A 56,532-nucleotide genomic window follows, 5' to 3' on the forward strand; every position below is an offset into this window, starting at 1 on the left:
TGCAACAGTGAAGCCAGCGCCACTCCGCTTTTGCATCGTCCTGTGGTGTGGCCGCAACAAAAGCTCGCAGTCGGCAGAGAACAGCCTCGGCAATGACCCTCTTGATTCCGCCGCGTTTTTCAAATGGTCCTAAGATGAAGGTCATAGCCGGCGGCGGAAGGACTGATCATACCGGGGGGCGCCTGTTTGGAACCGCCCGGCCGACATCGGGTTGTTCATGGCGATTCCTGATCAGGAAAGGTAAGTCATGACACGCCGACTCGACACCCCGCCCCCGCCGCGTCCCACCAAACGCCCGCCCGACGCCACCACGCCGCCCTACACGCCGGGCGGCGTGACGCCCCCGACGGGCGAGGGCGCGGAAAGCCCCGACGAGAAGACCGCTCCGCCCGACAGCTATCCGCCCAAGCGGAAACCCTGAGAAAGAGAAGCCTCGAAAAAGACGAGCGCCTGACAAGGATAGGCCGCAGGCACGGACAGCCCCGGCAGCGACCTGTTTCGGGATCGCAACCGCCGGAACTTGCGGCGTCATTGACGCATGGCTTCCCTTCGGACTCTTGGGCCTTCTTTTGTTGCTCGCATCATGACGGCTGCATCGCTGTGGCTCTATGACGCATCCGCGAAGGTTGCTCTGCGGTCATTGTCTTCCCTACGCTTTCCATGAGGAACGCATAATGGACGCACCGGATGGCGACAGGCGGCAAACGCCGCGCCATCCCTGCCCACGCAGCCGGGAGCGGCGGTCCGTGCCCGCCCCAGCCTTCGCCCCGGACCGAAGGCGGGCGCGAACCACGGGCCCGTTGCCATGGACGACTTCGGACGACTGCCTCCCGACGACTACCAGTTGGCCGGCCAGGTTCACCACCGCCTCCGGCGTGCGCACCAACGCGCCTCGGCCATCTTCATCGATCTGATCGGCGATTCGCTGCTGACGCCCACCCAATGGGCGGCGCTGGCCACCCTGTATGCCGAGGGTGCGCTGTCGCAGAACCAACTCGGTCGGCTGACCTATATGGACCCGGCGACCACCCAGGGCGTGATCCTGCGGCTGGTGGAGCGCAATCTGGTCGAACGCCACCCCGATACGCAGGACCGCCGCCGCACCAGCGTCAGCCTGACGCGGATCGGGCAGGCGCTGGTCATCGACCTGATGGCGAATGCCGCCGCCGCCCACGAACGCACGCTGGAACCTCTGTCCGAGGAGGAAAGGGTGCAGTTCATGGCGCTGCTGGCCCGGCTGATGTGACAAGGGGCGGCGGCCGCCGAACTGCGAATCGGGCATGGACGCGGGAAAACACCCGATCAGTCGGTGACTTTTGCGCGGGGTTTGCTATGAACGCGGTGTGTTGCGTCGCACCGCGACCCGGACACGCCGCTGGTCTCTCATGAACCGGGGTCCCCGCAGGATGAAGCACCGCCACCCGACCGCCTCGCCGCTGGCGAAGCCCCTTCTCCCGGCCGCCCTGCTCGCCGCCGTGTCCTTTACAACCATCGCCTCCACGCTGGCGGGCATCGGCCTGACGGCCGCTCCCGCGGCGGCGCAGTCGGCGAAAGAGCCGGTGTCGTTCTCCGGCGCGCCGGTGCGGGTGGGCGAGATCAACAGCTACACCGGCCTGCCCGCCTTCACCATCCCCTACCGCCAGGGCTGGCAGCTGGCGCTGGAGGAGATCAACGCCCAGGGCGGCGTGATCGGCTGCTGCGAATTGCAGGTCGTTTCCCGCGACGACGCCGGCAAACCCGACGACGCGGTGCGCGTCGCGCAGGAGTTGGTGACGAACGAGGCGGTGGACGTGCTGGCCGGCACCTATTTCTCCCACATCGGGCTGGCCGTCGCCGATTTCGCCGCGCGCAACAAGATGCCCTTCGTCGCGGCGGAACCGCTGACCGACGCCATCACCTGGTCGAAGGGCAACCGCTACACCTTCCGCCTGCGCCCCAGCACCTACATGCAGGCGGCGATGCTGGTGGAGGAGGCGGCGAAGCTGCCGGCCAAGCGCTGGGCCACCGTCGCCCCCAATTACGAATACGGCCAGTCGGCGGTGGCGTGGTTCAAGCAGCTGCTGAAGGAAAAGCGCCCGGACGTGGAATTCGTGGCGGAGCAGTGGCCGGCCCAGGGCAAGCTGGAGGCCGGCCCGACCGTGCAGGCGCTGGCCGCCGCCAATCCGGAGGCGATCTTCAACGTCACCTTCGGCGCCGACCTCGCCAAGCTGGTGCGCGAGGGCGAAGGCCGCGGCCTGTTCCGCAACCGCAAGGTCGTCAGCCTGCTGACCGGCGAGCCGGAATATCTGGAGCCGATGAAGGACGAGGCGCCGGAAGGCTGGATCGTCACCGGCTATCCCTGGGACCAGATCGACACTCCCGCCCACAAGGCCTTCGTCGCAGCCTATACCGCGCGGTTCAAGGAGTCGCCCAAGGCGGGCTCCATCGTCGGCTACATCACCATGAAGGCGGTCGCCGCCGCCATCACCAAGGCCAAGTCGGCCAATGCGGAGCCGATCGTCGATGCGCTGTCCGGCCTGACCATCGACAGCCCGGTCGGCCCGGTGACCTTCCGCGCGTCCGACCATCAGGCGACGATGGGGGCCTATGTCGGCACCACCACGGTGAAGGACGGCCGCGGCACCATGAAGGACTGGCGCTACGCCGACGGCGCCAACTACCTGCCGCCGGACGACGTCGTGCGCAAGATGCGGCCGGCGGAGTAAAGCTGCAGGCTTTGAGTGCCCCCCACCTTTGATTGCCCCCTCCCTAACCCTCCCCCACCTTCGGTGGGAGAGGGGACTGCCGCCGCCCGGCAACTGACTCCCTCTCCCTCGAAGAGGGGGAGGGTTGGGGAGGGGGCAAGAGTCCGCACCGAAACGACCCCTCCATGTCCTTCCTCCTCGTCCAGGCCCTCAGCGGGCTCGCGACCGCGGCGACGCTGTTCCTGGTGTCGTCGGGGCTGACCATCGTGTTCGGCGTGACGCGGATCGTGAATTTCGCGCACGGCTCCTTCTACATGGTCGGCGCCTATGCCGGCTGGTCGCTGATCGAGCGGTTCGGCGGTACGCCCGCCGGTTTCTGGGGCTCGGTCGCCGCCGCCGCGCTGATGATGGGCGTTCTCGGCGCCGCGATGGAAATCGGGCTGCTGCGTCGGCTCTACCGCTCGCCGGAGCTGTTCCAGCTGCTGGGCACCTTCGGCGTCGTGCTGGTGGTGCAGGATTTGACCGCCTGGGCCTGGGGACCGGAGGATCTGCTGGGCCGCCGCGCTCCCGGATTGAAGGGCTCGGTCGACATCCTGGACCAGCCCTTCCCGCTCTACGATCTCGTGCTGATCGGTCTCGGGCCTCTGGTGCTGGGGCTGCTGTGGCTGCTGTTCAACCGCACCCGCTGGGGCACGCTGGTGCGCGCGGCGACGCAGGATCGCGAGATGACAAGCGCGCTCGGCGTCGATCCGGCGCGGCTGTTCACCGGGGTGCTGTTCCTGGGCTGCGCCCTGGCCGGGCTGGGTGGCGCCCTGCAGGTCCCGCGCGAGGCGGTGACCCTGCATATGGACATGGCCATCGTGGTGGAGGCATTCGTCGTCGTCGTGGTCGGCGGCATGGGCAGCCTGACCGGCGCCTTCCTCGCCTCCCTGCTGATCGGGCAATTGCAGGCCTTCGGCATCCTGGTCTTCCCGCAGATCACGCTGGTGATCGTCTTCCTGTTCATGGCGGTGGTGCTGGTGCTGCGCCCGCATGGCCTGCTCGGCCGGGCGGATGAGGCGCCGCCGACCGCACCCGCCGCGGTGACCGTGCCGCTGTCGGCCGGTCCCCATGCCGGAGCTTGGGCACTGGCCCTGCTGGCGGTTCTGGCCGCCGCACCGCTGGTCGCCGGTGACTACGCGCTGATCCTGCTGACCGAAGTGGTGATCCTCGCCCTGTTCGCCGCCAGCCTGCATCTGCTGATCGGGCTGGGCGGGCTGGTGTCCTTCGGCCATGCGGCGTGGTTCGGGCTGGGCGCCTATGGATCGGCCCTGCTGGTCAAGCATTTGGGCGCGCCGATGCCGTTGGCGCTGGCCGGTGCGCCGCTGCTGGCCGGGCTGGGGGCTCTGGTGGCGGGCTGGTTCTGCGTGCGGCGGTCGGGGCTCTATTTCGCCATGCTGACGCTGGCCTTCGCCCAGATCGTCTGGTCGATCGCGTTCCAATGGTATGCGGTGACCGGCGGCGACAACGGCATCCTCGGCGTCTGGCCGTCGGCTTGGGCGGCGGGCAAGGCCGCCTATTACTGGCTGACGCTGGGCTTGAGCGGCGGGGCGCTGTGGCTACTGCGCCGGGCGGCCTTCGCCCCCTTCGGCTATGCGTTGCGGGCCGGCCGCGACTCGGGACTTCGCGCCGAGTCGGTGGGCATCGACGTGCGCCGCTTCCAATGGATGGCCTTCGTGCTGGCCGGCACCGCGGCGGGACTGGCCGGTGGGCTCTACGCCTTCGCCAAGGGCAGCGTCTTTCCCACCCTGCTGGCGGTGCCGCAGTCGGTCGATGCGCTGGTGATGGTGCTGATGGGCGGCATCCAGACCGTCGCCGGACCGCTGGCCGGTGCGGTGGCCTTCCACCTGCTTGAGGCCAAGGTGATGAGCATGACCGACTGGTGGCGGCTGGCGTTGGGCCTGATCATCGTCGCGCTGGTGCTTGTCTTCCCCAAGGGGATCGTCGGCTTCCTGTCCGGCTTCAGGAGGCGGAGATGAGCGAGCTGGTGGTGCGTGACCTGCAGCGCTCCTTCGGCGGGGTGCAGGCGGTGGGCGGCGTGTCCTTCACCCTGCGCTCCGGCAACCTGCTGGCACTGATCGGCCCCAACGGTGCCGGCAAGAGCACCTGCTTCAACCTGCTGAACGGCCAGCTGCGCCCCGACTCGGGCTCGGTCAAGCTGGACGGGATGGAACTGGTCGGGCTGCCGCCGCGGCGCATCTGGGCGCTGGGGGTCGGGCGGACCTTCCAGATCACCGCGACCTTCGCCTCGATGACGGTGGCGGAGAATGTGCAGATGGTGCTGCTGTCGCGCGCCCGCCGGCTGTTCGGCCTGTGGCGCCCGGCCGCCGCCCAGTTCCGCGAACCGGCGCTGGCCCTGCTGGAGCGGGTCGGCATGGGTTCCCAAGCCGACCGACCCTGCGGCGTGCTGGCCTATGGCGACGTGAAGCGGGTCGAACTGGCGATGGCGCTGGCCAGCGAGCCCACCGTCCTGCTGATGGACGAGCCGACCGCCGGCATGGCGCCTGCCGAACGGCTCGCCCTGATGGCGCTGACGGCGGAATTGGTGCGCGAGCGCGGCCTCGCCGTGCTGTTCACCGAACATGACATGGACGCCGTCTTCGGCCACGCCACCCGCGTTCTGGTGCTCGACCGTGGCCGGCTGATCGCCGAAGGCTCGCCGGATCAGGTGCGCGCGAACCCTCGCGTGCAATCCGTCTATCTGGGAGGCGAGGCATGAGCGAACCCCTGCTGACGGTGGACGGCCTGCAGGCCTGGTACGGCCGCGCCCATATCCTCGACGGCATCGCGCTGACGGTCGGCCGTGGCGAGGTGGTGGCGCTGATGGGCCGCAACGGCGCCGGCAAAACCACCACGCTGAAGGCGATCATGGGGCTGGTGGAGCGCCGCGCCGCAAGCCTGCGCTTCGACGGACGCGACCTGTCCGCCCTGCCCGCCCACCGCATCGCCCGGCTCGGCGTCGGCTATGTGCCGGAGGACCGCCGCATCTTTGCCGACCTGACGGTGGAGGAAAACCTGGAGGTCGGCCGCCAGCCGCCCCGCCCCGGCGCTCCCACCTGGACGCCGGAGAAGCTGTTCGCCCTGTTCCCCAACCTCGCGGAGATGCGCGGCCGCCGCGGCACCCGGATGAGTGGCGGCGAGCAGCAGATGCTGACGCTCGCCCGCACGCTGATGGGCAACCCGTCGCTGCTTCTGCTCGACGAACCGTCGGAAGGGCTGGCGCCGCTGATCGTGAAGCAGATGGCCGACGCGGTGCGGCGCCTGAAGGCGGAGGGGCTGTCGGTGTTGCTGTCCGAACAAAGCCTGTCCTTCGCCTCCGCCGTTGCCGACCGCGCCTGCGTCATAGAAACTGGCCGCCTGCGCTGGACCGGCACGATGGCGGAGTTGCTGAAGGACGACGGGGTGAGGGCGGCGTATCTGGCCGTGTGACCGCCCCCTCCCCCGCTCCTTACTGCCCGGCGACGCTGAGATCCATCACCGACTTCGGGTCCAGCGCCTTGTCGACCTGCCCTTCCGACTGCCAGAACTTCACCTGGTTGACGATGTCGTCCACCAGCAGGCGGGCCTGCGGGTCGACATAGGGCAGGCCGGCAGCGACGATTTCCGGCTTCTGCTTGGTGGCGTCGGCGATAATGGTCAGCAGCTCGTCATAGCCGGGACCCTTCACCAGATTGCCCGAGGCGTCCTTGCCGTTGAAGGCGGCGTGGTATTCGACCAGCGCCGTCTTGTAGGCGCGGACGAACTTCTCCACCAGCGGGCGGCGGTCCTTCATCGTCTTCGGCGCGGTGAAGAGGGCTCCCAGCTGCCAGGGCGTCTCGTCGCCGACCCAGCCCAGGATTTTGCCGGCACCGTCGGCCACCAGCTGCCGCGACACGGTGGACGGCGCGATGACGGCGTCGACCTGCCCACCCTTGAAGGCCGCGACCATCTTCGGCACGTCCTGCAGCGGCACCATGGTCACGTCCTTGACCGTGAAGCCGTGCTTCTGCGCCAGCAGCCCGATCATGTAGTGGAAAGTCGAGCCGACGGTGGTGATGGCGACCCGCTTGCCCTTCAGGTCGGCCGGCGCCTTCAGCCCGGCGTCATAGGCGGCGTTCGTCGCCACATAGGCGCTGAGCGGGAAGCCCGGCTCGTCGCGGCTCTGCGCGGCGATGATGGTGACCGCCCCCTTGGAGGCGAGGTTGTAGAAGCCGGCGGTCAGGCCGGTCACGCCGAAATCGGCATCGCCCGAGGTCACCGCGACCGGCACCTGCTGGGCCGAGGTGAACATCTTCAGCTCGACGTCCAACCCTTCCTTCTCGAAATAGCCCTTGGCCTTGGCGATGAAGATCGGCCCGGAGGAGGACAGCGCCAGCACGCCGACCGTCGCCTTCTCCAGCGGCTGCGCCAGCGCGGCGGACATCATGGTACCGGCGGCGAAAGCCGCGCCGGCAGTGGCGATCACGGCGCGCCGGGTGAGGCGGGCCACGGTCTTGGCGGCGGTCATGGACGCAAATCCTCCCGATGGATGGTTCAGGTTTCTTGGAATGAGACGGTCAGCGCCAGTTCAGCAGGCGCCGTTCGAGCTGCGACAGCACGGTGCCGATGGCGAGCCCCAGCAGCGACAGCACCAGCACGCCGGCCAGCAGCGTGTCGGTCTGCATCAGGTTGCCGGCCATCAGGACGAAGGCGCCGATGCCGTATTCCGCGCCGATCATCTCCGCCGCCACCACCAGGATCAACGCGATGGAGGCGGTGATGCGGAAGCCGGCCAGGATGCCAGGGAGGGCGCCCGGCAGGACGATGGAGCGCAGGATCGACCGCCAGGGTAGGCCGAAGCTCTGCGCCATGCGGATCAGGTTGCGCGGCACCTGGTCGATGGCGCTGTAGGTGGCGATGACGGTGGGGAAGAAGACGCCGAAGCCGATGGTGGCGAATTTCGACGGCTCGCCGATGCCGAACCACAGGATGAACAGCGGCAGAAGTGCAATTTTCGGGATCGGGAAGAAGGCCGACACCAGCGGCACGCCGACCGCGCGGGCAGTGGAGAAGATGCCCATGGCGAAGCCCACCAGCATGCCGCCTGCCGTGCCCAGCACCCAACCGACGGCGATGCGCGCCAGCGACGCCTTCAGGTTCAGCCACAACGATCCGTCCGAAACCATGCCGGCCAACGCCAGTCCGACCGCACTCGGCGGCGGCAGGAACAGCGGGCTGGCGAGGCCGAGACGGCTCGCCCCCTCCCAAACCGCGATCAGCACGGCGAAGGCCGCCAGCGCCGCCCAGGGATGGCGTTTCACAGTGAAGCCGCCGCCGCGGAAGCGGACGGGCTGGCCCAATGCAGGCGTGGTCGGAACGGCAGTCGGGTTCAGGCTGTCAGGCACGGGCGATCTCCCGGTCGGCCATCTGGGCTTCGGCCTTCATCAGGTGCCACAGGCGGTCGCGCACTTCGGCCAGATGGGCCTGGGCCGACGGCTCCTGCCGGCGCTCCCGCGGCTCGTCGATGGTGACCAGTTCGCGGATGCGGCCGGGGCGGCGGCTCAGCACGCAGACACGGTCGGCCAGCCGCAACGCCTCGTCCAGATTGTGGGTGACGTAGAGGGCGGTGGTCTTCTCCCGCCGCCACAGATCCAGGAAATCGTCCATCAGCAGCTCGCGCGTCTGGGCGTCCAGCGCCGACAGCGGCTCGTCCAGCAGAAGCATGGCCGGGCGCACAGCCAGCGCGCGGGCGATGCCGACCCGCTGACGCATGCCGCCGGACAGCTGCTTGGGCAAAGCCTTACGGAACTCCGACAGCCCCATGCGCCGCAGGCCGTCGTCGATGCGCTCGCGCCGCTCGGCGGTGGAGAGCGGGTGATGCTCCAGCACCAGGGCAATGTTGTCTTCCACATTGCGCCAGGGCAGCAGGGCGAAATCCTGGAAGATGAAGGTGATGGGGTTCAGGCAACCGTCCGGCACCTCCCCCTCCACCCGGATGCTGCCGGAGGTCGGGGCGACGATGCCGCCGGCAATGCCGAGCAGCGTCGACTTTCCGCAGCCGCTGGGGCCGATCACGGCCAGGATTTCACCTTCCGCCAGAGTCAGGTCGATGCCGTCCAGGACGGTCAGATCGTCATAGCGGTGGGTCAGATCGGAAACGAGAAGCCTCATCGCGCCCTTTTATGCCTGCACCATTGTCGGTGGGGTCCGACTGTTCGTTGGGCCTGCCACTATAGCGCGGCGTTCCGGCGGCGGAGAGGAGAAAGGCACCCCGCATCCCAGCCATACGGCAGTATGGCAGTGGCCGGAAGCCGTCAAGGCGCTGTCGGCTTCGCGACAGTGAGTCGTCAGGCGATGCCGCTGACCGGGCCGCTGCCGGCTGGCAGGTCGAGTACCCGCAACGCCGCGGCACAGCGGCCGACCGCGGCCTCCGCCAGCGCATGGCGCTCGCCGAGCCCCGCCTCGTCCACCTCGTCGGGTGTCATCGCCTGCAACAGGACGCGCAAGGTGCGGACATAGGTGCGCAGGAGAGTGGCCTCTTCCGCATGGTCACCCAGCAGGCCGGCTTGGCCCGCCTTGCGCAAAGCCGCCAGTTCGCCGTCCAGCGACACCGCGGCCATTTCGATGGCCAGAAGCGCCCGCGTCAGGCGGACATGCTTGAGAACGACGATGTCGGCCATGCCCACCTCCCCTGCCAGCCGGAATGGCGGAAAGAAAGCAATGGCCGTGCCAGCGGGGTTGCGCAGGGCCGGTCAGCGCCGCCGCATCGACGGATGCCAGGCCGTCGTCGCCCGTTCCAGCAACGCCAAGCCGCCATACAGGCCGGAACCGGTCAGCGCCGCCACGGCGATGGTGGCCCAGACGATGTCGAGGTTCATCCGTGCCACCTCGGTGGAGATGCGGAAACCCATGCCGACCACCGGCGTGCCGAAGAACTCCGCCACGATGGCGCCGATCAGGGCCAGGGTGGAGTTGATCTTCAAGCCGTTGAACAGGAAGGGAAGCGCGTTCGGCAGACGCAGCTTGACCAGCGTCCGGCCATAGCCGGCGCCGTAGGAGCGCATCAGGTCGAGCTGGATGCGTTCCGAGTTGCCAAGGCCCGCCAGCGTGTTGATCATCATCGGGAAGAAGGTCATGACGACGATCACCGCCGCCTTCGACTGCCAGTCGAACCCGAACCACATGACCATGATCGGCGCGATACCGACCACCGGAATGGCACTGGCGAGATTGCCGAGCGGCAGAAGCCCGCGGGCAAGAAAGGGCAGGCGGTCGGCAAGGATTGCCACCAGGAACCCCGCGCCGCAGCCCATGACATAGCCGCGCAAAACGGAAGTCAGCACGGTCTGACGGAAATCGTCCCACAGCACCGGCGCATGGGCGGCCAGCGCCGAGGCGATGCGGCTTGGCGGCGGCAACAGGATGGCCGGCACCTGGAAGCCGCGGACAAGAACCTCCCACCCCACCAGCAGGCCAAGCCCGAACAGGCCGGGGACGACGACCGAGCGGGTCCAGCCCGGCACCCCGGCCAGCACCCCCATCACCCGCCACAGCAGCAGTGTCGCCGCGACCAGGAACAGCCACAGCCCCCAGCCGGCCGACAAGTCCACCCCTTCGTTCAGCAGATGCAGCGGCAGCAACCAAGCCAACGCCACGCCACCCAATTCCACCCAGGCGCCCCAGACCCGTTTCGGCGCGGACCGGCCGGCGACGACCGCCAGCACCACCCCGATCAGGAACAGCGGCGCCAACGTCCCGCCCATCATCCCGCCGAACCAGCCGACAGGGGCACCGCCCAGCGCGCCCACCGGCAGGGCGAGTGCGGCCAGTGTCAATACGGCTATGGCGACCAGCCCCCAATCGGCAACCGTGCGCAGGCTGGTGCGGTAGGGATCCGCGGAGAGAGTGCTCATCGCACCCCCGCCCGGCCCAGCAGGACCAGCTCAAGCCCGCGCACCACGGCGATCAGCGCCACCGACAGCAGCGAGGCCATGATCAGCGCCGCCCAGATCTGCACGGTCTGGCCGTAGTAGGACCCCGACAGCAGCCGCGCTCCCAGCCCGGCCTGCCCGCCGGTCGGCAGCTCGCCCACTATGGCGCCGACCACGCTGATGGCGACCGACACCTTGAGGCTGGCGAACAGGAACGGCATGGAAGCCGGAAGCCGCAGCGACCAGAAGGCGCGCATTCCGCTGGCCGAATAGGTCCGCATGAGGTCGAGCCACAGCGGATCGGCCGACCGCAGCCCCTTCACCATGCCGACCGTGATCGGGAAGAAGCAGAGATACATGCAGATGACCGCCTTCGGCAGCAGCCCGGTCAGCCCGATGTTGCCGAGGATGACGACGATCATCGGCGCGATGGCCAGGATCGGGATGGTCTGCGATGCGATCACCCAGGGCAGCAGGCTGGCCTCCAGCGTCCGGGTATAGACGATGCCGGCGGCCAGCAGGATGCCCAGCGCCAACCCCATCGCCAGCCCGGTCAGCGCCGCTTCCGCCGTCACCCAGGTGTGGAACAGCAGATTGCGCGGGCTGGTCGGCGCGTAGCCGGTCAGGGAGTTCCACAGCTCCGCCACCACCTGATCGGGGGTGGGCAGGATCGGCCGCTTCATCGCATAGGCCTGGGCCAGCACGTCTGCGAATTCGGCAGGCTTGCCAGCGCGGGTCAGCGTCTCTGCCGCCTGCGGCCAGTTCAGCCACGCTGCCCCGACGTACCAAGCCGCCAGCAACAGCAGCGTCATCACCGTCACGGGAAGCGCACGCTTAATCATCGTAGCTGTGCCCTTCCTTCAGCCCCTCTCGCACACGGTGGGCGATGGCGGCGAACTCGGGCGATTCGCGGATATCCAGCGTGCGCTCACGCGGCAGGCTGTTGCAGTCGATTACGTCCAGGATGCGCCCCGGCCGCGGGCTCATCACCACGATGCGGGTGGACAGGAACACCGCCTCGGCGATCGAATGGGTGACGAAGACGCAGGTCTTCCCGGTCGCCCGCCACAGCTGGGTCAGGTGCAGGTTCAGATGGTCGCGGGTTATCTCGTCCAGCGCGCCGAACGGCTCGTCCATCAAAAGCAGGTCGGGCTGCAACGCCAGCGCGCGCGCGATGGAGACGCGCTGCTGCATCCCGCCGGACAGCTGCCAGGGGAACTTGCGCTCGAAGCCGACCAAGCCGACGCGTTCCAACTGCTCTCGGGCGCGCTGCTGCCGGTCGGCCTTGGGCAGCCCCATGATTTCCAGCGGCAGCATCACGTTGCGCTCCACCGTGCGCCACGGGTACAGCGCCGGGGCCTGGAAGACATAGCCGTAGAGCCGCTTCAGCCGCGCCTGCTCCGGCGTCATGCCTTCGATGGCGATATGGCCGGAGGTCGGCCGCTCCAGATCGGCGATCACGCGCAGCAACGTGGTCTTGCCGCAGCCGCTGGGACCGATCAGCGAGACGAAGTCACTTTTGGCGATGGTCAGGTCGACCTCGCTCAATGCCATGACCGGCTTGTCGGCGGTGGGATAGACCAGCGACAGCTTGCGCGCCTCCACCACCACAGGCGCGACGGACTTTTCCGAGCCTTGCCGGAAAGCGGCTTTCTCCTGGGCATCAAGCGGATTTGGGAAGGTCACGGACGACGATCCTTCGCGGCAGGTCAGGCTGAGCGGGTCGGTCTGGAAACGCCTACGTGCACGCTACCACCGCCCCGGTTGCAGCACCAGCAGCGCAGAACCGAGCGCGGCCAAGGCGGCAGAGCCGCACCGCAACCTGACGGCAAGTTCGCCAAGGATCCGCGATTGGCATGCGATTGCATGCTCTTTATTCTCGCGCCACCGGACGCGCGCCATGCGCAGCCGGCAACCGAGAGGAGGTGACGCGAGTGAGAAAATTCCTGAAGTGGCTCGGCCGCTTCTGGTTCAAGCTGAAGTTCGAGTTCGAAGCGGGCTTCAACAGGGACCAGGATCGGTAAAGCCAGAGGTGGCGGGATCGGGAAACCGGTCCCGCCATTCAGGAAAGCAGCTCGCGTCACCTCCTGCCCCTGAGAGTACCATGACCCCCGCCATTTTCAAGGCGGCGGCGAGCGGCAACCCCGCCCTCGGCACGCACCGCGGGTATACAGCCGATCCGGGCGACACGCGAAAGAACTGGACGGCCGACATGCCGCCGGAACAGGATCACGCCCCTTTCCTTGCTCCGATCCAGCAGATATGCCAGCCGCCAAGCCACCGCCCAGCCTGGAAATCACCCGCGAGGACGGCGCGGCCGGTGCCGTCTTCGTGGCGAGACCGGTGCTGACACCGGTGATCCGCACACGCTATCTGCTGATCGCCGGCCTGCTGGCGACGGGCTTCGTCGCAGGGGCCGGACTGGCGCCGGAGCAGTTGTCCGACATGCTGCAGTGGCTGGCCGTCTTCTGTGCGGCACCGGTTCTGCTGCTGTGGGTGGTGACGCTGACGGAGACGGTGCAGCGCCGGGCGGTGCGGCTGGGCGTGACGGCGCGCGGCCTGACGGTGGACGGCGCCCGCATCCACCCGCACGAGACGATCCGGGATCTGGCGCTCTACCCCATGGTCGGCGGCAAGCCGCTGTTCGTCGCCTGGATCGATCCGGCGCACGATTACGGGCACAAGGCGGAATTGAAGCTGGTCGGCGGCGACGTGGCGCCCAACGACGCCGTCAGGGCGGAACTGAAGGCCGCCGGCAGCCGCAACGTGCGGCTGGTCATGCACCGGCGCGGCGGACGCAAGGCCATCGTCCTGGTGCGCGGGCTGACCCTGTCGGGCGGGCAGACCCTGCTGGCCGCCCTGGCGGCGGAGCTTCGCGCTCACAGCCGCTAGGGCACCAGTGGGGAACGTCAGGAAAACGCCAGGGATCAGCGGCGCGGGATGGCCGGCGGCTCCGGCAGATCCTCTTCCAGGATGACGACGTTCAGGGCATAGGAGATCTCGCCCTCGTCCTCGTCACGGTTCAGCGTGCCGAAGAATTCGCCATCCACCGTCACCTCGGCCGACTGGCCGGCCTTCGCCGGCGGCTCGATCACGATCTTCTGATTGCCCAGCGTCTTGCGCAGGTACATCTGCACGCGGGCGATTTCGGTGTCGGACATCCGGACGGCGGACGGCTTTGCGGGCGGCATGGCGAACCTCGTTGTCTGCGAAGGAGCGTCATATAGGCGGCTTCGCGGCGAAGGGAAAGCGATACCTCGCGCCAGCGGCGAGCTTGTTCGGCGAGTTGTATCAGGACCCGCAACGCCGCCGAGGCACGGGGCAGTCCTCCGCGCGGGGTAATGCGGCCATCGCCCGACGCCCCGAAAGAGCGGGGTCCCGGAGCGGCGGAAAAGGCTATGCTCCCGGCGGCGGTACGCAGCCCGGCGGGCGGCGGCACGAATGGTCGCGCCCTGCGGGAGGCCGCCGCGAAGACGGAGGACGGAACGCCTTGACCATGATTGCCCGGCCGCGCAGCGCCGCATTCCCCACCACCCGGCCATGGAGACGGACCCTTGCGGGGACCGTCCTCACCGCGGCGCTGCTGGCTGCCCTGCCCTTCGGCGGCGCGGTGGCCGACACGGAAAAGCGGGTGGCGCTGGTCATCGACAACGGACGCTACAGCGGGCTCGACAGCCGGTCGGAACAGGCCGCCGCCAATGCGGGGACGATGGTGTCCGCGCTGCGCAAAGCCGGCTTTGCAGTAACGCGGGCCGACAATGTCGGGCGGGTGGCGATGGAATCGGCGCTGGAACGCTTCCGCGAGGCGCTGTCCGGCGCCGACCTGGGCTTCGTCTACTACACCGGCCTCGCCGTCGAGCTCGGGGAGCGGGAATATCTGCTGCCCGCGGACGCCGCGCCTGCGGGGGCGGAGGATTTGCCGCGCACTGCACTGGACCTCGACACGGTGCTGGGCGACCTGCGGGACAGCGGGCGCAAGGCGGTGGTGGTGATCGATCCGGGCACCGCCGACGCGCTGGCCCAGCGGGTCGGCGGCGGCGCGTTGGGAACGCCGATGGAAGCGGACGGCCTTTTCGTCGTCTATGCCCACCGCCCCGGAGTGCCGCCGGTGCCGGCTCAATCGGCCAGGGGGGCGGCCCCCTTCACCGCCGCGCTGGCCCGCGAGATGGTCAAGCCCGGCGTCACCTTCCGCGATTCGCTGGCCGAGGTGGCGCGCTCCGTCGCAGAACGCAGCGAAGGGCGCCAGCTGCCCTGGCTGCAGGACCGGCTGGGCGCCACGCTGGTCCTGGTGCCGGCCCTCGCCGCGGCACCGAAGCCGCCGGCCGCCCCCTCCCCCGACATGCAGCCGCAGGACCCGTCCACCCAGGCGAAAAGGGAACCGCCGCCAAAGGAGCCGCCACCGGTGGTGACCAGCCCCAGCCTGCCACCGGGTGAGTATGAGATGGCCAAGTCCGGCGTGCTGTTCGACCGTCCGGCGGTGGGTGCCCGCGGCGTTGCGCAGCTGCCGGCCGGCACCGTGGTGACGGTGCTGGAGGCGGTGCCGGAAGGCAGTTGGCTGCGCGTGCGGGATTCGGCCGGGCGAAACGGCTACGTCACCGCCGGGACCCTCGCCGCCCGCTGGGCCGACCCGTCGCCGCTGGCCGCCCGTTCCCGCGGGACCGTGGAGGCCGGCCCCTCCTTCGGCGATCCGGCCGCCGAGCCGCCGGCCACCGGCAGTTCCGACCCGATCCGGACGGAAGAGACGCGCAGCTTCCCCACTCCCCCGCCCGGTACCGCAGCCGCGGAACCCGATGGCCCGGCCGTGGCGGCGCAGCAGCAGGCGATGCGCGCGCTGGGCGATGCCCGCACGGCGGCGGAGCGGGCGCGCAGCCGGCCCGACAGCCGCTTTTGGAGCTATGGCTTCTCGGCCGGCGACCGCTATGAGGGGACATGGGCGCAGCCGTCATCGGGATCGGGTCTAGGGCGGCCAATCCGCCAAGGGGCGGGCGTCTATCACTTCGCCAACGGACAAACCTATGAGGGTGAATGGTCCGGCGACCTGATGTCCGGCTACGGCGTGATGACCTTCACCGACGGCAGCCGCTTCGCCGGGCGTTTCAGCAACGGCCAGCCGGACGGGCCGGGCGTGTTCCAGTACGCCAACGGCGGACAGAGCGCCGGGATGTGGCGCGGCTCCGTCCGCCTCGATCAGTGACCATCTTGAATGAACGCGGCTGATCAGCGCGGCTTGAGGGCCTCCACCACCTGGACGTGCCCCTGCAGCGCACCCAGCGTCAGGGCGGAGTTGCCGTTGGCATCCATGCGGTACGGGTTCGCGCCGTGGTCGAGCAGCAGCTTGGCAACCGCCTCGTGCCCGTTGTTGGCGGCATACATCAGCGCCGACCAGCCATAGGCGGTGGTGCGGTCCACCATCACCCCGCGCTGGATCAGCGTGCGCGCCACCTCCTGGTGGCCGCGGGCGGCGGCGGCCATCAGCGCCGTCTTGCCGTCGCTGTTGGTGGTATCGAGATCCGCCCCGCCGTCAGCCAGCGCCCGGACGACCGCGTCATGGCCGCCCCAGGCTGCATACATCACGGCGGTGGCCCCATCGGAGGTGCGCAGATCGCTGCGGGCGCGCCGGTCCAGCAGAACGCGCACCGCGTCGGTCAGTCCCTGTTCAGCCGCGACCATCAGCAGGGTCTTGCCGCTGTCGAGCCGGCTGTCGGGGCTGGCGCCGCCCTGCAGCGTGCGCGACAGCTCAGCCGGATTGCGCAGCAGGGCCAGCACCGATTCGCGATCCTGCAGGCCCGGTGTGGCCTTCACCGGCACAGCCGTGCTTCCGCCCGCCGTTCCGGAACCGCCCATCGCCGGACCGGTATAGGCGCGCTGCTCGCTCGCCGCGCGGATGCGCTCCGCGAGGTCCGGGCTGTTGGGCGAGAGCATCTGCGCCCGTTCGTAGAAGCGCTTGGTTTCCGACCAGTCGCCGTCGCGCTCGGCCAGCATCGCCCAGCGGCGATAGGTGTCCTCCATGGTGGCCAGCAGTTCGGTCGCTTCGGGCGATGCCGGCGCGATCTGGCGGATGCGCTGAACCGTCTCATAGGCGTTGTCGCCGGGCGGGGTGGTCAGGCGCTTGCCGGCGATCTGGCGGCGGGCCTGATCGACCATCATGCGCACGCGCTGCGTGATCTCCGCATCGGGGACGGCCAACTGCGGCACCTGTGGAATCGGCGTGGCGGAAGGCTCCTCCAGCGGCGGCAGCGAGGCGGCCCCCGGCGCCGCTTCCGCATTGCCCGCGGTGGGCACCGCCGGGGCGGCAGCAACGGGTGCGGCAGCCGGCGCCTGGGATTGGGCCGGCGGCAAGGCTGCCGTCTGCACCGGAGCGGTTTGAGCCGGAGCGGACGGCGAAGGCTGGACTGCGCCCTGCTTCGTCACCGTCAGGGTGCCGGCCGGCGGCGGCGCGGCCGGGAGCGCGGCATTGCTTTGCCCGGCCTGGACACCAGGCGCCACGGACGGCTGGGCGGCGGGCGGCGGTGCGGCGGGCGGCGGCGCGGATGGTGCAACCGGCGGCAGGTCGGCGGCGGCATGCTGACCGCCGGCGGGCGGAACATCGTTGCCGACCAGCCCCTGCACCGTACGCTCCACCGCATCGCGCGCCCGGCTCCAGCCCTCCTCGATCATCGCCAGAGCGCGGTCGGGGGAAGCGCCGGGCACGGCGGTGGCGATGGCCGCACCGGCGGCACCCAGCAGCACCAGCGTGGTCAGTGCCGCACCGGCATAAAGCCCGGTCCGGCGCGGCGCCCGCATGGCCCCGACGGGCATGGCGTCCGCCGGTATGGCTCCGGCCTGCATTCCCCTTGCGGCCATCGCGTCGGGACCGCGGTCGCTCCAGTCATACTCTCCCGATTTTCCGTCTCCCGCCCAACCATCCCTCGGCCAATCGTTGGCCGGGGTGGCGGCGGGCTGGGCCGGGGCCTGATGCGGAGCCTGCTGCGGGGCCTGATTCGGACTGCGGCGATCCACCCAGGCCGGATCGGCCTCCTGCACCTGGGGCGGAACCGCCAGCATCGGCGCCGGACGCGGCACGGTCTGCACGGCCGACATCGACGGCAACTCGTCGGGCAGACTGCCGCCCGGCGCCATCCGGTAGATCACGCCCATGTCGCGCAGCTCATCGGCCAGCCCGGCGCGCGCCAGCGTCCCTTCCAACTCCGGCGTGCCGCAGAGAAGAACCTGGAGGAAGCGGCCGGCCGGCGTCTCGGCCCGCGTCAGGTCGACCAGATCGGCCAGCACCGGCGGGGCGAGCACGGTGGCGTTGTCGACCGCCAGCAAGCCGGACCCGGCCAGTTCCAGCCGCTCTTCCAACGCGGCGATCAGCGCGTCGAAATCGCCCTCGCCTTCCTCGCCCGGCGCCAGATCGGGCAGCGCCCCGGCGCCGGCGGCGGCGACCAGATCCTCCACCTCGGCACCGACCGAAGCCGTGACCGGCAGCGCCATCGCGCCATCGGCCTCCACATGCTCCACCAGCTGCCGGAACAGGGCGGGACGGCCCGACCCGGCATCGCCGACCAGCACCAGAAGCCTCTTGCGGGCCAGGAAGGCCAATACCAGTCCATCACGGATTTCGGCGGCCGATGCCGCGGCACCGGCGGAATCGTGAACGGGATCGTGGTGGCCCGGAGCGGCGCGCCGGGCGCGCGAAGTGTGTTTCGGGGCAGAACGGTCCATGGACATCTCAAGACGCCGATCAGTGAAGGAAGCGCTGATGAGACTCTAGTGATGCGTCCCCCAAGCCCCGACAGAGCAAAGGGCGGTAGCCCCCTCTCTTCCGGGGTGGGTGGACTGACCCTTCCGGCACGAACGCGCCGCTGGTCCGCCGGACGGGGGAGGGGTATAGGGTTGCCCCCGAAATCCTCGGCTGAACCCCCATCTGGACGGCGACAGGCATGCGAGTCGGAATCGATTTGGGCGGCACCAAGATCGCCGCAGTGGCGCTCGGCGCGGACGGGGCCGAACTGGCCCGCCACCGCCGCCCCACCCCGCGCGATTACGACGCCACGCTGGACGCCCTGGCGGAGACTGTGGCGGCGCTCGACCCGTTCGGCACCGGCGGCGTCGGCATCAGCCTGCCCGGCATCGTCGATCCCTCCGCCGGGATGGTGCGCGCGGTGAACCTGCCCTGGCTCGCCGGCCGTCCCTTCGCCGAAGACGCGGCGCGGCGGATCGGCCGCCCGGTGCGGATCGCCAACGATGCCAACTGCTTCACCCTGTCGGAGGCGACGGACGGCGCCGCGGTCGGGTCGGCGGTGGTGTTCGGCATCATCCTGGGCACCGGCGTCGGCGGCGGCATCGTGGTGGACGGGCGCATCCTGCCCGGCGCCAACGGGCTGGCCGGCGAATGGGGCCATGCCCCCCTGCCCTGGCGCGAGGAGGCCGACGGCCTGCCGGTGCCCTGCGGCTGCGGCAAGACCGGATGCCTGGAGACCGTGCTGTGCGGCGCCGGGCTGTCGCGCCTGCACCGGCATCTGACCGGGGACGACGGCACCGGCAATGCGGCGGACCCGCAGGAGATCGCCGCCCGTGCCCTGGCGGGTGATCCGGCCGCAGCCGCGACGCTGACACGCCATGCCGATGCGCTGGCCCGTGCGCTGGCCCCGGTGCTGAACCTGCTGGATCCCGACATGGTGGTGGTCGGCGGCGGCCTGTCCGCCCTGCCGGGCCTGTGCGAATCGGTGGCGCAGCGCTGGGGCACCTGGGCATTGGCAGCCGCGCCGCGGACCCGGATGGCCGTCGCCCGCCATGGCGGGGAAAGCGGCATGCGCGGCGCTGCCCGCCTGTGGCCGGAATAAGCCTCACCATTTGGCGGGGCCATTTTTGCGAGATCGGCCGCAACCAACGGTCACGCAGTGGCACGGGACTTGCGCATTCTCTGTTCAGACCGAACGGGGATACGCCCATGATGCGGAAGAAATTGGGGACGCGGGCCACGGGGAACGGCGTCCATTTGCATTTTGCAAACCGGAACGCGACGCGGGCCGGGAAACCGGCGGCACGTTTGCATTTTGCAAATGATCCCGGCATTGGCCAGGGCACCAGCCGTCACCTGGAACATGCCTGCGCCAGCCTGCAGGACGCAGCGGTGGAATTGGAGGCGGTGCTTGCCACGCTGCCCGGCGACGAGCAGGCCGATCTGCATGAGGCCATCGGCTCGATCATGGAGACGCTGCAACTGATCGCCTCGGCCCATTCCCGGCTGGAGCCGCCCATCGCCGCCGACTGAGACGGCGGTCGGGTTCGAACCCGTTTTTCCAAGCCACATGAAAAAAGGCGGCCCGCCGGGACCGCCCTTTTTCGGTTGCCGACTCTTCGATTGCCGACTTTTCGCTCGCCGAGCGGCTCAGCCGGTCACGTCGAAGCCGACTCAGTCGGAAATGGTCTGCCAGAAGAAAAAGACGACGGCGAGGACCATGATGGCGATGTCCATGGGAACGGCTCCTGTGGATTGCAGCGGATGGGCGTGTCGCCGGATTCTATACGACAGTTCGCGACGCGGGTGCAGTGCTTCCGTGCGCCTGCGGCGGTTTTTCACCCCCCGCACCGCAGCAAAGACGGCAACCTGCAGAAAAATGCAGGGAAAATTCTCAGCCCCGCCAATGTCCCACGGTGCCGCTTCGGCCCCTCTCCCAACTTGGAGCGCCATTGGACGCCGGTGCTTCCATCGTAGCATGCACAGGCGCTGCATTCTGCAATGCATTGCATTCAAACGGTTTTCTGGACTCCAGCGATGTCCTGCACGATACCGCGGCAGAGTGCAGGCGTTCACCCTGCGCTTCAAAAGCGCCCATGACCCCCACCATTCGCCGGGCGATTCCCCAAGCAAATCGCAGCGCTATGACTTTTGTCAGGGGTTGCCTTACCAGGGGGCTTTCTGGCAAGAAAAAGGCCGCTGAATACAGCGGCCTTGAGTTTAGGGAGGAAACGCCCAAGAAGGGCGAAGCAGCAATCGCTTGCTGCACTGCAACACTATCAGAACCCGGGGGCACCGCAACCCCCAAAGCCGGCCCCTCCGCGGGGCCGAAGCTTTTAGAAGGGTCTGTTGCAGATCGGCCACATTCAGCCGGTCCTTTTGCCGGAACACAAGCCACCCGTCGTTTCCGGCCGTTACCACAGCAGTGGCGCGCCGGCCCCCGGTCAGCCGCCGCATCCCCTAGGCAGCGGCGCGAGGTTTGTCCCTTGACCCACTTCCCACCCTCAGCATTCTCGGATTTCGACGCCTTCACCGCGGCCATCGGCGACCGCACCCCTGCCCTGTTCCTCGATTACGACGGCACGCTCGCCGCCATCGCGCCACGGCCGGAACTGGCGGTGATGCCGGAGGAGGCGCGCGCGGTGGTACGACGGCTGTCGGCCCTGTGCCCGGTGGCCTTCGTCAGCGGCCGCGACCTGGACGATCTGACGGCGATGGTGGCCCTGGACGATCTGGTCTATGCGGGCAGCCATGGTTTCGACCTGCGCGGACCGGACCTGCGCCGACAAGTCGGCGTCGAGTATGTCCCCGACCTCGACGCCGCCGAACGGATTCTCCGCGACCGGCTGGGTGGAATCGCCGGCGCGCTGGTGGAGCGCAAGCGCTTCGCCATCGCCATCCACACCCGTCAGGTCGCCCCAAACGAAAAGCCGGTGGTCGCGGACACCGTCCGTGCGGTGGCGCAGGCTCAGGCACGGCTGCGCGTGACCGGCGGCAAGGAACTGTTCGAGCTTCGCCCCAACCTGCCCTGGGACAAGGGCCGCGCCGTCCTTGCTCTGCTTGAGACGCTGGGGCTGGAGGGGGACGGCACCGTGCCGATCTATCTCGGCGACGACGAGACCGACGAGGACGCCTTCCGCACGCTGTCAGGGCGTGGGATCGGCATCAGGGTGATGGATGGCCCGGCCGAGACCGCGGCGACCTGGAGCCTGCACGATACGGCGGAAGCCGCGGCGTTCCTGGGGCGGCTGGCGGACTGGCTGGCGGAGGGGTGAGGTTGTTACGGCGGTTGCCCCCTCCCCAACCCTCCCCCGCTTTGCGGGAGAGGGTGCCTTGTGCGAAGCGGCGGCAGTCCCCTCTCCCACCGAAGGTGGGGGAGGGTTAGGGAGGGGGCATTCGCTGGCCGACACCACCCCATTCACTAACCCTAAACCCCCGCCGCCCTATCCTATCCGCACAACAGCCGGACAGCCTGCCATGGACATCGGATCGGCCACCACCGCCACGCCTTACCCGCCGCAGGCCAGCGCCATCGACGGCTTGCAGAACGCTCAGGCCCGCACCGAAGCGGCGTCGGCGGAGATCGCGGCGGGGAACCTTGATCCGGCGGTGGTCCTCGACCTGACCGCCGCCCAGGTGGATTTCGCCGCGAACGCCAAGGTCCTGCAGACGACGCAGGAGAACAGCCGGCGGCTGCTCGACATGCTGGCCTGAAGTCATAAAGCCAGGTCAGCGAGGCTTATTCGGGCCGTAGATCTTCGGCTGGCTGAAGTTCAGGTGATCGAGCAGCCCCTGGGTGGCGCAGCCGTCCACCGGCAGCTTCGCCGCACGTTGATAGGCACGGATTGCGGAGCGGGTCCGCGATCCCATCTTGCCGTCCACCGTTCCGGCATTGAAACCGTGCTCGTTCAGAGCCTCCTGCGCGCCGGAAATGAAGGCCACACGCATCTCGTCCGGCAGATTGTCCGTTTCACAGGCGGCAAAGGCCGGGGTCGCCAACAGCAGGGTGCCGCACAACATGGCGCTGCCGAGCGCCGGGAGAAGACGTCTGTTCATGGATCGGTTGCTCCTGATCGTTGGAGTGGCTGCCTGTTGAAACAGCCGAGCCTAGCCTTCCATTCCGGATCGGCAATTCCGAAAAGGCGCCGAATCGAAAAGGGCGGCCGCAAGCGACCGCCCTTTCCTATGGTTCGACCCGTCAGCCGCCTGCGGCGTGCGCGTCGTCGCTCTGACCCTTGATCCGGGAGGCCAGCGCCGCCTCCAGGAAGGGATCGAGCGCACCGTCCAGCACCGCCTGACTCTGCGAGGTCTCCACGTCGGTCCGCAGATCCTTCACCATCTGGTAGGGGTGCAGGACATAGGAGCGGATCTGGTGGCCCCAGCCGATGTCGGTCTTGGTCGCTTCCAGCGCGGCCGCGGCATCCTCGCGGATCTTCAGCTCCCGCTCGTACAGGCGGGCACGCAGCATGTCCCACGCCTTGGCGCGGTTCTTGTGCTGCGACCGTTCCTGCTGGCAGCTCACCACGATGTTCGTCGGGATGTGCGTGATGCGCACCGCCGAGTCGGTCTTGTTGATGTGCTGGCCGCCGGCGCCCGACGCCCGGTAGGTGTCGATGCGGCAGTCCTTCTCGTTGATCTCGATGTCGATCTTGTCGTCGATCACCGGAGACACCGAGACGGCGGCAAAGCTGGTCTGGCGCCGCGCTTGGCTGTCGAACGGGCTGATGCGCACCAGACGGTGCACGCCGGCCTCGGTCTTCAGCCAGCCATAGGCGTTGTGACCCTTGATCTGCACGGTGGCGGACTTGATCCCGGCCTCTTCACCCGGCGTCTCGTCCAGCCATTCGGCCTTGTAGCCGTGCTGCTCCGCCCAGCGGGTGTACATGCGCATCAGCATCAGCGCCCAGTCCTGGGCCTCCGTGCCGCCGGCGCCGGCATTCACCTCGACGAAGCAGTCGTTCGCATCGGCTTCGCCCGACAGCAGGCTTTCGATCTGCAGCTTGTTGGCGCGGTCGCGCAGGCCGTAGAGCTGGGCCTCGGCATCGGCGACGACGGTGGCGTCACCCTCCGCCTCGCCCATCTCGATCAGTTCCAGGCTGTCGGACAGGTCGCGCTCCAGCGACCGATAGCCGGAAACCGAGGCCTCCAGCTGGGTACGCTCGCGCATGATGGTCTGGGCCCGCGAGGGATCGTCCCAAAGCTTGGGGTCCTCGGCGAGGTTGTTCAGTTCGTCGAGACGCCGCAGTGCATTGTCCCAGTCAAAGATGCCTCCTCAGCAGCGCCAGCGATTCTCTGATCTCGCCGGCGGCCGCTTCGATCTCGGCCCGCATGGCGGTGCCTCCTCGTCAGCCAGAGTTGAAGGGTTTGTCGGCTGCATATGTAGCGGCTCGCTCCCCGGCTTGCACCCCCTTAATGACCGCGAAGCAGGCGGGGACGGTCCCGATCGGGATCCGCCATCGGCGAGGGCTTGCCACTTTCGTGTATGGCCCAGTCCCGGCTTGGCGGTCCTAGCCGTTTGGAATCATCCGCCCGGCCCATTTCAGAGTACGTCCCATATCCGGCCGCACAACCCTACCGCGGCGGCGGGAAATCCCCGAAATCGTGGTTATCTTCGGCTCCGAACTTCGCCTTTCTTGCGCGGTTGCGCGGACGCGCGAGCATCTCTGCCGGGGGCACGATGAGCTTCACCAGCCTGAACTTCCTGTTGTTCATCACCGTGTTCAGCGCCGGTTTCATGGCGCTGGCGCGCACGCGCGCCTTCACGCCCTTCCTGCTGGTGGCCAGTTACATCTTCTACGGCTATTGGGACTACCGGTTCTGCGCATTGCTGGCGCTGAGCACCTTCATCGACTTCTACTGCGGTTTGAAGATCGCCGACGCGCCCGACCGCCAGACCAAGAAGCTGTACCTGTTCATCAGCCTCGGCACCAACCTGGGCATGCTGTTCTTCTTCAAATACTACAACTTCTTCGCCGACAGCGCGGAGATCGCACTCGCATCCCTGGGCGTCGACGTCGGGCGGCGGACGCTCGATATCCTGTTGCCGGTCGGCATCTCCTTCTACACCTTCCAGAATCTCAGCTACGGCATCGACCTCTACACCGGCGAGGTGAAGCAGCCGGAACGGTCGTTGATGCGCTATGCCACCTTCGTCGCCTTCTTCCCGCAGCTGGTGGCCGGCCCGATCGTCCGGGCGCGCGACCTGCTGCCGCAAATCCAGCAGCGCCCGCGCGACATCCCGTTCGAGGAGCGCTTCGCCGGGCTGGAAAAGGTGATCTGGGGCTATTTCCTGAAGATCGGGCTGGCCGACAACGCCGCGGTGGTGGTCGACGCCCGCTTCCACCAGCCGGAGTTCTTCAACGCACTCCAGCATGTGATCGGTCTGTTCTGCTTCTCGCTGCAGATCTACGGCGACTTCGCCGGTTATTCCCTGATCGCCATCGGGCTGGCGCAGATCTTCGGCTACACCATGTGCCAGAATTTCGCCCGGCCCTATTTCGCCACCGGCATGCGCGATTTCTGGCGGCGCTGGCACATCTCGCTGTCCACCTGGTTCCGCGACTACGTCTATGTGCCGATGGGCGGCAGCCGGACGCGCTGGCTGCGCATCCGCAACGTCGTCATCACCATGCTGATCTCCGGCCTGTGGCACGGCGCCAACTGGACCTTCGTCCTGTGGGGGGCGCTGCATGGCGGCCTGATGCTGGTCGAGGACGGCGTGCGCCGGCTGGCCGCGGTCAGCCCGGTGCGCCTCAGCGGCCCGATGCTGGCTGCAGGGCGGCTGGTGATGATCGGACTCGTCTTCATCGTGGTGACGCTGACCTGGCTGCCCTTCCGCGCCGACAGCCTGCACACGGTCTGGACCATCCTGGGCATCATCGCCCACGGCGATTTCGGCCTGCAGCAGGGCAACCTCCAGGCCAGCTCGCTGCTGCGCGTTGCCGTCGCCGGCCTGATCGTGCTGATGGTCGATGCGCTGATCGAGCGCGGCGCCGGCCGCCGCTATGCCGGGACCAACGTGGTGGCGCGGTCGATGGCCTGCTCCGCCCTGATCCTGGTGATGCTGCTGTTCGGCAGCTTCGCCAACCATGCCTTCATTTACTTCCAGTTCTAAAGACCGGACGGAGTTCCTCCCATGTATCGCCTTCTGGCTTGCATCGCGTTGATCCTCGCCACCGTCACGGCGATGGACCGGGTCCTGGCTTCGGCGTTGGGCGACCTGCTTCTGCGCTCCAGCGACCGCTTCATGGCGATCTACCGTCCGGTCGAGCCGCAGGATTTGCCGGCGGCCAAGCCCGACAGGCAGCCGGACGGGCCGGACGAGAAGCCGGGCGCCCTGATGGTCAAGGCGGCGCTCGCCTCCGCCCCCGGTCAGGACGCCCGCTCCGCCCGCGGGCCGGCCGACGTGCTGGTGCTGGGTAATTCGCGGGCGGACAACCACTTTCCCGTTTCCACCCTGCAGGACATGACCTGCGGCCGGGCGCTGAACCTGGGCATGGGCGGGGCGCCGACCGTGCTGTCGGCCCTGCTGTGGGAGGATTACGTCGAGCGGCACGGCGCACCACGCCTGCTGATCCTGGAGCCGACCGGTCTGGTCGACAATCCGCACGACCTCGCCGACCTGCCGCTGCTGGCCTACTACTCGCCGCGCATCGACGCCTTCGTTCGGCAGGAAAACCAGGAACTGTGGATGGCCAACCACGCCTTCCACCTGATGACCTTCAACAACAACCAGACCATGCGGCTGGTCGCCGGACTGCTGAAGCCTGCCGCCGACCGCACGCTGGTGGGCATCATCCCCGAACCGCTGAAGGCGCAGCTCGCCGCCGCGCCGGAAGAGGTGATGACCGCCGCCGACGCCAATTGGCAGGCGCTGGACCGCATCATCCGCAGTGCCCAGGCGCAAGGCACCCGGGTTGCGGTGGTCATCACCCCCTACTTCCCGACTTATGCCGGCAAGCTGAAGAATTTCGACGCCTTCTTCGCCGAGATGAAGAGCCGACTGCCGTCCGGCGTGACCGTGATCGACGCCCGCCGCGCGGTGGACAAGGACGAGCTGTTCATGGACGCCCTGCACGTCAACGAGGACGGCGTGCGCGCGATGTTCGCGGCGCTGGAACCGGACCTGCGCCCGCTCGGCAGCTGTCCGGTGGAGGCCATCGCCTCGCTGACGGCGGCGGGGACGGTGGTAGGGACGGTGGCGGGTACGGTGGCGGGAACAGCCTCCACCCATTGACGAAGGGGGCGCCCGCCAGGACGCCCCCCTCCCCTTTTCACTCAGTAAAGCCCGCCGGTCCCCAGCGTCGCCGCGGCCGGCGGCGCCTGGACGCCCGGCTGAGCGCCGTCGAAGCCTGCGTTCGGATCGCCCATCATGGCGCCGGCCCCCTGGACCGAGCCGTCCAGCACCATCTGCGGCTGGTCCGGGTTGGGTTCGGTGCCGGGCAGGAAGGCCTCCCAGATGGCGCGGCTGTCGCCGGGCTGGGCCAGTTGGCCGTTGGCAGGATTCACGCGGACGAGGCGCAGGCCAGGCGGCACGCGGAAGGGCGTGGCCGGCTTGTCCTTCAACGCCACCTGCATGACGTCCTTGAACACCGGCACCGCCGCGGAGCCGCCGGTCTCGCGGCTCCCCAGCGAGCGCGGCTGGTCGAAGCCGATGTAGGTGCCGACCACCAGATCGGGCGAGAAGCCGACGAACCACGCATCGTGGCTGTCGTTGGTGGTGCCGGTCTTGCCGGCCAGCGGCTTGCCCAGCGACTTCAGCGACGCGGCCGTGCCGCGCTGGACCACGCCTTCCAGAATCGAGACGATCTGGTAGGTGGTGCGCGGGTCGTTCACCTGCTCGCGGGTGTCGGGAACCGCGGGGACGGCCATGCCGTCCTTCCAGGCGACGTTGGTGCAGCCTTCGCAGGCGCGGTTGTCGTGGCGGAACACGGTCTTGCCGTTGCGGTCCTGGACGCGGTCGATGAAGGTCGGCACCACCCGTTTGCCGCCATTGTCCAGCATGGCGTAGGCGGTGGCGAGCCGCAGGACCGTCGTCTCGCCGGCGCCCAGCGACATCGGCAGGTAGGGCTGAAGGTTGTCGACGATGCCGAACTTCTCGACCAGAGCCTTGACCTTGTCCATGCCGATCTGCTGGGCCAGCCGGACGGTCATGACGTTGCGCGACTTTTCGATGCCGACGCGCAACGGGGTCGGGCCGTAGAATTCGTGGCTGTAGTTCTCCGGCCGCCAGACCGGCTGCCCGCCGCCCGGATCGAAGGCGAAGGGCGCGTCCATCACCAGCGACGACGGGGTGAAGCCCTGGTTCAGCGCCGTCAGATAGACGAAGGGCTTGAAGGAGGAACCGGGCTGGCGCAGCGCCTGGGTGGCGCGGTTGAACACGCTCATGGCGGGAGAGAAGCCGCCGACCATCGCCAGCACGCGCCCGGTGTGGGGATCGAGCGCAACGAGGCCGCCCTGCACCTGCGGGATCTGACGCAAGGCGTAGCTGCCCGGCGGCAGTTCCTTCGCCGCCGCCTGGGCGCCCTTCTTGGCCGGCTTCTCGTCCTCGTCCTTGGCCGCCGGGCCGCTGATCGCCTCGACCAGCAGGATATCGCCCAGCTTGGCGACGTCCGACGGCTTGCGGATCGCCGGCCCCACGGCCTCGCCCTCCTTGGCCGCGCGGGCCCAGCGCAGTTCCGACAGCGGGATGCGTCCGCGGCTGCCGTCGGCCACACCGATGTCCAGCCCGTCCGCCTGATCGTCCTTCAACACGACGGCCAGCTTCCAGCCCTCGGAGCCCCCGGGCGGCGGCATGGCGGCCAGCTTCTTCGGCCAGTTGTCGAAATTCTCCATCTTCGCCACCGGCCCGCGCCAGCCATGGCGGCGGTCGTAGGCGACCAGCCCGTCGCGCAGCGACTTGGTCGCCGCCGCCTGCAGCTGCGGGTTCATCGAGGCGCGCACCGACAGGCCGCCCTCATACAGCGCCTGCTCGCCATAGAGCTTCACCAGCTCGCGCCGGATCTCCTCGGCGAAATACTCGGCGGTCACCACCTCCTGCTCGTCGCGCCTGCGGGTCTGCAGCGGCCGGGCCTGGGCGGCCTTCGCCTCGTCGGGCGTGACGTAGCCGTCCTCCGACATGCGGCCGATCACCCAGTTGCGGCGGGCGACGGCGGCATCGTGCTGGCGGTCGGGGTTGTAGTTGGAGGGCGCCTTGGGCAAGGCCGCCAGGAAGGCGACCTCCTCGATGCTCAGCTCGTCCAGCGCCTTGTTGAAATAGTTCAGCGCCGCCGCCGCCACGCCGTAGGAGCGGTTCCCCAGGAAGATCTCATTGAGGTACAGCTCCATGATGCGGTCCTTGGTGAAGGCCCGCTCGATGCGGACCGCCAGGATCGCCTCCTTGATCTTGCGGGCGAAGGATACCTCGTTGGTCAGCAGCATGTTCTTGGCGACCTGCTGCGTGATCGTGCTGGCGCCGACCGGGCGGCGGTCGCGGCCGAAATTCTCGATGTTGGTCAGGATCGCGCGCAGGATGCCGAGCGGGTCGACGCCCTGGTGGGCGTAGAAATTCTTGTCCTCGGCCGCCATGAAGGCGTTGATGACCTGCCGCGGCATGGCGTCGATGGGCACGAAGATGCGGCGTTCCGACGCGAATTCCGCCATCAGCCGCCCGTCGCCCGCATAGATGCGCGTGGTCACCGGCGGCTCGTAGTTGGCCAGCTTGGTGTAGTCGGGCAGGTCCTGGTCGTAGTGGTCCAACAGGAAGACCAGCCCCCCGGCACCGGCAAGAGCCAGCATTACGAAGGCCATCAGCAAGGACAGAAGAAGGCGCATGACCGATCCTGCAAGAAACGACGAACGGCGCGACCGGCACCGTCCCGTTTCCGGGATGCGGAGCGCAAGGCGCGTCTGACTGGGCGGCGCATCCTACACCGCCGCGATGCGAAGTGCCGCCCCCGTTCCCGTCATGTCAGGAAAATGTGACGCGCAGAGGGCGCCCGCGAAAAAGTGCCCGCGCGGAGGGGGTAAGCCGCCCGGCCAGGCCCCAGCCTCGCAAGCCCGACCCGGCAAGCTCAGCTCCGTTGGGCGCCGTGCAGCCAGCGGAAATAGGCGTCGATGGTGCGGGCCAGCCCGCGGCCCAACCGTTCGCGGTGCGCGGCGGAGGCCAGCAGCCCGGCATCCTTGCGGTTCGACAGATAGCCCATCTCGACCAGCACCGACGGCACGTCGGGGGCCGTCAGCACGGCGAAGCCGGCCTGCCGGTGCGGCTTGCTGGGGATCAGCGGCACCTCGCGTCCCAGACTCTGCAGGGCCAGCGTCGCGAAACGCTTGGAATGGTTCTTCGTATCGCGTTGGGCCAGATCGATCAGGATGTTGGCGACCAGCGGGTTCTCGCCCGACAGGTCGAGCCCGACCAGCGCGTCGGCCCGGTTTTCCTTGGCGGCCAGCATCTCCGCCTCGCGGTCCGACGCCTTGTCCGACAGGGTGTAGATCGACAGGCCCCGCATGTCGCCGCTGCTGATGCTGTCGGCATGCAGCGAGATGAACAGGTCGGCCCCGGCCTCGCGCCCGATGGCGACGCGGTCGCGCAGGCGGATGAACACGTCGGCATCGCGGGTCAGCCTGACACGGTAGCGGCCGGTCGCCTCCAACTGGCGCTTCACTTCCCTGGCGGCGGCGAGCGTGATGTCCTTCTCATAGATGCCGCCGACGCCGACGGCGCCGGGGTCCTGGCCGCCATGGCCCGGGTCGAGCACGATCAGCGGCTTTTCCGCCACGGTGGGCGGTTTGCTGTCCGGCAGCGGCGGGGCGGAGGGCAGCGCGGCCGGAATCAGCTGCGCCGGTGGAATCGGCGGCAGCGGCGCGAAGGGCGGCGGGACGGAGACGATCCCGCTGGCTGGCGGATCGTCCTGAGGAGATGGCGCCGGAGCAGGAACAGGCATCGGGACGGTCATCGCCGACGCCACGACCGCACCCATCGTCAGCTGACCCTTGCCGGACGCCGTGCCGGACGCCGCCCCCGCTCCCATCTTGCCACCAGATACCGCTGCGAGGTGGCGGAACTCCGCCGCCGTCGTCTTTTCCAGGTCGAGGACGAGGCGCGGCTGGCGGCCGTCGCGCGGCGGGATCATGTAGCCTTCCCGCAGCTTGGCCGGACCGACGGTCTCGAAGGTCAGGCGCGTCCCGCGCGGGCCGCCCGCCGCATGGTGGTAGCGCGCGACCACCCCCTTGCCCTCAACCGGCAACGATCCGCCGGGCCAGACCAGATCGGGCAGATCGACGATGATGCGGTAGGGATCGGCGGCCAGCGACACGCTGAAGGACACCGGGTCGCTCACCTCCAGCACGAAGCGGGTCTTGTCGGGATGGATGCCCAGCCGGGCATCGACCACCGCGGTGCGCGGCGGCGGGGACGGCAGCGCCGCCGTGGTCTGGGCGGCGGCGGTCTGTGCGGCAGGAAGGCCGGCAAGAAACACCAGCGCCAGCAGGACCGGCAGCACCGCGCCCAGCGCACGCGCAAGCCCCCGCGTCACGGCGCCGCGCCCGACCCCGCACTTGGGATGGGCGGCAGTCGGCAGGCGGTCGGGCATGGCGGCGGGCGGCGGGCTGGGCGGCCGTTGCATCGTGTCTCCCCGGTGGCGGACGGCGGGCGGACGACCAGCTATAGCCCAGCCAATTCAACGCCCTCAACGCGGAACGTCACAGCCGGTCTCAATTCCGGACCGGGGTGCCGTTCCTGCAACAGTGACCGCGCGCCCCGCCGCCGCGGCCATCCCGGCAGCGGCCCGACTCGCGGTTCCGGGGGAAAGTCGCGCTTACGCTTCCCCGGGACGAACTTGTTCGCCGAATCGGCGCATTTCCGCGTTGTGCAAGAGGGATCGCTTGTCTATGGTATCTTTGCGACAGACCGCAATTCGCCAGATTCGGGTCGGACTCCCAAGGTGAGCGCCGATTCGCTGATCCCCGGAACTCGATTCCATCGATCCGGAGGTCAGCCGATCGTCGGTCACGGGGCCGTCCAAGGGGCTGCGGCGTCGCCTCCGACACCGCCTGTCCGGCCATCCGCGCCGGAGGGACGTCGCGGGGTGGCGCGTTCGGATTGGCGGTGAGAGGACGAAACCTCGAAGCTGGCTGTGGCCGCAAGGCGGCAGCCCGGCGCGTGTCGACCGGGCCGTCCTGGCTGCTCTCGTCAGCGCCGTTCGGCGGTTCCGGTCCGTCGTGCCGTATGCTTCGCCCACAACAGACGCTGCGTCCAGGCGGCCCGACCGGTCGCGCGGGTTCCCTGGGTCGCGCCGTTGAGGACCGTATATGGCCAAGCGCATGCTGGTGGACGCCACGCACCCGGAAGAAACCCGGGTCGCCGTGGTCAATGGTAACCGGCTGGAAGAACTCGACTTCGAGATCGCCAGCCGCAAGCAGCTGAAGGGCAACATCTACCTCGCGAAAGTGACGCGGGTGGAGCCTTCGCTCCAGGCGGCCTTCGTGGAATATGGCGGCAACCGCCACGGCTTCCTCGCCTTCTCCGAAATCCACCCCGACTATTACCGCATCCCCGTCGCCGACCGCGAAGCCCTGCTGGCCGAAGAGCGCCGGCTGGAGGAGCAGGCGGAAGCCCGTGCCGAGGCCGCCGCCGACGGCGCCGTGATGGGCGAGCCGATCCGCCCCGAGCAGGTGGTCGAGGAATGGTCGCCGATGCCCTCGCCCATCGCGCCGGAGGCGTCCGACGAGGATGCCGGCGACGAGGACGGTGAGGACGGCGAGGACGAAGGCAATGGCGGCGAGGAGCGGACCGCTCCGACCGAAGCCGCCGCCCAGGACGCCGCCCAGTCCGCCGACGCCCCCGACATGGTCGGCGGCGACGAGGATGAAGAGGTCGAGACCCAGCGCCGCCGCTCGCGCCCGCTGCGCTCCTACAAGATCCAGGAAGTGGTGAAGCGCCGGCAGGTCATGCTGGTGCAGGTGACGAAGGAGGAGCGCGGCAACAAGGGTGCCGCCCTGACCACCTACCTGTCGCTGCCCGGCCGCTACTGCGTCCTGATGCCCAACACCGGCCGTGGCGGCGGGATTTCCCGCAAGATCACCAACCCGGCCGATCGCAAGCGCCTGAAGGAAATCCTGTCGGATCTCGACATTCCCGACGGCATGGCGGTCATCCTGCGCACCGCCGGTCTGGAACGCTCCAAGCCCGAGATCAAGCGCGACCTGGAATATCTGCTGCGCCTGTGGGACGACATCCGCGAACAGACGCTGAAGTCGTCGGCGCCCTGCCTCATCTATGAAGAGGCCAACCTGATCAAGCGGTCGATCCGCGATCTGTACTCCAACGACATCGACGAGATCTGGGTCGAGGGCGAGGCCGGCTTCCGCACGGCGCGCGAGTTCATGGACATGCTGATGCCGGGCCATTCCCAGCGCGTCCAGCTGTACCGCGACAGCCAGATCCCGCTGTTCCACCGCTATCAGGTGGAAACCCAGATCGACGCCATCCACAGCCCGGTGGTGCAGTTGCGCTCCGGCGGATACATCGTCATCAACCCGACCGAGGCGCTGGTCTCCATCGACGTCAACTCCGGCAAGTCGACCCGCGAGCGCAACATCGAGGAAACCGCCTACAAGACCAACCTGGAGGCCGCCGACGAGGTGGCGCGCCAGCTGCGTCTGCGCGATCTGGCCGGCCTGATCGTCATCGACTTCATCGACATGGAGGAGCCGCGGAACAACGCCGCCGTCGAGCGCCGCATGAAGGAGGCGATGAAGAACGACCGGGCGCGCATCCAGCTCGGCCGCATCTCCGCCTTCGGCCTTCTGGAGTTGTCGCGCCAGCGTCTGCGCCCGTCGCTGCTGGAGACCAACTTTGAGCGCTGCCCGCACTGCTCGGGCACCGGCGTCGTCCGTTCGGTCGAATCCGCCTCGCTGCACGTCCTGCGTGCCATCGAGGAAGAGGGCATCCGCAAGCGGTCGGCGGAGATCACCATCTACGTCCCAACCTCCATCGCGCTCTACATCCTCAACCAGAAGCGCGGTGAGCTGGCCAAGATCGAGGAGCGTCACAGCTTCCACGTCATGGTCCAGGCCGACGACGGCCTGATCGCCCCGGACCACCGTCTGGAGCGCAACAAGGCCCGCCTGCCCGACGAAGACGGTCCGCTGGTCAGCGCAGACCGCGTCATGGCCGAGACCGATCGTGCGCTCGCCGCCGAGCCGGTCGTCGAGCCGGTCGAGGAGGAGGCCGAGGTCGAGACCGCCCAGGCCGAGGAAGCCGGCGAGCGCGCCGAGGCCAACGGCACCAATGGCGAAGGCAATGGCGAGGATCGCCGCCGCCGCCGCCGCCGCCGCCGTGGCCGGGGCCGTGACCGCGAGGAAGGCCGCGTCGAAGGCGACACCGCCGGTACGGGCGAAGACGCCGAGGAGTCCGACGAGACGGGCGACGAGGCCGCCGAGACCAGCCTGCCGGTTGCCGCCGAGGCGATCCCCGGCGCTGCCATCTCCGAGCCGGCCGAAGACGACGACTCGGATGAGGACGAGGGCGACGGAGAGGGCGAGGGCGACGAGGAGACCGGCGCCGACGCCGGCGATCGCAACGGCGATGGCCGCAAGAAGCGTCGCCGCGGCAAGCGCGGTGGTCGCCGCCGGTCCCGCCGCGAAGGTGCGGAAGGGCTGGAGGGCGGCGAGGAGACCGCTGCCGATCAGTCGCCTGCCGCTCCGGCCGAAGCCGCTCCTGTCCAGGCGCCCGCACAGTCTCCCGCCGAGGCGTCCGACCTCGACTGGATCCTGGCCGGCGAGAGCGCTCCGGCACACGTCGCGGAAGAGGCTCCGGTTCCGGTGCCTGCGACCGAGCCGCCGGTGACCGCTCCGGCCCCGGCCGAAGCAGCCGCCGAGAAGGCTCCGGCCAAGAAGGCGTCCCGCAAGCGCAAGGCTGCCGCCGAAGCCCCGGTCGAGGCCGCTCCGGCGGTCGCCGAAGCGCCGGCCAAGAAGGCGTCCCGCAAGCGCAAGGCCGCTGCCGAAGCTCCGGCCGAAGCCGCTCCGGTGGTTGCCGAAGCACCGGCCAAGAAGGCGTCGCGCAAGCGCAAGGTTGTTGCCGAGGCTCCGGTGGAGGTCGCTCCCGCTGCCGCGCCTGCCGTCGCCGAAGCGCCGGCCAAGGGCCGCAAGCGCAAGGCCGCCGCTGCGGAAGCCCCGGCTGAGGTCGCGACAGACACGGCTCCGGCCAAAAAGGCGTCGCGCAAGCGCAAGGCCGCTGCCGAAGCTCCGGCCGAAGCCGCACCCGCCGCCGCTCCAGCAGCGCCCGAGCAGGCTCCGGCCGCCGCTTCGGAGCCTGCTGCGGCTCCTGCTGCGGCCGGCGACAACGGCGATGCCTCCGCCAAGCCGCGTCGCGGCTGGTGGAAGCGGTAAGCCGAACGGCCCATCAGGACCTCTGGAAATGGAAAAGGCGCCGCGAGGCGCCTTTTCCTTTTCCCGGACGTTATCTTTCCGCCACAGGACAGGTCGGACCATGAGCAAGGCCTTCACCCGCGAGAACGACACGCCTGACGACGACGATCTCGACGATCCGGCACCGCTTCCGCAGGGCTTCAAGAACTACATGACGCCGCCCGGCTTCCAGCGCATGCAGGAGGAACTGCGCCACCTGCTGCGGGTGGAGCGGCCGAAGGTGGTGGAGGTGGTGTCCTGGGCCGCCGGCAACGGCGACCGGTCCGAGAACGGCGATTATCTCTATGGCAAGAAACGCCTGCGCGAGATCGACCGCCGCATCCGCTTCCTGAACAAGCGGTTGGAATCGGCGGTGGTGGTCAATCCACAGGACCAGAAGAACCGCGAACAGGTCTTCTTCGGAGCCACCGTCACCTATGCCCGTGAGGACGGGTCGGAGAATACCATCACCATCGTCGGCGCCGACGAGGTCGATCCCGACCGCGGCCATGTCAGCTGGATCTCCCCCATCGCCCGCGCGCTGCTTAAGGCGCGGGAGGGCGACCTGGTGGACGTGCGCACACCGGCCGGGATGGAACAGGTGGAGGTGCTGGAGATCAGGTACGCGGGGTGAGTGGGGGCGTTAGACCCCCACCTAACCTCCCCCGCTGAGCGGGGGAGGGACTGCCGCTGCACGCCAACAAAGGTCCAATTTCCTCCCCCGCCCAGCGGGGGAGGATCAAGGTGGGGGTCTAACTTCCCACATTCACCCCGCCGGCTGATAAATCTCCCCGCCCGACTCGCGGAACTTCTGCGACATCTCGGCCATCCCGGACTCCGCGACATCGCGGATTTCCTGCGTGATCTTCATCGAACAGAATTTCGGCCCGCACATTGAACAGAAATGCGCGGTCTTCGCTCCCTCCGCCGGCAAGGTCTCGTCGTGGTAGGCCATCGCCGTCTCGGGGTCGAGCGACAGGGCGAACTGGTCGCGCCAGCGGAAGGAGAAGCGGGCGCGCGACATGGCGTCGTCGCGCAGTCGCGCCGCCGGGTGGCCCTTGGCGAGGTCGGCGGCATGGGCGGCGATCTTGTAGGCGATGACGCCGGCCTTCACGTCGTCGCGGTCGGGCAGACCCAGATGCTCCTTCGGCGTGACGTAGCAGAGCATCGCCGTGCCGAACCAGCCGATCATCGCCGCGCCGATGGCGCTGGTGATGTGGTCGTAGCCCGGTGCGATGTCGGTCACCAGCGGCCCCAAGGTGTAGAAGGGCGCCTCACCGCACAGGGCCAGCTGCTTTTCGACATTGTGCTTGATCTTGTGCATGGGCACATGTCCCGGTCCCTCGATCATCACCTGCACGTCTCGCGCCCAGGCGATCTTCGTTAGCTCGCCCAGCGTCTCCAACTCGGCGAACTGGGCGGCGTCGTTGGCGTCGGCCTGGCTGCCCGGCCGCAACCCGTCGCCCATCGACAGCGCCACGTCATAGGCGCGGCAGATCTCGACGATGTCGGCAAAATGGTCGTAGAGGAAATTCTCGCGGTGATGCGCCAGGCACCATTTGGCGATGATCGAGCCGCCGCGCGAAACGATGCCGGTCACCCGCTTGGCCGTCAGCGGGATATGGGCCAGCCGCAGGCCGGCATGGATGGTGAAGTAATCGACGCCCTGCTCCGCCTGTTCGATCAACGTGTCGCGGAACAGTTCCCAGGTCAGGTCCTCGGCGCTGCCCTTCACCTTCTCCAGCGCCTGATAGATCGGCACCGTGCCGATGGGAACCGGGGAGTTGCGCAGGATCCATTCGCGGGTCTGGTGGATGTCGTCGCCGGTGGACAGGTCCATCACCGTGTCCGCTCCCCAGCGGATCGCCCAGACCATCTTCTCCACCTCCTCCTCGATCGAGGAAGTCACGGCGGAGTTGCCGATGTTGGCGTTGATCTTGGTCAGGAAGTTCCGGCCGATGATCATCGGCTCCGACTCGGGATGGTTGACGTTGGAGGGGATGATCGCCCGCCCGCGCGCCACCTCGTCGCGGACGAACTCCGGGGTGATGAAGTCGGGAATCCCGGCCCCGAAATCCTCGCCGTCGCGGACTGATTCCAGCGCCGCAGCGCGGCCGATATTCTCGCGGACGGCGATGTATTCCATCTCGGCGGTGACGATGCCGGCGCGGGCATAGGCCATCTGCGTGACGGCCCCGCCACCTTTGGCGCGCAGCACGCCGCTGTCGGTGGTCTCCACATCGCCGCGGGCCAGGATCCAGTCGCGGCGGTGCTTGGCCAGCCCGGCCCGCACATCGATCGCCACGGCCTCGTCGGTGTAGGGTCCAGAGGCGTCATAGACGGTCAGCGGCGGCTCGCCGCCCGACAGTGCGATCTCGCGCATGGCAACCCGCAGGTCGGGAAAACGCGTGCCCGGCACATGGATTTTCCGCGACGACGGCAGCGGGCCGGTCGAAATGCGGATGGCGGATTCGTTGAAGTCCTTAGGCATTGGGTTTCTCCGTCGGAGTTGGGCGGACAAACCCGGGACTGCGGACGGAGGTGCGGTGTCTTCGTGCGGGCCGTTTCCCCATATGGCGGGCGTCGCTACGGCCGGACAGGGCCTTTGCGGCCCGTCACGAGGTCCCTCCCTTCGCCGGTATGACCCGGATCAGGTTCGAAGGGTCACCACGCTGCCGGAGACGCTTGGCGCCGTCCGGCCGTTGGTATCTCAGCCCCCTGTCGGGACCCCCCTGGAATGCGCCCATCCTGCCGGGACGGACGGCCCCCTGTCAAAAGGAAAGAACCGCGGACGATCCGCAAGCCGTACTGTATGGATGCCGCGTCACATCCAGCGCTTCAGACGGACATAGATCATCGGCAGCAGCGCCGACAGCAGCATCAGCCCCAGGGCGCTGGGATAGCCGAAAAGCGAGTCGGTCCCCGGCATCTCTTCGAAGTTCATGCCGCCGATGCTGGCGACCAGGGTCGGCGGGAACAGCAGGACGGTCAGGACCGAGACGATCTTGACGATCTCGTTCTGCTCCACATTGATCTGGCCCAGCGCCGTGTCCAGCGCCAACGCGACCTTGCCGGCCAGGAAACGGGCATACTGGTCGAGCCCGCGCAAATCCTGCAGCGTCGTCTTGGCCCAGCGCCTCGTCGCCTTGCCGGAGTTCCAGCCGTCGCCGCGCGCCAGGAAATCGGTCATGCGGGTGAGGCTCGCCAGACTGACCCGCGCCTTGCCGATCAGATGCCCGGCATGGCCGATGCGCTTCAGCGTCTGGGCATCGTCCAGCGTTTCGCCACGCGAGCGCAGCTTGCGCCCGCGGAAGAAGCGGCGGTTCAGCACGTCCAACTCCACCCCGGTCCGCCGCAAAACGGCGGAGGTGCGGTCGACCATCCCGTCCACCAGCGCCGCCAGAACCAGCTCGCCACGGGATGCGGAAACCTTCCCATGGGTGGCGCGGCGGCGGAAGGCCAGCAAGGCCTGCGGATCGATGTCGTGGATGGTGACCAGCCGGCGCCCGGCCAGCACGAAGCTGACGGTGGCGATTCGCGGCTCGTCGGTGTCGGCCCAGACCAGGGCGGTGACGGTCATGGTCAGGGCGCCACCGGCCACGCGCAGGCGGCTCGACTCCTCGATCTCCGCCATCTGCTCGCGGGTGGGCAGGCTGGTACCGATCAGCGTTTCCGCCCGCGCCAAGTCCTCGGCGGTCGGGTTGATCAGGTCCAGCCAGACGGTGGCATCGGGCAGCGGCCCTGCCTCGTCCGCGGCCTCCCTGGCCCAGCGCAGCAGACCGCCGTCATTGACGAAGACATGCAGCAAGGCTGTGCTCCTTGCGTGGGTTCGAGACGGCGGGTGGAGCGCCTACGTCATCCGGCCGCCGCGTCTCGGCTTCTCGGGCGGTTTAACCGGCGGGGGCGCCTTCGCCTCGGTGTCGAGGTCCAGCGTCTCCCCCTCCGCCTTCAGCGCCTGTTCCAGCTTGCGGCGGAAAGCACCGCCATCCCGCTTGGCATCCAGGAAATGGCCGACCGCCTCCTTGGCGGCGTCGCTGTCGTAGGGGACCTTGCCCAACGCCGCCAACTTGGCGCGCTCCACCAGCTTCGGGTCCATCCGGTCGCGGATGGCCTTCATCTGGCGGAGCAGGTCCTTGCGCAGGTCGGACATCGGGTCCCCCCTATTGCCGCGTCAGGCCTTGCCGATCAGGGTGCCGGCGCCGCCTTCGGTGAAGATCTCCAGCAGCAGCGCATGCGGCACGCGGCCATCCAGGATAACAGCGGCATCGACGCCCTGCTCCACCGCGCCGATGCAGGTTTCGATCTTGGGGATCATGCCGCCGGACGCGGTGCCATCGGCGATGGCCTTGTGGGCATCCTGCAGCGACATCTTCTCGATCAGCTTCTTGTCCTTGTCGAGGACACCGGCGACGTCCGTCAGAAGGAAGAAGCGCGCCGCCTTCACCGCCGCCGCGACCGCACCGGCCGCCGTGTCGGCGTTGATGTTGTAGGTGTCGCCATTCACGTCGAAGCCGACCGGTGCGATCACCGGGATGATGTCCGACTGCGCCAGGGCATGCAGAATCTCCGGGTTGACCTTGTACGGCTCGCCGACGAAGCCGAGGTCCAGCACCCGCTCGATGTTGCTGTCGGGATCGCGCTGAACGCGTTCCAGACGGCGGGCGGTGATCAGGTTGCTGTCCTTGCCCGACAGGCCGACGGCACGGCCACCGGCACTGTTGATGGCGGCGACGATCTGCTTGTTGATGGAGCCGGCCAGCACCATCTCGACCACCTCGACCGTCTCCTTGTCGGTGACGCGCAGGCCGTCGATGAAGCTGGACTTGATCTTCAGACGCTCCAGCATCTGGCCGATCTGCGGCCCGCCGCCGTGGACGACCACCGGGTTGATGCCGACCTGCTTCAGCAGGACGATGTCGCGCGCGAACAGCTCCGCCAGGCTGGCGTCGCCCATGGCGTGGCCGCCGTACTTGATGACGAAGGTGCTCCCGGCATAGCGTCGCATGTAGGGCAGCGCTTCGGACAGGGTACGGGCCTTGGCGAGCCACTCGTCACGGGTGGGAGTCTGCACGGGAGGATGCCCTTTGTCGGGGTGGACGGTCGGGCTTCTTTAACGGAAAGGCCGGCCGGTTGCCTAGGGGTCAATTTAACGGTCACATACCCCCGTGCCGGCCGCCTGCGGCCTCGGCCGCTGCGGCGCCGGCCGGGCGCCACCATCCGGCCAGCCGGGTCATCGGCTGGGTCAGCGCGGTCACCGCCACCGCCATCAGCACCATCGCCGAGAAGCAGGCGCCGGACAGCACCCCCGCTTCCAGCAGGACGGTCAGCACGATCACCTCCATCAGGCCCTTGCAAGGCATCAGCGTGCCCAGCCGGAGGGCGTCCGGCCAACTCTCCCCGGTCAGGCGCGCGGGCAAGGTCGTGCCGGCCATCTTGCCGGCGAGCGTCACCAGGGTCGCAAGCGCGAAGACCGTCCACTGCGCCGGATCGTCCAGCGTCAGGTTCACCTTCAGCCCGGTCAGCGTGAAGAAGAAGGGCAGCAGGATCAGGGTGGAGAAATGCTCCAGCCGGTCGAGGATCGCGGCGGCGTAGCGGCGCGGCATGGCGGTTCCGGCGACGAAGGCGCCCAGGATGTAATGCAGCCCGATCAGCTCGGTCACTGCGGCCGAGGACAGCAATGCCGCGCAGGTCACCACCACCGCGGTGTCCCCCATCCGTCCATCAGGCGCCACCCGCTCCAGCAGGCGGTCCAGCAGCGGACGCACGACCAGGACGGTCACCCCGACATAGGCGAATCCCAGCATTCCCACCCAGGCGACCGCCCAGCCGCCACCCGCCGACGCACCATCCGCCGAGGCCCAGGCCAGCACGGCGGTGATCAGCAGCCACAGCAGCGCATCGTTCACCGCCGCATAGCCCAGCGCCAGCCGACCGACCCGATCTCCCAGCAAACCCATCTCGCGCAGGATGGCACCCAGCACCGGCAAGGCGGTGACGCCGACGCAGATGCCGAAACCGGCGGCGAACAGGCCCGGCGTGGCATGCGGACCCGTCATGACGGGAAAGGCGCCGGCCAGCCACCAACCCAGCGCCCCGCCCATCAGCGTCGGCACGATCATGCTGGACAGCGCCACCGTGGCGAAGGCGCCGCCCCGCCCGCGGAAATCGGCAGGGTCGAGGTGCAGCCCGGTCAGGAAGGCGAAAAAGACGACGGCCATCAGCGCAAGGCCCGACAGCGGCGCCAGGGCGGCCGGCGCGAACAGCACGCCCCACAGGTCCGGCACCAGCTGGCCAAGCAGCGACGGCCCCAGCGCCACGCCGAACAGGATCTGGATCACCACCATCGGCGCGACGTGGCGCCCGCCGCCGAGCCGCCACAGCAGGAACGGCCCGGCGATCAGCAGCAGGGCCTGCATCAGGAACAGCAGCGCGGGGGAGAGGCCACCCATCGCCGTCTCTCCGCGCTATTCGGCGGCCAGAGCGAGCGCCGCGAGGCTGGCGCGCAGTTCCGCGATGCCGGTGCCCTTCTCCGAACTGGTGACGTGGATGTCGGGGAAGGCGGCGGGGTGCTTCTTCAGCCCCGCCTGGGTGTCGCGGCGGATCTTGTCCAACTCCGCCGGCTTCACCTTGTCCGCCTTGGTCAGCACGACGACATAGGGCACCGCAGTGCGGTCCAGCATCTCCATGATCTCGTGGTCGTTGGGTTTCAGCCCATGGCGCGAATCGATCAGCACCAGCGCGCGCCGCAACGTCACCCGCCCGCGCAGGAAGCGGCGGACCATGTCGTTCCACGCCTCCACCTTCTCCTTCGATTCCTTGGCATAGCCGTAACCGGGCATGTCCACCAGCTTCAGCCGGTTGCCGAGGTTGAAGAAGTTGAGCTGCTGCGTGCGCCCCGGCGTGTTGGAGGTGCGGGCCAGGGTCTTGCGCCCGGTCAGCGCGTTCACCAGGCTCGACTTGCCGACATTCGACCGGCCGGCGAAGGCGACCTCCGGCAGATCGGCCTCCGGCAGCTGGTTCAGCGCGTTGGCGCCCCAGACGAAGTCGCACTCCTTGGCGAACAGCAGCCGCCCGGCCTCCAGCGCGGCCTCGTCGAAGCCGGCAACGATGCTGGGGGTGTTGGGGGTCGGCGTGTCGGGGGTGGTCATGGCGGGCGCTTTCGTTGGTACGGGCTCAAAAACATACCGCCGGCAAAGTCCCGTCAAGGGTCTTTGCCGGCGGCAGGTCTCAGACGATGGGCAGAGGGGACGAAGATCCGATGATCAGACCTTCACGCCCATGCGACGCATGATGGTCCACTGCTGGGCGACCGACAGCAGGTTGTTCCAGGCCCAGTAGATCACCAGACCGGCCGGGAAGCCGGCAAGCATGAAGGTGAAGACGATGGGCAGGAACTGGAACACCTTCTGCTGGATCGGGTCCGGCGGGGCCGGGTTCATCTTCTGCTGCAGCCACATGGTGACGCCCATGATCAGCGGCCAGGCACCGAGATGCAGCATGGCGGGAGGATCCCAAGGGATCAGGCCGAACAGGTTGAAGATGGTCGTCGGATCGGGCGAGGACAGGTCGTGGATCCAGCCGAAGAAGGGCGCGTGCCGCATCTCGATGGTCACGAACAGAACCTTGTAGAGCGCGAAGAACACCGGGATCTGGATCAGGATCGGCAGACAGCCCGACACAGGCGAGACCTTCTCCCGCTTGTACATGGCCATCAGTTCCTGGTTCATGCGCGCCTGATCGTCGCTGAACTTCTCGCGCAGCTCCTGCATCTTCGGCTGCAGGGCCTTCATCTTGCTCATCGCCTGATAGGACTTGTTGGCGAGCGGGAAGAAGACGGCCTTGACGCAGACGGTCAGCAGCAGGATGGCGAGGCCGAAGTTGCCCAGCACCTGCCCGAAGAAATCGAGCGCGTAGAAGAAGGGCTTGGTCAGGAAGTAGAACCAGCCGAAGTCGATCGCGAGGTCGAAATTCTTGATGTTCAGCTTTTCGGAATAGGCGTCCAGCAGCTTCACCTGCTTGGCGCCGGCGAACAGGCGGCCGGTGGTCTCGGCCGAGGCGCCGGGGGCCACGGTGACCGCATCGCCCATGAAGTCGGCCTGATAGCGGTCGGCATTGGCGACGGTGCTGTGGACGAAGCGCGCGGTGACCTTCTGCGCCGGGTCGGGGATGACCGACACCAGCCAGTACTTGTCGGTGATGCCGAGCCAGCCGCCGGTGGTCTCGATCGGCTCGGTGCCCTTCTTGCGCAGGTCGTCGTAGGACCGCTCGGTCAGCGTGCCGTTGAAGACGCCCAGCGGGCCTTCATGCAGGATGTAGTAGCCGGAGGTCTGCGGCGTGCCGGTGCGCGACACCAGGCTGTAGGGCAGCAGCGTGACCGGGTTGGCGCCGGTGTTGCGGACCGTCTGCGTCACCGTGAACATGAAGTCGGGATCCACGGCGATCTTGCGCTCGAACACCAGGCCCTGGCCGTTGTCCCAGGTCAGGGTCAGCGGCTTTTCGGGGGTCAGCGCGGTGCCGTCGGCGGTCCAGCGGGTCGTCGCGGTCGGAGCGGCGATGCCGGCGCCCTGCGGGACCCAGCCGAACTCGGCGTAATAGGCTGCGGGCGTGCCGGCCGGGGCCAGCAGCACGATCTCCGGGCTCTTGGGGTCCGGGGTCTCGTGGTACTGGGCCAGCGTCAGGTCGTCGATGCGGCCGCCAACGAGGTTGACGGAGCCGTGCAGGGCCGGCGTGTCGATCTTCACGCGGGTGCCGGCCGCCAGCTGCTCGGCGAGCAGGACGGGGCGCTCCTTCGCGACCTCAGCCATGGCGGGGGGCTGCTGGGCGGGCACGCCGGGGGCCGGCACCGGCACTGACTGCTCCGTCTGGGCGGCCTGCTGGGCGGCGAGTTGCTTCTGCTGCTCCACCCGCGGCTTTTCGTAGAAATACTGGAAGCCCAGAAGGATGGCGATCGACAGGGCAATCGCGATGATGAGGTTGCGTTGGTCGGTCATGGCGTCCCGGTTGCCGTGGGGCCTTTGAAGAAGGTCGGCGTGTGCGCGGCCTTGTTACGGGTTTTCGCCGGGCTGGGCAACCGCCGCATGCCCTTTTTCCGGCAAGCCGCAGCGATGGGGCGGCGACGCCCCCGGCGGCAGGGGATCGGGCACGGGATCCCAGCCGGACCCGCCCCAGGGATGGCAACGCCCAAGCCGGCGCAACGTCAGCCATCCCCCCCGGATGGCGCCGTGCTTTTCCAGCGATTCGATGGCGTAGCAGGAGCAGGTCGGCTGGAAACGGCAATGCCAGCCCACGAAGGGCGACAAGGTCCAGCGATAGAGATAGACGAGCGCGCGGAGAAGATGCGCGAGTGGGCTGAGGCCGGCGATGCGAAACATGACGTCGCGGGCCCCCTACCCTTCCGCCTCGCGCCACAGGCCGAGGCGTTTCAGCCCGGCCGTCAGGTCGCCGAGCAGGTCGGTCCACGTCCGCTCGGCCGTGTCGCCGCGCGCGACCAGGACGAAGTCGTGGCCCGGTGCGGCGTGGATGGGCAGTATCTGCCGCGCGGCCTCACGCAAACGGCGGCGGGCGCGATTGCGCACCACCGCGTTGCCGACCTTGCGGCTCGCCGTCAGTCCGAGACGGATCGGCGGACCGCCATCGGCGGGCCGCTGCTTGTCGTCGTGCCGGCGCACCTGGAGGATCAGGCCGGGAGCCACATGCTTGCGCCGTGTCCCGGCCACGGCCAGAAATTCCGGCCGCCGCATCAGGCGCCCGACCTTGTGGTCCGGCGCCGCCATCGCGGGGATCAGGCGCTCAGAACCTTGCGGCCGCGGGCGCGGCGACGGGCGATGACCTTGCGGCCGCCGACGGTTGCCATACGGGCGCGGAAGCCATGGCGACGCTTACGCACGATTTTGGAGGGCTGGAACGTGCGCTTCATGGCGCCTACTCCTTAAGCTTTGCTGATGGTGACGGGACGAAGACGCCCAGCCGCATGGCCGGGCGCCGAACCTATGAACCTGGAACGAACCGGAAGGCGCCTTACTCGGCAGCCCGGCGGCCGTTGACCATGCCGCGGCCGGTGGTGCGCTCGGCGATGCGGGCGGCCTTACCGCGCAGATCGCGCAGATAGTACAGCTTGGCGCGACGAACGGCGCCCTTGCGGACCAGCTCGATCGAGTCGATGCGCGGGGAGTACAGCGGGAACACGCGCTCCACGCCCTCGCCGTAGCTGATCTTGCGAACGGTGAAGGAGCTGTTCACGCCGGCGTTCTTGCGGGCGATGACGACGCCCTCATAGGCCTGGACGCGCTCGCGCGTGCCTTCGACGACCTTCACGTTCACGCGGACGGTATCGCCCGAGGAGAACTCCGGGATCGTCTTGCCGCCGAGGGCCTTCTCGATCTGCTCCTGCTCGAGCTGCTGCAACAGGTTCATAGCACTACCCCTTTTCTATCGGCGCGCCTCGCGGCGGACCGTCACTCCGGTTTCGGGTCGCGCCGGCGAGCCTGCCGCCGACCCTTGTTCGTAACAGTTACTGCCGGGCGGTTCGCCTGGTAGAGCGACCACAGGTCCGGCCGTCGGGCCTCCGTGATCTTCTCCGCCTCGGCCAGCCGCCAGGCCTTGACCTTTCCGTGGTGACCGGAGAGCAGAACCTCCGGCACCGCGCGCTCCACACCCTGTTCGTCGGTCCAGACCGCCGGCCGGGTGTAGTGGGGGTATTCGAGCAACCCCCGTTCGAAACTCTCTTCCCCCGCCGTCTCCACGTTGCCCATGACGCCGGGGAGCAAGCGCACCACGGCATCCATCAGGCTCAGAGCGGCGAGTTCCCCGCCGGACAGCACGAAATCCCCGAGGCTGACCTCTTCGAGGCCGTGCGCATCGAGGACCCGCTGGTCCACCCCTTCGTACCGGCCGCAGAGCAGCGTCACCACCGGAGTGGCGGCAAGCTCCTTGACCAGTTCCTGGTTCAGCACCCGTCCGCGAGGCGACAGATAGATCGCCCGGCCGCGTCCCGGTGCCCCCACAGGTCCCGCCGTCGCGGTCAAAGCCGCGTCCAGCACGTCGGGCCGCATGACCATGCCGGCCCCTCCGCCGAAGGGGGTGTCGTCGACGGAGCGGTGTTTATCGCGCGCGAACGAGCGAATGTCCACCGATTCCAGCGCCCAGACTCCATTTTCCAACGCCTTGCCGGCCAGCGAATGGCCGAGCGGCCCCGGAAACATTTCCGGGAACAGCGTCAGAACCTTGGCGGTCCAGACCCGCGGGCCTTCGGCGCCGTGATTCACGGCGCCCCGCTCCCGCTTTCGTCTTCACCCCCATCCTCCGCCTCGTCCTCGGAACCCTCGCGGGCTTCGATCACGGCCGGAAGATCGACGACGATGCGTCCGCCCCGGACATCCACCACCGGCACGCAGGCCTTGGAGAAGGGAAGCATTTCCAGCGCCCCGCCGGCGGTCCGGACTTCGAGCACGTCTCCGGCTCCAAAATCGTAGATCGCCTTCACCGTGCCGTAGAGGCTTCCGTCGGCGAGTTCCGCACGCAAGCCGATCAGGTCGGCGTGGTAGAATTCGTCCTCGTCTTCCGTCGACGGCAGGGCGTCGCGGTCCACGTAGAGCCGCACACCGGCCAGCGCCTGCGCCTGTTCCCGGCTCGTCACCCCGTCGACCTTGGCCAGGAAGTTGTCCTTGACCATGCCTTGGAGCGTCACCGAGAAGCGGCGGGCGCCGGCTTCGTCCGACAGCGGGCCATAGGCCATGATGTCGGCGGGTTCGGCGGTGAAGCTGCGCAGCTTCACCAGCCCCCGCACGCCGTGCGATCCCGCGAACTGGCCGACACAGATCTTGGCGGTCATCGTAGGAGCACCCGGCACGTCGTCACGACCTCAACCCTGCGGGCCAAGCGGCCCACCCTCACCTTTATCAGCCCTCGGCGGCAGCCGCGGCGGCGGCGGCCTCGGCCTTCAGACGCTCCTGCGCCTTGGCCTTCGGAGCCGACTTCTTCGGGGTCTCGCGGACGGCGGGCTTCTCGACCAGGCCGGCATTGGCCAGGAAGTGCACCACGCGGTCCGTCGGCTGGGCGCCGACCGACAGCCAATGCTTGGCGCGCTCGGCGTTCAGGATGATGCGCTGCTCGTGCTCGCGCGGCAGCATCGGGTTGTAGGTGCCGATCTTCTCGATGAAGCGGCCGTCACGCGGGCTACGGGCGTCCGCGATGACGATCGAGTAGAACGGACGCTTCTTCGCACCACCGCGAGCCAGACGAATCTTCAGAGCCATTGGTCGAAACTTTCTCTTCTCAAGTCAAACAGGTATCAGGTGATTTCGAAAGGCGGTCAGGTCAGCCGAAAGGCCCCTTCCCGCCGAAGCCGCCGAGTCCCTTCGGCAGCAAATTGCCCAGGCCGCCGCGCAGCATCCCCTTCTTCCCAAGCTTCTGCACCTGCTTCATCATTCCGCGCATGGTCTCGAACTGCTTCAGCAGCTTGTTGACCTCCTGCACCGAGGTGCCGGAACCGGCGGCGATGCGCTTGCGGCGCGAAGCCTTGATGATGTCGGGGTTCTTGCGTTCCGCCTTGGTCATCGAGGAGATGATCGCCTCCTGGCGCTTGATCATCCCGTCGTCGACGTTGGCGTCCTTCAGCTGGTCCTTGATCTTGCCGATGCCCGGCAGCATTCCCATCAGGCCGGACATGCCGCCCATCTTGCGGAGCTGCTTCAGCTGCATCGCCATGTCGTCGAGGTCGAAGCCCTGGCCCTTCTCCATCTTGCGGGCGAGCTTTTCGGCCTCGTCCTTGTCGATGGTCTCGACGGCCTTCTCCACCAGCGACACCACGTCGCCCATGCCGAGGATACGGCCGGCGATGCGGTCGGGGTGGAAGGGCTCCAGCGCGTCGATCTTTTCGCCGACGCCCAGCAGCTTGATCGGCTTGCCGGTGATCTGGCGCATCGACAGGGCCGCACCGCCGCGCGCATCGCCGTCGATGCGGGTCAGCACGATGCCGGTGATGCCGACCTTGTCGTTGAAATTGGTGGCGACGGTGACGGCGTCCTGGCCGGTCATCGCGTCGGCGACCAGCAGCGTTTCCGCCGGCCTGGTCGCGTCGCGGACGGCCGCGACCTCCGCCATCAGCTCCTCGTCGATGGCGAGGCGGCCGGCGGTGTCGAGCATGACGACGTCGTAGCCTTCGAGACGGCCGGTCTCGATGGCGCGTTTGGCGATGGCGACCGGGTCCTGGCCCGGCACGATGGGCAGCGTGGCGACGCCGGTCTGCTCACCGAGAACCTTCAACTGCTCCTGCGCGGCCGGACGGCGGACGTCCAGCGACGCCATCAGGACCTTCTTGCGGTCCTTCGTCTTCAGACGAAGCGCGATCTTGGCGGTGCTGGTGGTCTTGCCCGAACCCTGCAGGCCGACCATCAGGATCGGAACCGGGGCGGCGGCGTTCAGGTTGATGTCGGCGCCTTCACCAAGCATCTCCACGAGGTTGTCGTGGACGATCTTGATGACCTGCTGGCCGGGGGTGACCGACTTCAGCACCTCCTGCCCGACGGCGCGTTCCTTCACCTGGGTGACGAACTGCTTGACGACGGGCAGCGCGACATCAGCCTCCAGCAACGCCACGCGAACTTCGCGCAGTGCTGCGGAGACGTCCTCTTCAGTCAGCGCGCCACGGCGGCGCAGCTTGTCGAAGATGTCGCCCAGGCGTCCGGTCAGGCCTTCGAACATGCGTTACTCGTTCCCCAGTTCCGGGTCCAGCGTCAGAGCCACCCGCACAAGCACGAAAGCGCCAGTGCGCGACATTCGCGGACTGGCGGAGATACCCGGCATTGGGCCGGGGTACCCGGTCTATCGACTTGGCGGAAGACAGGTCGGCGGACCATAGAGAAGCCGGCTTGGAGAGTCAACCATCAGAAGGACCTCTCCGCCTTCGGCCGAAGGTCGCCCTTGCCGCCGCTTGGTTATCCGTCCGACACTTGTCACAAATCTTCGCACCTTAACGAATTTTTGGCGACTCTTTCGGATTATGAGTAACCAAATAGAGAAGGTATCCCGGCGATGTCGTCCGCCCAGGGCTTTGGTTCCAACAGCCCGCGAACCAAGCTGACCCAGAGCCAGCTCAACGCGATCCTGTTGCGGCACCAGGCTTTCCGCAAGAGCCAGCCGGGCGGCGTGCGCGCCAATCTGAAGATGCGCGACCTGTCGCATCTCGACCTCTCGGGCATAGACCTGTCGGACGCCGACCTGTCGGGCGCCAAGCTGTTCAGCGCGCGGCTGACGGGCGCCAACCTTGCCAATGCCAACCTCTATGCCGCCGACCTGCGGCTGGCCAATCTGGAGAAGGCCGACATGCGCCGGGCCGACCTGCGCGGCGCCTGCCTGCGCGGCGCCGTGTTGAGCGAAGCCACATTGGTCGAGGTCGACCTGCGGGACGGCACCCTGCTGCATTACGATTCCAGCGGCGAGATGTTCTCCCACCAGTATGAGGACACCGTCCTGACGTCGGAGCTGACGGCGGCGACCATCCGCGGCGCCGACCTGTCGCGGGCGAAGATCGCCAACGCCTTCGTCATGCAGACCGACCTGACCGACGCCATCCTGCGCGGCACGAAGTTCATGCGCGCCAACCTGACCGGCTCCAACCTGACCGGTTGCGATCTGACCGACGCCGACCTGACGGAGGCGAACCTGTCGGGTGCCCGGTTGTCGGGAGCGGTGATGACGGGCTGCGCCATCAATCGCACCAATTTCAGCGGCGCCACCCTGATCGGTGCCATCCTGGACGCGGCCCAATTGCGCTCGCCCAACATTCAGGCGGCGATTTTGGCGAAGACGCTGGAAAACCCGGACGACGACCTGCGCGACATCCTGGTGGAGCATCTGTCCTGGATCGACAGCGGCGGCAAGGCCGGCAAGCGCGCCGACCTGTCGGCGCTCGACCTGTCGGGGCGGAAGCTGGACGGCATCAACCTGTCCGCGGCCATCCTGCAATGCATCGCGCTGCGCGGCGCCACGCTGACCGGTGCGGCGATGGCGATAGCCGATCTGTCCCTGGCCGACATGCGCAAGGCCGACCTGTCGAATGCGGATCTGCGCGGCGTGAATTTCGAGCGGGCGACCCTGACCGGCGCCAATCTGACCGGCGTCCAGCTCGGCCCCGTCCATATCCAGACCATGAGCGGCCACATCTGGCGCGCCAACCTGCAGCGCGCCCGGCTTGGAATGGCGCTGCTGTGCAAGGCCGACCTGCGCAAGGCCAACCTGGCCGGCGCCAATCTGGCTGGTGCCGACCTGAGCGGGGCCGATTTGAGCGAAGCCGACCTGACCGGGGCCGACCTGACCGGCGCGGTCCTGGATGGCGCCACACTGGACCAGGCAATCGTCGAGGAGGTGATCGGGCTGCCGGGCTGATGTCAGGTCACGCCGAAGGCCCGCCTCTCTTCGCCATCCAGTCGCCGGAACCGTAGACGCTGCGGACATGGTGGACCAGCAGGTTGCGGGCGTCGATCAACTGGCCCATCCGCTCGCGGCAGGCGACGATCCCGGTATCCGGGTGGTAGACCGGCGCCAGTTCGCGGAAACGCCGCCGCACCTGATCCTCGTCGAAACACCATTCATTGACGAAGCCGAACAGCTGGGCGGCGTCGCGCACCTCGGTGATGCGGCCGTCCAGCGGCTGGAAGGACAGGCGCTGCAGGGCATGGGCCAGCGTCTTGTTGCGGTATCCCAGCGTCTCGACCGCAGCTTCCAGCCGACGGACATCCTCGCCCGGCAGGATGCGGGCGCCGGGATCGGCCAACGCCAGCGCCGCGGCAAGTGCCCTACGGATCGCGGCGTCACTGGCGTCGGTTTCCCCAACCTCGAGAACCGCTTCCCCGTCGGAGTCGCGCGGGCCCGGATCGGCGGCCCCCTCTGGCGCCAGCAGCAGGGCGGCGGTCAAAAGCACCGGCACCCCAACCCCGCGCGCGGCGGCACGCTCCAGAACGGCGGCACGGAAACGGGCGCCGCAGGGCACGGTCCGGCCGGGGGCTGGTGAGGGACTGGTCTCTTCCGGTGCGGTCATCGTCGGCGCCAACACTTGGTGGAAGCCGGCGCGAGTCTACGCAATCGCTTGAGTCGCCGCAATCGCGCGGATGGACGCGGCCGGACGGAGTATTCGCTTTCCGTTCAGTGCGCCTTCATCGTCCCCGGCTTGGCCGGCAGCCTGTTCAGCAGTTCGTCGATGTAGGCTGTCTCGTCCTTGCCGGACATGGCGGCGAATCCCTTCAGCATCTGGCTGCCGAAGGTGAAGACGCTGGCAATGTCGATCCGCCACGACCCGCCTTCTCGCACGAAATCGGCGGGGACCAGCGCCGGCCGGTTGTCGACCATCAGCAGGCCCGAGGCCCGGTCGCCCTTCACCCGCACCGGCCCCAGCGAACTGCGGGAGATGACGTTGGGTCCGAGCCAACCGGCCTTTAGCGCATGGTTGGCGATGTCGCCGACCGACATGCGGCGCAGGTCCGACGGGCCGAGATAGCGGCGCAGCCCCATGGCGGCGAAGCGCTCCGCCGGCTCCAGCCGCTGCAGCGGCGCCTCGCCGGGCTGGCGGGCGGCGTCGCGCACCGACTCCAGCGTCTTGACCGAATTGCGGGTGAGCAGCGGAATCACCGCCGATCCCCGCTGTTCGGTCAGCGCAGTTCGGGCGGCATCGAAGGTCGCGGCGACCGCCCGCTCCTCCGGCGTTTCGCGCGGAGGGGCGGCGAAGCTGGTGGATGCTGCGATCAGGATGACGAAAAAGGCGAGGAAAGCGACACGCATGCCAGGAAGAACCGGATAGGGAACGGAACGTCACGCCTTCGCCTCGACGCCGAAGAATTCGAGCTGCCAGCGCATCTCTTCATCGGTCATCGGATAGTGCGTGCCGTCGCGAGCATTAAGCGCCGTTTTCGGCGGAATTTGGGCGAGCCGCAATTGGACCTGCCGGGCGAAGCGCATGGTGAGACCGGCGCGCCACACCAGGGCGGTGACGGCGCGCGGCGCATGGGTGGCGACGATGCGGTCCACCACCGCCAACTCGATCTGCGACAGCTCCGCCAGCGCCGCCATGACGAAGGCGCGGTCGCCCTCCACCATCGATCCTTCGATCAGCTTTTCGGTCAGCTTGCCTTCCTTGTTCAGGCGTGCCGCCTTGTCGCTGGGGCGTTCCACCGGCTTTTCCGGTCCCGCGGCGGCACCGCCGACCGCCTCCTCGCCGAAGTCGACCGGGCCGAGCGGCAGGCCGGGCGCGGCGCCGGCCGCCTGCCCCACCCGCTGGCGCACCGCCTCCACCAGACCGCGCGCCGCGGCGGGGTCGAGGTCGTCGCGGTCCTGCAGGACCTTCAGCAGATTGTCGGCGACGAAGCTGGCCAGACGCGCCACCGCGCGCGCCGGCAGGCGCGGACGGCGGACCAGCGGCGAATGCCAGGGCTCGTGCTGCGGTGCCTGATCGAGGATGCGGTCGAGCGTCTCCTCGCGGATCTGGGCCGAGGGGTTGCCGAGCAGCGCCGTCACCGCCGCCTCGTCGTCCGACCGCGCGATGGCGTCGGCGACCGACGCCGTCACGTTCTGCCGGCTGGCGATGGCGGTCATCGCGCCGCGCACCGGCCCCTTCATGATGATGTCGGTCAGATCCTCTTCGGTGAGGATCGGCGAATGCTGCAGGACCGGGCCGCAGACCGACAGTTCCACGTCGCGGGCCAGCCGGTTGATCACGCCGTGCGGGGCGTTGGGCAGATCCTTCAGCGCTTCGGCCAGGATGCCGCGCACCTCCGTCGCCTGATCGCGGGCCAGCGTTTCCAGGCATTCCACGGTCAGCCGCTCGATCTGGATCGCCTGATCGGCCGACAGTTCGGGCAACAGGCGGGCGATCTTCCGCGCCACCGCCTGACGCACCATGACCTCGCGGTCCTTGGCCAGCAGCAAATCGGCCTGACGCGGGGTGCCGGAATTGGTCGCGATGGCCCGCCGCACCTCCGCCGCGGCGTCGGCGGCAAGGAAATACAAAAGCTCCGGGCGGGTCTTGGGATGCTCGGCGACCTTCCGGCGGACCGCCGGATCCTCGCTCTGCACCATCCTCTTGGCCGATTCGTAATCGGCGGGATCGAGCGTTTCGGGTCGCTGGGTGGCAGGCGGGGTCACGATGCGGGCTCCGCGGCGGAAACGTCGGAAGATGACTCTACAGAATCGGACGCCTGATAGGCCGGGGCCAGGGCGTAATGGCCCTTGCCGCTCTTCTTGGCGTCGTACATGGCGGCGTCGGCACGGTCGGTCAACTCCCGCACCGTCTCGCCGCGGCCGGGGGCGTGGACGGCGATGCCGATCGACAGGCCCAGCGGCTTCTCATGACTGGCCGACAGGTGGGCCAGCTCGCGCATGCCCTTCAGCAGCCGTTCGGCGACGATGCGGGCTTTCGCCTCGTCGGTGCGGCCCAGCCACAGGACGAACTCGTCGCCGCCCAGCCGGCCCGGCAGGTCGCCCGGCCGCACCCCGGTGGTCAGCAGCGTGCCGATGGCCTTCAGCACCGTATCGCCCTGCTGGTGGCCATGCAGGTCGTTGACCGCCTTGAAGTTGTCGAGGTCGACATAGAGAAGGGCCGACGGGCCGCTGTCCGGCCGCGAGATTGACTCCTCCAGCCGTTCGAAGAAGGTGCGGCGGTTGAACAAACCGGTCAGCCCGTCGCGCTCCGACAGGCGACGCAGCCGCTCCTGGTAGGCGAGATGGGCATGGGCGATGCCGATATGGTCGGCGACGCCCGACATCAGCTGCCGGTCGTCGTCGTCCCACGGTTCGGAATCGCCGGCGCGCCAGACCAGCAGCGCGCCGTTCACCGCCTGCCGGTATTCCGTCCGCTCGCCGATCAGCTGGACGTCGCCCAGCCGGTCGGCCACCAGCCCCTCGCCATTCGCGATGCGGTCGAGCAGAGCGGTGCCGACCTCCGGCAGTTCGGCCCCGAACTCCGCCACCAGCGACAGGGTGACGCGGCCGCCCTCCCCGCTCCCCTCTTCCGCCCGGTAGATGCGGCAGCCGTCGGCACTGAGCGCCCGCGCCGTCTCGGTCGCGGCCACGGCCAGCGCCTCCGCGGCGTCCAGACGGTCGCGCAGGGTGTGGACGATGTGGCCCAGCAGCCTTTCGCGGTTCCGGATGCGCGCAAGCTCGTTGGAACGCAGCACCTGCTCCGTCACGTCGCGGCAGACGCCGCGGGCGCCGATCCAGTCGCCCTGCGGTCCGAACAGCGGCAGGGCAGAGGCGACGATGCAGGCCGGCGTGCCGTCGGCGCCCTTCAGCCAAAGCTCGGTCTGGTCGACCGGGCGGCGGCAGTCGAAGGGCATCGGCAGGTCTTCCGCCTCTTCCAGCGCGAGGCTGCGCGGATCGCGGCCGATCAGCGCGTCGGCCGGATATCCCAGGGCGCCCTTGTGGCTGACGAAGACGAAGGCGCCGTCGGGTCCCGTCTCCCACGCGAAGTCGGAGGAGACCTCCACCAGATCCTTGTAGCGGCGGCGCGATTCGGTCAGCGTGTGGCGCAGCTGCCGCTCCAGCGTGTCGTCGCGTCCCAGCAGGAGGAAGCCGCCGTCCGGCAGCGGCACGCCGGCCCATTCGACGATCATGATCCCGCGCAGCGACTCCACCGGAACCGACCGCAGGCCCGGCGCCACGCTGGACGCCGACAGCCAGCCGCGGAGGTCGGGCAGCCAGCGCGGATCGCTGTCCATCATGTCCTCCGCCTCCGCATTGGATTCGGCGACGGCCAGGGCCGAATCCAACCGCAGGGCCGGGCCGGGATACAGCGCGACAAGCGTCACGGGGCCGGTCTGGCCGCCGGTGGCGGCGGAAGGGGGGGCGGAGGTACCGGTGGTCAGGAGGAGGTCCACGGCGATCCCAGATGGGCAATCCACGAAGCGGGCGGGAAGAAAAACCTTAGACTGCAAACCGTTGCATACTCCCGCCCATGCTACCTCTTTAGGGGTTAATCTTCAATCAACCACGAGGCGGAGGACTCCGCATTGCCCCGGTCCACAAATAGGACAGGTGGCGGCTGCGACCTTGTGAAGCGGCTTGCGGCCGGCCGGCGTCGGCCCCATTCTTCGGGAATGACCGCCCCGACCTCTCCCGCCGCACCGGCGCCCGCCCCCGTCACCAAGCTCCCCTCCGCGCTGCGGGATCGCGCGGTGTGGATCTTCGATCTCGACAACACGCTCTACCCGGCGTCCTGCAACCTGTTCGCCCAGGTCGACCTCCGCATCACCGAGTTCATCGCCGCACATTTCAACATCGGCATGGACGAGGCCAGGGTGCGGCAGAAGCAGTTCTTCCGCGACTACGGCACCACGCTGCGCGGTCTGATGAGCGAGCACGACGTCGATCCGGTGGCCTACATGGACTATGTCCACGACATCGACGTCACCGGCGTCCAGCCGTCGGCCCAGCTGGCGGACGCGCTCGACCGGCTTCCCGGCCGCAAGATCATCTACACCAACGGCTCGGTCCGCCATGCGGAGAACGTCGCCGGCCGGCTCGGCATCATCGACCGGTTCGAAGCGGTGTTCGACATCACCGCCGCCGGCTATGTGCCGAAGCCCGACCCTCGCCCCTATGCCACCCTGGTGGAGCGCCACGGCGTCGACCCCGCCGACGCCTGCATGGTGGAGGACATCGCCCGCAACCTCGCCCCGGCGCATGCGCTGGGCATGACCACGGTCTGGGTCCGCGGCGAGCAGGACTACGAGAAGGCCGGCGTCGGCGCCGGGGTCCACATCGACCACACCGTGGACGATCTTCCCGCCTGGCTGGCCGCAATTGCAGGGGTTTAGGGCTTTTCCCCGGGCTTGGCGTTGTTGACAGCGGGCGCGATGCGGCTCCATGGTGCCGTCCCTTGGACAATGCACAGCAGAACGACCGCGCCATGAGCCACGCCAGCCTGCAGGCCACCATCGACGCCGCCTGGGAAAACCGGGCCGATCTCACCACCGCCACCACCGGTTCCGTCCGCGACGCCGTGAACGCGGCGCTCGACGCGCTGGATTCCGGCGACCTGCGCGTCGCGGAGAAGACCGCGGACGGCTGGAAGGTCAACCAGTGGCTGAAGAAGGCGGTGCTGCTGTCCTTCCGCCTGAACGCCAACGAGATGATCCCCGGCGGCCCCGGCGGTTCCTCCTGGTACGACAAGGTGCCGCCGAAGTTCGAGAATTGGAGCGAAGGCCAGTTCCAGAATGCCGGCTTCCGCGCCCTGCCCGGCGCCATCGCCCGCAAGTCGTCCTATGTCGCTCCCGGCGTCATCCTGATGCCGAGCTTCGTCAATGTCGGCGCCTATGTCGATAGCGGCACCATGGTCGACACCTGGGTCACCGTCGGCTCCTGCGCCCAGATCGGCAAGAACGTCCACCTGTCCGGCGGCGTCGGCATCGGCGGCGTGCTGGAGCCCTTGCAGGCCGACCCGGTCATCATCGAGGACAACTGCTTCATCGGCGCCCGCTCGGAGATCGTCGAGGGCGTGATCGTCGAGGAAGGCGCCGTCATCTCCATGGGCTGCTACATCGGCGCCTCGACCAAGATCATCGACCGCCACACCGGCGAGGTCTTCATGGGCCGCGTCCCGGCCTATTCGGTCGTCGTCCCCGGCGCGCTCCCCGGCAAGCCGCTGCCGGACGGCACGCCCGGCCCGAGCCTGTACTGCTGCGTCATCATCAAGCGCGTTGACGAGAAGACCCGGTCGAAGACGGCGATCAACGACCTGCTGCGCGACTGATCGGACGGCAGAAGTCTGCGGGGCGATAGCGCAAGCCGCTATCGCCCTTGCCTTTCCGGCGCCTCCCGCAATACC

The 56,532-nt window shown here is 68.5% G+C and carries 52 protein-coding genes and 1 riboswitch; of the genes, 19 read left to right on the top strand and 33 right to left on the bottom strand.

Translation table 11 applies throughout. The features are described from left to right. The first annotated feature begins 247 nt into the window (after nucleotides 1-247). The 6 genes from FZ983_RS34240 to FZ983_RS21445 all read left to right on the top strand — a co-directional run bounded on the left by FZ983_RS34240 (nucleotide 248) and on the right by FZ983_RS21445 (nucleotide 6,152). Nucleotides 248-421 carry a hypothetical protein gene (locus tag FZ983_RS34240; protein WP_188092443.1) on the top strand — a complete coding sequence of 58 codons (174 nt, stop codon included), beginning with the start codon at nucleotides 248-250 and terminating at the stop codon, nucleotides 419-421. A gap of 384 nt (nucleotides 422-805) precedes the next feature. Then, the gene (locus FZ983_RS21425; protein WP_149225516.1) at nucleotides 806-1,246 is read left to right on the top strand and encodes a MarR family transcriptional regulator; all 441 of its coding nucleotides are present in this window, start codon (nucleotides 806-808) and stop codon (nucleotides 1,244-1,246) included. A gap of 160 nt (nucleotides 1,247-1,406) precedes the next feature. Then, nucleotides 1,407-2,705 carry an ABC transporter substrate-binding protein gene (locus FZ983_RS21430; protein WP_149225517.1) on the top strand — a complete coding sequence of 433 codons (1,299 nt, stop codon included), beginning with the start codon at nucleotides 1,407-1,409 and terminating at the stop codon, nucleotides 2,703-2,705. Between the two features lie 164 nt (nucleotides 2,706-2,869). After that, on the top strand, nucleotides 2,870-4,702 hold the full coding sequence (locus FZ983_RS21435) for an ABC transporter permease (RefSeq protein WP_149225518.1): 1,833 nt from the start codon (nucleotides 2,870-2,872) through the stop codon (nucleotides 4,700-4,702). Continuing rightward, entirely contained in the window at nucleotides 4,699-5,442 is a 744-nt protein-coding gene (locus FZ983_RS21440; protein ID WP_149225519.1) for an ABC transporter ATP-binding protein, read from the top strand. Before FZ983_RS21435 ends, FZ983_RS21440 begins: the two co-directional genes overlap by 4 nt. After that, the gene (locus FZ983_RS21445; RefSeq protein ID WP_149225520.1) at nucleotides 5,439-6,152 is read left to right on the top strand and encodes an ABC transporter ATP-binding protein; all 714 of its coding nucleotides are present in this window, start codon (nucleotides 5,439-5,441) and stop codon (nucleotides 6,150-6,152) included. Before FZ983_RS21440 ends, FZ983_RS21445 begins: the two co-directional genes overlap by 4 nt. Before the next feature lie 19 nt (nucleotides 6,153-6,171). Here FZ983_RS21445 and FZ983_RS21450 read toward each other — a convergent pair whose 3' ends face one another. The 7 genes from FZ983_RS21450 to FZ983_RS21480 form a co-directional block, all read right to left on the bottom strand. Continuing rightward, entirely contained in the window at nucleotides 6,172-7,209 is a 1,038-nt protein-coding gene (locus tag FZ983_RS21450; protein WP_149225521.1) for an ABC transporter substrate-binding protein, read from the bottom strand. A gap of 49 nt (nucleotides 7,210-7,258) precedes the next feature. After that, nucleotides 7,259-8,086: an ABC transporter permease gene (locus tag FZ983_RS21455; protein WP_149225522.1), complete on the bottom strand. Its 828-nt coding sequence runs from the start codon at nucleotides 8,084-8,086 to the stop codon at nucleotides 7,259-7,261. Next, nucleotides 8,079-8,852: an ABC transporter ATP-binding protein gene (locus tag FZ983_RS21460; RefSeq protein WP_149225523.1), complete on the bottom strand. Its 774-nt coding sequence runs from the start codon at nucleotides 8,850-8,852 to the stop codon at nucleotides 8,079-8,081. Before FZ983_RS21460 ends, FZ983_RS21455 begins: the two co-directional genes overlap by 8 nt. Nucleotides 8,853-9,028: 176 nt before the next feature. Continuing rightward, a complete protein-coding gene (locus tag FZ983_RS21465) occupies nucleotides 9,029-9,361 on the bottom strand; it encodes a hypothetical protein (RefSeq protein ID WP_149225524.1) in 333 nt (110 codons plus the stop codon). A 72-nt stretch (nucleotides 9,362-9,433) separates the two neighbouring features. Then, a complete protein-coding gene (locus FZ983_RS21470) occupies nucleotides 9,434-10,594 on the bottom strand; it encodes an ABC transporter permease (protein WP_149225525.1) in 1,161 nt (386 codons plus the stop codon). Continuing rightward, nucleotides 10,591-11,454, bottom strand: coding sequence for an ABC transporter permease (locus FZ983_RS21475; RefSeq protein WP_149225526.1), 864 nt, complete (start codon nucleotides 11,452-11,454; stop codon nucleotides 10,591-10,593). The genes FZ983_RS21470 and FZ983_RS21475 overlap by 4 nt, the downstream gene beginning before the upstream one ends. Continuing rightward, nucleotides 11,447-12,298 (bottom strand): ABC transporter ATP-binding protein, encoded by an 852-nt coding sequence (locus FZ983_RS21480; protein WP_149225527.1) that lies wholly within the window; start codon nucleotides 12,296-12,298, stop codon nucleotides 11,447-11,449. The genes FZ983_RS21475 and FZ983_RS21480 overlap by 8 nt, the downstream gene beginning before the upstream one ends. Nucleotides 12,299-12,874: 576 nt before the next feature. Between FZ983_RS21480 and FZ983_RS21485 the strand changes: the two genes are divergently transcribed. After that, entirely contained in the window at nucleotides 12,875-13,504 is a 630-nt protein-coding gene (locus FZ983_RS21485; protein ID WP_149225528.1) for a hypothetical protein, read from the top strand. A gap of 35 nt (nucleotides 13,505-13,539) precedes the next feature. Here FZ983_RS21485 and FZ983_RS21490 read toward each other — a convergent pair whose 3' ends face one another. Continuing rightward, on the bottom strand, nucleotides 13,540-13,773 hold the full coding sequence (locus tag FZ983_RS21490; RefSeq protein WP_044549447.1) for a DUF3126 family protein: 234 nt from the start codon (nucleotides 13,771-13,773) through the stop codon (nucleotides 13,540-13,542). 335 nt (nucleotides 13,774-14,108) lie between these two features. Between FZ983_RS21490 and FZ983_RS21495 the strand changes: the two genes are divergently transcribed. Beyond that, nucleotides 14,109-15,806 carry a caspase family protein gene (locus FZ983_RS21495; RefSeq protein ID WP_247883901.1) on the top strand — a complete coding sequence of 566 codons (1,698 nt, stop codon included), beginning with the start codon at nucleotides 14,109-14,111 and terminating at the stop codon, nucleotides 15,804-15,806. A gap of 23 nt (nucleotides 15,807-15,829) precedes the next feature. Here the strand turns inward: FZ983_RS21495 and FZ983_RS21500 are convergent, their stop codons facing one another. After that, nucleotides 15,830-18,316, bottom strand: coding sequence for an ankyrin repeat domain-containing protein (locus FZ983_RS21500; RefSeq protein WP_149225530.1), 2,487 nt, complete (start codon nucleotides 18,314-18,316; stop codon nucleotides 15,830-15,832). 218 nt (nucleotides 18,317-18,534) lie between these two features. On the opposite strand from FZ983_RS21500, the gene FZ983_RS21505 reads away from it, so the two are divergent. Both FZ983_RS21505 and FZ983_RS21510 read left to right on the top strand, forming a co-directional pair. After that, complete coding sequence (locus FZ983_RS21505) at nucleotides 18,535-19,437, top strand: ROK family protein (RefSeq protein ID WP_149225531.1); 903 nt, start codon at nucleotides 18,535-18,537, stop codon at nucleotides 19,435-19,437. 206 nt (nucleotides 19,438-19,643) lie between these two features. Next, entirely contained in the window at nucleotides 19,644-19,868 is a 225-nt protein-coding gene (locus FZ983_RS21510) for a hypothetical protein (RefSeq protein ID WP_247883896.1), read from the top strand. Nucleotides 19,869-20,009: 141 nt separating this feature from the next. Here FZ983_RS21510 and FZ983_RS21515 read toward each other — a convergent pair whose 3' ends face one another. Then, nucleotides 20,010-20,288 carry a hypothetical protein gene (locus FZ983_RS21515; protein WP_149225533.1) on the bottom strand — a complete coding sequence of 93 codons (279 nt, stop codon included), beginning with the start codon at nucleotides 20,286-20,288 and terminating at the stop codon, nucleotides 20,010-20,012. Between the two features lie 533 nt (nucleotides 20,289-20,821). Here FZ983_RS21515 and otsB point away from each other — a divergent pair. Both otsB and FZ983_RS21525 read left to right on the top strand, forming a co-directional pair. Next, nucleotides 20,822-21,610, top strand: a complete 789-nt coding sequence (otsB, locus tag FZ983_RS21520) for a trehalose-phosphatase (protein WP_149225534.1) — start codon at nucleotides 20,822-20,824, stop codon at nucleotides 21,608-21,610. 202 nt (nucleotides 21,611-21,812) lie between these two features. Next, complete coding sequence (locus tag FZ983_RS21525) at nucleotides 21,813-22,049, top strand: hypothetical protein (protein ID WP_149225535.1); 237 nt, start codon at nucleotides 21,813-21,815, stop codon at nucleotides 22,047-22,049. 15 nt (nucleotides 22,050-22,064) lie between these two features. On the opposite strand, the gene FZ983_RS21530 is transcribed toward FZ983_RS21525, so the two are convergent. Both FZ983_RS21530 and prfB read right to left on the bottom strand, forming a co-directional pair. Further along, nucleotides 22,065-22,391, bottom strand: a complete 327-nt coding sequence (locus FZ983_RS21530; protein WP_149225536.1) for a peptidoglycan-binding protein — start codon at nucleotides 22,389-22,391, stop codon at nucleotides 22,065-22,067. A gap of 142 nt (nucleotides 22,392-22,533) precedes the next feature. Beyond that, nucleotides 22,534-23,665 (bottom strand): peptide chain release factor 2 gene (prfB, locus tag FZ983_RS21535; RefSeq protein ID WP_149225537.1). Its coding sequence is split into 2 segments (ribosomal slippage): nucleotides 22,534-23,595 and nucleotides 23,597-23,665, totalling 1,131 coding nucleotides; the frame shifts between segments, so codons are not numbered across the junction. 347 nt (nucleotides 23,666-24,012) lie between these two features. On the opposite strand from prfB, the gene FZ983_RS21540 reads away from it, so the two are divergent. After that, the gene (locus FZ983_RS21540) at nucleotides 24,013-25,449 is read left to right on the top strand and encodes an MBOAT family O-acyltransferase (protein ID WP_149225538.1); all 1,437 of its coding nucleotides are present in this window, start codon (nucleotides 24,013-24,015) and stop codon (nucleotides 25,447-25,449) included. Nucleotides 25,450-25,470: 21 nt separating this feature from the next. Continuing rightward, nucleotides 25,471-26,571: a hypothetical protein gene (locus FZ983_RS21545; RefSeq protein ID WP_149225539.1), complete on the top strand. Its 1,101-nt coding sequence runs from the start codon at nucleotides 25,471-25,473 to the stop codon at nucleotides 26,569-26,571. Nucleotides 26,572-26,612: 41 nt separating this feature from the next. Here FZ983_RS21545 and FZ983_RS21550 read toward each other — a convergent pair whose 3' ends face one another. Next, nucleotides 26,613-29,147, bottom strand: coding sequence for a penicillin-binding protein 1A (locus tag FZ983_RS21550; RefSeq protein ID WP_149225540.1), 2,535 nt, complete (start codon nucleotides 29,145-29,147; stop codon nucleotides 26,613-26,615). 239 nt (nucleotides 29,148-29,386) lie between these two features. Next, on the bottom strand, nucleotides 29,387-30,937 hold the full coding sequence (locus FZ983_RS21555; RefSeq protein ID WP_149225541.1) for an N-acetylmuramoyl-L-alanine amidase: 1,551 nt from the start codon (nucleotides 30,935-30,937) through the stop codon (nucleotides 29,387-29,389). A 685-nt stretch (nucleotides 30,938-31,622) separates the two neighbouring features. On the opposite strand from FZ983_RS21555, the gene FZ983_RS21560 reads away from it, so the two are divergent. After that, complete coding sequence (locus FZ983_RS21560; RefSeq protein WP_149225542.1) at nucleotides 31,623-34,703, top strand: ribonuclease E/G; 3,081 nt, start codon at nucleotides 31,623-31,625, stop codon at nucleotides 34,701-34,703. Nucleotides 34,704-34,803: 100 nt separating this feature from the next. Then, nucleotides 34,804-35,355 (top strand): transcription elongation factor GreB, encoded by a 552-nt coding sequence (gene greB / locus FZ983_RS21565; protein WP_149225543.1) that lies wholly within the window; start codon nucleotides 34,804-34,806, stop codon nucleotides 35,353-35,355. Nucleotides 35,356-35,487: 132 nt separating this feature from the next. On the opposite strand, the gene thiC is transcribed toward greB, so the two are convergent. The 15 genes from thiC to ffh all read right to left on the bottom strand — a co-directional run bounded on the left by thiC (nucleotide 35,488) and on the right by ffh (nucleotide 48,422). Then, a complete protein-coding gene (thiC, locus tag FZ983_RS21570) occupies nucleotides 35,488-37,212 on the bottom strand; it encodes a phosphomethylpyrimidine synthase ThiC (RefSeq protein WP_149225544.1) in 1,725 nt (574 codons plus the stop codon). A gap of 119 nt (nucleotides 37,213-37,331) precedes the next feature. Next, nucleotides 37,332-37,465: riboswitch (TPP riboswitch) on the bottom strand. Between the two features lie 80 nt (nucleotides 37,466-37,545). Beyond that, a complete protein-coding gene (locus tag FZ983_RS21575; RefSeq protein WP_149225545.1) occupies nucleotides 37,546-38,529 on the bottom strand; it encodes a magnesium transporter CorA family protein in 984 nt (327 codons plus the stop codon). A gap of 42 nt (nucleotides 38,530-38,571) precedes the next feature. Next, complete coding sequence (locus FZ983_RS21580) at nucleotides 38,572-38,871, bottom strand: hypothetical protein (RefSeq protein ID WP_149225546.1); 300 nt, start codon at nucleotides 38,869-38,871, stop codon at nucleotides 38,572-38,574. Between the two features lie 21 nt (nucleotides 38,872-38,892). Further along, entirely contained in the window at nucleotides 38,893-39,792 is a 900-nt protein-coding gene (gene argB / locus FZ983_RS21585; protein WP_149225547.1) for an acetylglutamate kinase, read from the bottom strand. Between the two features lie 82 nt (nucleotides 39,793-39,874). Continuing rightward, a complete protein-coding gene (locus tag FZ983_RS21590; protein ID WP_149225548.1) occupies nucleotides 39,875-41,170 on the bottom strand; it encodes a cation:proton antiporter in 1,296 nt (431 codons plus the stop codon). A 15-nt stretch (nucleotides 41,171-41,185) separates the two neighbouring features. Beyond that, on the bottom strand, nucleotides 41,186-41,869 hold the full coding sequence (gene yihA / locus FZ983_RS21595; RefSeq protein ID WP_188092444.1) for a ribosome biogenesis GTP-binding protein YihA/YsxC: 684 nt from the start codon (nucleotides 41,867-41,869) through the stop codon (nucleotides 41,186-41,188). A gap of 114 nt (nucleotides 41,870-41,983) precedes the next feature. Further along, the gene (gene yidC, locus FZ983_RS21600; RefSeq protein WP_149225549.1) at nucleotides 41,984-43,711 is read right to left on the bottom strand and encodes a membrane protein insertase YidC; all 1,728 of its coding nucleotides are present in this window, start codon (nucleotides 43,709-43,711) and stop codon (nucleotides 41,984-41,986) included. Nucleotides 43,712-43,765: 54 nt separating this feature from the next. Then, nucleotides 43,766-44,092: a membrane protein insertion efficiency factor YidD gene (gene yidD, locus FZ983_RS21605; RefSeq protein ID WP_149225550.1), complete on the bottom strand. Its 327-nt coding sequence runs from the start codon at nucleotides 44,090-44,092 to the stop codon at nucleotides 43,766-43,768. Between the two features lie 15 nt (nucleotides 44,093-44,107). Then, nucleotides 44,108-44,494: a ribonuclease P protein component gene (gene rnpA / locus FZ983_RS21610; protein ID WP_149225551.1), complete on the bottom strand. Its 387-nt coding sequence runs from the start codon at nucleotides 44,492-44,494 to the stop codon at nucleotides 44,108-44,110. Nucleotides 44,495-44,502: 8 nt separating this feature from the next. Beyond that, entirely contained in the window at nucleotides 44,503-44,637 is a 135-nt protein-coding gene (gene rpmH / locus FZ983_RS21615; protein WP_012973146.1) for a 50S ribosomal protein L34, read from the bottom strand. 101 nt (nucleotides 44,638-44,738) lie between these two features. Further along, the gene (gene rplS / locus FZ983_RS21620; RefSeq protein ID WP_109150133.1) at nucleotides 44,739-45,134 is read right to left on the bottom strand and encodes a 50S ribosomal protein L19; all 396 of its coding nucleotides are present in this window, start codon (nucleotides 45,132-45,134) and stop codon (nucleotides 44,739-44,741) included. A 41-nt stretch (nucleotides 45,135-45,175) separates the two neighbouring features. Next, a complete protein-coding gene (gene trmD / locus FZ983_RS21625) occupies nucleotides 45,176-45,985 on the bottom strand; it encodes a tRNA (guanosine(37)-N1)-methyltransferase TrmD (RefSeq protein WP_149225552.1) in 810 nt (269 codons plus the stop codon). After that, the gene (gene rimM / locus FZ983_RS21630) at nucleotides 45,982-46,551 is read right to left on the bottom strand and encodes a ribosome maturation factor RimM (protein WP_149225553.1); all 570 of its coding nucleotides are present in this window, start codon (nucleotides 46,549-46,551) and stop codon (nucleotides 45,982-45,984) included. The genes trmD and rimM overlap by 4 nt, the downstream gene beginning before the upstream one ends. A gap of 67 nt (nucleotides 46,552-46,618) precedes the next feature. Then, nucleotides 46,619-46,975 (bottom strand): 30S ribosomal protein S16, encoded by a 357-nt coding sequence (rpsP, locus tag FZ983_RS21635; protein WP_063633821.1) that lies wholly within the window; start codon nucleotides 46,973-46,975, stop codon nucleotides 46,619-46,621. A 61-nt stretch (nucleotides 46,976-47,036) separates the two neighbouring features. Beyond that, nucleotides 47,037-48,422: a signal recognition particle protein gene (ffh, locus tag FZ983_RS21640; RefSeq protein ID WP_149225554.1), complete on the bottom strand. Its 1,386-nt coding sequence runs from the start codon at nucleotides 48,420-48,422 to the stop codon at nucleotides 47,037-47,039. A 330-nt stretch (nucleotides 48,423-48,752) separates the two neighbouring features. Between ffh and FZ983_RS21645 the strand changes: the two genes are divergently transcribed. Continuing rightward, nucleotides 48,753-50,105 carry a pentapeptide repeat-containing protein gene (locus tag FZ983_RS21645; protein WP_149225555.1) on the top strand — a complete coding sequence of 451 codons (1,353 nt, stop codon included), beginning with the start codon at nucleotides 48,753-48,755 and terminating at the stop codon, nucleotides 50,103-50,105. 7 nt (nucleotides 50,106-50,112) lie between these two features. Here FZ983_RS21645 and FZ983_RS21650 read toward each other — a convergent pair whose 3' ends face one another. The 4 genes from FZ983_RS21650 to FZ983_RS21665 all read right to left on the bottom strand — a co-directional run bounded on the left by FZ983_RS21650 (nucleotide 50,113) and on the right by FZ983_RS21665 (nucleotide 54,583). Next, nucleotides 50,113-50,757 carry a hypothetical protein gene (locus FZ983_RS21650; RefSeq protein ID WP_149225556.1) on the bottom strand — a complete coding sequence of 215 codons (645 nt, stop codon included), beginning with the start codon at nucleotides 50,755-50,757 and terminating at the stop codon, nucleotides 50,113-50,115. Between the two features lie 104 nt (nucleotides 50,758-50,861). Beyond that, nucleotides 50,862-51,494: a hypothetical protein gene (locus FZ983_RS21655; RefSeq protein WP_149225557.1), complete on the bottom strand. Its 633-nt coding sequence runs from the start codon at nucleotides 51,492-51,494 to the stop codon at nucleotides 50,862-50,864. A 30-nt stretch (nucleotides 51,495-51,524) separates the two neighbouring features. After that, nucleotides 51,525-52,853 carry a DUF2336 domain-containing protein gene (locus FZ983_RS21660; protein WP_149225558.1) on the bottom strand — a complete coding sequence of 443 codons (1,329 nt, stop codon included), beginning with the start codon at nucleotides 52,851-52,853 and terminating at the stop codon, nucleotides 51,525-51,527. Continuing rightward, complete coding sequence (locus FZ983_RS21665; protein ID WP_149225559.1) at nucleotides 52,850-54,583, bottom strand: diguanylate cyclase; 1,734 nt, start codon at nucleotides 54,581-54,583, stop codon at nucleotides 52,850-52,852. The genes FZ983_RS21660 and FZ983_RS21665 overlap by 4 nt, the downstream gene beginning before the upstream one ends. A gap of 219 nt (nucleotides 54,584-54,802) precedes the next feature. Here FZ983_RS21665 and FZ983_RS21670 point away from each other — a divergent pair, with 219 nt between their 5' ends. Next, complete coding sequence (locus FZ983_RS21670) at nucleotides 54,803-55,522, top strand: pyrimidine 5'-nucleotidase (protein ID WP_149225560.1); 720 nt, start codon at nucleotides 54,803-54,805, stop codon at nucleotides 55,520-55,522. 92 nt (nucleotides 55,523-55,614) lie between these two features. Next, entirely contained in the window at nucleotides 55,615-56,457 is an 843-nt protein-coding gene (dapD, locus tag FZ983_RS21675) for a 2,3,4,5-tetrahydropyridine-2,6-dicarboxylate N-succinyltransferase (RefSeq protein ID WP_149225594.1), read from the top strand. Nucleotides 56,458-56,532 lie beyond the last annotated feature (75 nt).

This window comes from Azospirillum sp. B21 (assembly GCF_008364825.1).
GTDB lineage: Bacteria > Pseudomonadota > Alphaproteobacteria > Azospirillales > Azospirillaceae > Azospirillum.

Coding starts and splice junctions, on each gene's coding strand:
- FZ983_RS21495 (WP_247883901.1), top strand. CDS start 14,109: ATGATTGCCCGGCCGCGCAGCGCCGCATTCCCCACCACCCGGCCATGG.
- FZ983_RS21470 (WP_149225525.1), bottom strand. CDS start 10,594: ATGAGCACTCTCTCCGCGGATCCCTACCGCACCAGCCTGCGCACGGTT.
- FZ983_RS21430 (WP_149225517.1), top strand. CDS start 1,407: ATGAAGCACCGCCACCCGACCGCCTCGCCGCTGGCGAAGCCCCTTCTC.
- FZ983_RS21540 (WP_149225538.1), top strand. CDS start 24,013: ATGAGCTTCACCAGCCTGAACTTCCTGTTGTTCATCACCGTGTTCAGC.
- thiC (WP_149225544.1), bottom strand. CDS start 37,212: ATGCCTAAGGACTTCAACGAATCCGCCATCCGCATTTCGACCGGCCCG.
- FZ983_RS21485 (WP_149225528.1), top strand. CDS start 12,875: ATGCCAGCCGCCAAGCCACCGCCCAGCCTGGAAATCACCCGCGAGGAC.
- FZ983_RS21525 (WP_149225535.1), top strand. CDS start 21,813: ATGGACATCGGATCGGCCACCACCGCCACGCCTTACCCGCCGCAGGCC.
- FZ983_RS21650 (WP_149225556.1), bottom strand. CDS start 50,757: ATGACCGCACCGGAAGAGACCAGTCCCTCACCAGCCCCCGGCCGGACC.
- FZ983_RS21490 (WP_044549447.1), bottom strand. CDS start 13,773: ATGTCCGACACCGAAATCGCCCGCGTGCAGATGTACCTGCGCAAGACG.
- rplS (WP_109150133.1), bottom strand. CDS start 45,134: ATGAACCTGTTGCAGCAGCTCGAGCAGGAGCAGATCGAGAAGGCCCTC.
- FZ983_RS21515 (WP_149225533.1), bottom strand. CDS start 20,288: ATGGCGCTCCAAGTTGGGAGAGGGGCCGAAGCGGCACCGTGGGACATT.
- ffh (WP_149225554.1), bottom strand. CDS start 48,422: ATGTTCGAAGGCCTGACCGGACGCCTGGGCGACATCTTCGACAAGCTG.
- FZ983_RS21445 (WP_149225520.1), top strand. CDS start 5,439: ATGAGCGAACCCCTGCTGACGGTGGACGGCCTGCAGGCCTGGTACGGC.
- FZ983_RS21530 (WP_149225536.1), bottom strand. CDS start 22,391: ATGAACAGACGTCTTCTCCCGGCGCTCGGCAGCGCCATGTTGTGCGGC.
- FZ983_RS21560 (WP_149225542.1), top strand. CDS start 31,623: ATGGCCAAGCGCATGCTGGTGGACGCCACGCACCCGGAAGAAACCCGG.
- rpsP (WP_063633821.1), bottom strand. CDS start 46,975: ATGGCTCTGAAGATTCGTCTGGCTCGCGGTGGTGCGAAGAAGCGTCCG.
- FZ983_RS21500 (WP_149225530.1), bottom strand. CDS start 18,316: ATGGACCGTTCTGCCCCGAAACACACTTCGCGCGCCCGGCGCGCCGCT.
- FZ983_RS21435 (WP_149225518.1), top strand. CDS start 2,870: ATGTCCTTCCTCCTCGTCCAGGCCCTCAGCGGGCTCGCGACCGCGGCG.
- FZ983_RS21550 (WP_149225540.1), bottom strand. CDS start 29,147: ATGCGCCTTCTTCTGTCCTTGCTGATGGCCTTCGTAATGCTGGCTCTT.
- FZ983_RS21670 (WP_149225560.1), top strand. CDS start 54,803: ATGACCGCCCCGACCTCTCCCGCCGCACCGGCGCCCGCCCCCGTCACC.
- FZ983_RS21440 (WP_149225519.1), top strand. CDS start 4,699: ATGAGCGAGCTGGTGGTGCGTGACCTGCAGCGCTCCTTCGGCGGGGTG.
- FZ983_RS21590 (WP_149225548.1), bottom strand. CDS start 41,170: ATGGGTGGCCTCTCCCCCGCGCTGCTGTTCCTGATGCAGGCCCTGCTG.
- rimM (WP_149225553.1), bottom strand. CDS start 46,551: ATGACCGCCAAGATCTGTGTCGGCCAGTTCGCGGGATCGCACGGCGTG.
- FZ983_RS21465 (WP_149225524.1), bottom strand. CDS start 9,361: ATGGCCGACATCGTCGTTCTCAAGCATGTCCGCCTGACGCGGGCGCTT.
- FZ983_RS21475 (WP_149225526.1), bottom strand. CDS start 11,454: ATGATTAAGCGTGCGCTTCCCGTGACGGTGATGACGCTGCTGTTGCTG.
- FZ983_RS21425 (WP_149225516.1), top strand. CDS start 806: ATGGACGACTTCGGACGACTGCCTCCCGACGACTACCAGTTGGCCGGC.
- FZ983_RS21450 (WP_149225521.1), bottom strand. CDS start 7,209: ATGACCGCCGCCAAGACCGTGGCCCGCCTCACCCGGCGCGCCGTGATC.
- yidC (WP_149225549.1), bottom strand. CDS start 43,711: ATGACCGACCAACGCAACCTCATCATCGCGATTGCCCTGTCGATCGCC.
- yihA (WP_188092444.1), bottom strand. CDS start 41,869: ATGACCACCCCCGACACGCCGACCCCCAACACCCCCAGCATCGTTGCC.
- FZ983_RS21505 (WP_149225531.1), top strand. CDS start 18,535: ATGCGAGTCGGAATCGATTTGGGCGGCACCAAGATCGCCGCAGTGGCG.
- FZ983_RS21645 (WP_149225555.1), top strand. CDS start 48,753: ATGTCGTCCGCCCAGGGCTTTGGTTCCAACAGCCCGCGAACCAAGCTG.
- yidD (WP_149225550.1), bottom strand. CDS start 44,092: ATGTTTCGCATCGCCGGCCTCAGCCCACTCGCGCATCTTCTCCGCGCG.
- FZ983_RS21555 (WP_149225541.1), bottom strand. CDS start 30,937: ATGCAACGGCCGCCCAGCCCGCCGCCCGCCGCCATGCCCGACCGCCTG.
- FZ983_RS21460 (WP_149225523.1), bottom strand. CDS start 8,852: ATGAGGCTTCTCGTTTCCGATCTGACCCACCGCTATGACGATCTGACC.
- rpmH (WP_012973146.1), bottom strand. CDS start 44,637: ATGAAGCGCACGTTCCAGCCCTCCAAAATCGTGCGTAAGCGTCGCCAT.
- FZ983_RS34240 (WP_188092443.1), top strand. CDS start 248: ATGACACGCCGACTCGACACCCCGCCCCCGCCGCGTCCCACCAAACGC.
- dapD (WP_149225594.1), top strand. CDS start 55,615: ATGAGCCACGCCAGCCTGCAGGCCACCATCGACGCCGCCTGGGAAAAC.
- rnpA (WP_149225551.1), bottom strand. CDS start 44,494: ATGGCGGCGCCGGACCACAAGGTCGGGCGCCTGATGCGGCGGCCGGAA.
- greB (WP_149225543.1), top strand. CDS start 34,804: ATGAGCAAGGCCTTCACCCGCGAGAACGACACGCCTGACGACGACGAT.
- FZ983_RS21655 (WP_149225557.1), bottom strand. CDS start 51,494: ATGCGTGTCGCTTTCCTCGCCTTTTTCGTCATCCTGATCGCAGCATCC.
- FZ983_RS21580 (WP_149225546.1), bottom strand. CDS start 38,871: ATGTCCGACCTGCGCAAGGACCTGCTCCGCCAGATGAAGGCCATCCGC.
- FZ983_RS21545 (WP_149225539.1), top strand. CDS start 25,471: ATGTATCGCCTTCTGGCTTGCATCGCGTTGATCCTCGCCACCGTCACG.